The following is a 56,246-nucleotide window of genomic DNA, read 5'->3' on the forward strand; positions in this document are numbered from 1 at the left end:
CGGGATGACGGCTACTCGCTGATCGGCACGTAGTTCAGTTCCTTGAGCGCGGTCATCAACGTGCCGGCAAAGCGTTCGGGCGCTGGCTCGACGCCCATCGCCCAGGCCATGATGTCGACGTCCTGCTCCTCGAGCAGTTCCTCGAACAGGTCCATCTCGGCATCGCTCCAGCTGGCGCCATGCTTATCGAAAAAGCCGCCGATCAGCAGGTCGGCTTCCTTCACGCCGCGGTGCCATGCGCGGAAGTGCAGGCGCTTGAGACGGATTTCGCGGTCCATGCGGGTCCTCAACGGCAAATGGCCGGCAGCGCGAAACGGCGCAGTCGGCGAGGGGAATAGGGATGTGCAGATAGGTCGGTGGGGGGCGAAACGCCAGTCCACAACTTAATCGCGCCATTATCGGGCGATTGCAGCCCGATTGGCCGGCGATCTTCCTATGATGGGGGATACATTGGGTAGGGGTAGTTCCAAATGCGTTTCGTGATGCTGAAGTCGATCAATGGCGATCCGATCCTCGTGAACATCGCCGAGGTTCGTACCGTGGCGACGATCAACATGGCGGGCGACGATGTGGGCGTACTCTCGTTCGACGGCGCGCATGAAGTGGTGGTCGGCTCGACCGTCAACGAAGTCCATGCCGCGATCGAGGCGGCCGGCCAGGCGATCGCGCCGGCGCGCAACGCGGCCTGAGGCGCTAGATTTTCCATTTCGGTTGCCCGGCGAAGGCCGGGGATCAGCTCTGGATTTAAGGCTGGCCATAGAGCCTGCACGAGTCTTCGGAATTACTCCCGTCATCCCCGCGAAGGCGGGGATCCATTCCCGCTGCGGGCAATGGGACTCACTTCGGGCAGCCAGAATGGATCCCCGCCTTCGCGGGGATGACGATAAGAACATGCGGTCCCGACCCAGGTTCGGGCTTTGCATCCCGAATGTCCGGCTGGCTCATATCGCCCCCTAGCGGCGCGCCGTTGCAGCGATTAGGTCGGGGCCAATGCGGCCCGACATTCTCAATCCGCTTTTCGCCGAAGTCACGGCGCTGAAGGGCATTGGCGCCGCGCTCGCCAAGCCGCTGGAGCGGCTCGGGCTGGCGCGGGTGGTCGATGTCGCCTTCCATCTGCCGACCGGTTTCATCGACCGTATCCCGCGCGACGAGCTGATGGCGTCCGATGTCGGCCGGATCATCGCGATCGAGCTGACCGCAGCCAATTATCGCTTCGGCAGTAGCCCGCGCTCGCCCGCCCGGGTGCAGGCGGTCGACACGCATGGCAATTTCGTCAGCCTGGTCTTTTTCGGCGGCAATTCGGGCTGGGCGAAGAAGCTGCTGCCGCTCAACGAGAAGCGCTGGGTGTCCGGCCGGCTCGACCAATATGGCCAGGAATTGCAGATCGTGCACCCCGAGGTCGTCGTGCCCGAAGAGGCCGAGGGCGGCGGGCGCGAGGCGGTCTATCCCTGTTCGGAAGGCATCACCTCGAAGCGTATCGCGGCGATGGCCGCCCAGGCGATCGAGCGCGCGCCCGACCTGACCGAATGGATCGAGCCGAGCCTGAAGGAGCGGCACCAATGGCCGGGCTGGAAGGAAGCGCTGACCCGCATCCATGCCGATCCGGCCGACGCCAAGGCGCGCGAGCGGCTCGCCTATGACGAGGTGTTCGCCAACCAGCTCGCATTGATGCTGGTGCGCGGCGAGGCACGAGCCAAGCGCGGGCGCTCGCTGCAGGGGGACGGGCGGCTGCGCGACAGGCTCCAGCTGCCGTACACGCCGACCGGCGCCCAATCGCGGACGATCCGCGAGATCGAGGGCGACATGGCGCAGAGCCAGCCGATGCTTCGCCTGCTCCAGGGCGATGTCGGCGCGGGCAAGACGCTGGTCGCGACGATGGCGCTGCTGATCGCCGCCGAGGCGGGGGCGCAGGGCGCGATGCTGGCGCCGACCGAGATCCTGGCGCGGCAGCATTACGAGAATCTGTCGCGGATGCTCGCCGGGCTCGATGTGCGGATCGCGATCCTGACCGGGCGCGACAAGGGCAAGGCGCGCGAGGCGACGCTGATGGGGCTCGCCGCGGGCGAGATCGACATCCTGGTCGGCACCCATGCGATCTTCCAGCAGGGCGTGACGTATCGCGACCTGGGGCTGGTGGTGGTGGACGAGCAGCACCGCTTCGGTGTGGCCGAGCGGCTGATGCTCCAGGCCAAGGCGCAGGTGCCGCCCCATCTGCTGGTGATGACCGCGACGCCGATCCCGCGCACGCTGCAGCTCGCTTCGCATGGCGAGATGGATGTGAGCCGGCTCGACGAGATGCCGCCGGGCCGCCAGCCGATCCAGACCACGGTGATCGCCGAGGACAAATTGGACGCGGTCGTTGCCGGGCTGGGGCGGCACCTGGAGGCGGGCAAGCAGGCCTATTGGGTGTGCCCGCTGGTCGAGGAAAGCGAGAAGACCGATCTCGCCGCGGCCGAGCATCGCGCGGCGACGCTCACCGCCAAGTTCGGCGCCAAGGTCGGGCTGGTCCACGGCCGGATGAAGGGACCGGAGAAGGACGCGGTAATGGCGCGCTTCGCCAGCGGCGAGCTGGGCGTGCTGGTCGCGACGACGGTGATCGAGGTCGGCGTGGACGTGCCCAATGCGACACTGATCGTGATCGAGGCGGCGGACCGGTTCGGCCTCGCCCAGCTCCACCAGCTGCGCGGGCGGGTCGGGCGGGGCGGGGGGCAGTCGCACTGCATCCTGCTGCGCGGCGACAAGCTCAGCGAGACGTCGCGGGCGAGATTGGCGCTGATGCGCGACACCACCGACGGCTTCCTGATCGCCGAGCGCGACCTCGAGCTGCGCGGCGCGGGCGAGATCCTCGGCACGCGCCAGTCGGGCGAGCAGACCTTTCGGCTGGCGACGCCGGAGAGCCTGGCGACCTTGATCGCGGCAGCGAATGGCGATGCGCGGCTGCTCGAGGACCAGGACCGGTCGTTGCAGTCTGCGCGCGGGCAGGCGGCGCGGGTGGCGCTGTACCTGTTCGAGCGGGATGCTGCGGTGAGCCTGTTGCGGGCGGGGTAAATTCTCCCCTCCCTGGAAGGAAGGGGAATGGGAACCTACTTCGCTTTCACCATCACCGAGATCAGCTCGTAATAGCTGGCGAGGTCGATCGCGCGCTCGAACTGGCAGCCAATGCGGCCGCCCAGCGCCCAGCGGACTTCCGCCACCACCGTGCCGGCATGCGGCAGGACCACGCGGATGCGGTCGCCGGTCTGGAACTCGTCTTCGCAGCGCGCCATCAGGCCGTGCGGCGAGATGTTGACGATGATGAAATTCAGCTGCTTCGCGTCGGGACCGAACGCGCGCGCGCGGTAGTAGACGTCTTCGCGTCCTTCCCGCCGGGGCTCCGAATAAGCCAGGTTCGATCCAAAACTCACGCCACGCCTCACAAAACGCTTGAGGTACGGTTGCGGTGATACTGTTACCGCGTGAATCTCATTGCAACGAAGCTGCTTAACACCGACTTATCGGAGCATCCGGAAGGTTACGCAGGTACGAGCAGGCCGTGCTTCTTCTTGCCGAAGCTGAGCTTGACCTGGCTCGTCACCGGGATGTCATAGGCCGGGTCGCTTACCACCTGGTCGTCGACGCGGATCGCGCCCTCGGCGATCTTGCGGCGGGCCTCGCCCTTGGAGGCGCAGAGCTCGAGCGCGATCAGGGCGTCGACCACGTTGATGCCGGTACCCTCGACCGCGAAGGTCGGGAGCGAACCGCCGGCCGAGCCTTCCTCGAACACCTTGCGGGCGGTCTCGGCGGCTTCATCGGCTGCGGCGCGGCCGCGGCACATGGCGGTGGCTTCGTTGGCGAGGACCTTCTTGGCTTCGTTGATGCCGGCGCCCTCAAGTGCCTCGAGGCGGGCGATCTCTTCGAGCGGCAGGTCGGTGAACAGGCGCAGGAAGCGGCCGACGTCGCGGTCGTCGGTGTTGCGCCAGAACTGCCAGTAATCGAAGGCCGAGAGCTGGTCGTCGTTGAGCCAGACGGCGCCCGACATGGTCTTGCCCATCTTGCCGCCGTCCGCCGTGGTGATCAGCGGGGTGGTGACGCCGTAGACCTCGGTGCCGTCGACGCGGCGGGCGAGCTCGATGCCGTTGACGATGTTGCCCCACTGGTCCGACCCGCCCATCTGCAGGCGGCACGCGGCGCGGCGCGACAGTTCCAGGAAGTCATAGCCCTGGAGGATCATGTAGTTGAACTCGAGGAACGACAGCGATTGCTCGCGGTCGAGGCGCAGCTTGACCGAGTCGAAGCTGAGCATGCGGTTGACCGAGAAATGCCGGCCGATGTCGCGCAGGAAGGGGATGTATTCGAGCTTGTCGAGCCATTCGGCATTGTCGACCATCACCGCGTCGGTGGGGCCGTCGCCGAAAGTGAGGAACTTCTCGAACACGGTCTTGATCGAGGCGACGTTCTGCTGGATCACCTCGTCGGTCATCAGCTTGCGCGCCTCGTCCTTGAACGAGGGATCGCCGATCTTGCCGGTGCCGCCGCCCATCAGCACGATCGGCTTGTGGCCGGCCTGCTGGAGGCGGCGCAGCAGCATGATCTGGACGAGGCTGCCGACGTGCAGCGACGGCGCGGTCGGGTCGAAGCCGATATAGCCGGGGACGATCTGCTTCGTCGCAAGGGCGTCGAGCGCCTCCGGGTCGGTGACCTGGTGGATATAGCCACGTTCGGAGAGCAGGCGGAGCAGATCGGACTTGAATTCGGTCATAATGCGGGCCGCATAGCCGAGCCGAGCGGCCCTGTCATGCCTTGGACGTATCGCAGTCCTTGTTGCCGGCATACGCGCTGAGAATTGCGGCGAGCAGGCCGGGGAAGCGGGCATCGACTTCGCCGCAGCGCGTCGTGTTGCGCATCTCGACGCCCTGGCGCTCCGAATGGATCAGCCCGGCGTCGCGCAGCACCTTGAAATGCTGGGACAGCGAGGACTTGGGGATGTCGCGATCGCCGACCCTGGCGAAGGTCGAGCAGCCCTGGACGCACCCCTGGCCGGCGACCTGGGCGAAGATCGCCGCGCGCGTGGGATCGGACAGCGCGTGGAGGATCGCCTCCACCGACACGTCTTCGATCGAAGGGTGAAACAGGGGTCGCATGAATTTTATCTAGGGGCTCTTGAAGCTTGGTTCAACAGTTCCGAATTCCTGAACTATGGGAGTATGGGGCCATATCGGCGACCGGCCCATGGAGAATTTCAGTCATGTCGAAGCTCGCAGACAAGGTCGCGATCGTTACCGGGGCATCCAAGGGCATCGGTGCCGGCATCGCCAAGGCATTGGCGGCGGAAGGCGCCGCGGTGGTGGTCAACTATGCGTCGAGCAAGGCCGGCGCGGATGCGGTGGTGAAGGACATCACCGGTGCCGGTGGCAAGGCGATCGCCGTGCAGGCCGATGTCGCCAGGGCCGACCAGGCGCAGGCGCTGGTCGATGCCGCGATCAGGGAATTCGGCCGGCTCGACGTGCTGGTCAACAATTCGGGCGTCTATGAATTCGCCTCGCTCGATGCGACGACCGAGGAACTCTATCGCCGCACCTTCGACGTGAACGTGCTCGGCGTGCTGCTCACCACCCAGGCGGCGGCGAAGCATCTCGGCGAGGGCGCAAGCGTGATCAACATCTCGTCAGCGGTCACCAGCCTCTTCCCGGCGGAGTCCGCAGTCTACACGGGCACCAAGGGCGCGGTGGACGCGATCACCGGCGTGCTCGCCAATGAGCTCGGTCCGCGCAAGATCCGCGTCAACGCGATCAACCCGGGCGTGGTCGAGACCGAGGGCACCCATGCCGCGGGCTTTGTCGGTTCGGAATTCTTCGACGCGATCATCGGCCAGACCCCGCTCGGCCGCGTCGGCTATCCGGACGACATCGCCGCGATCGCCGTGTTCCTGGCTTCGGACGATGCGCGCTGGCTGACCGGCGAGAAGCTGACCGCCAGCGGCGGCCTGCGCTGAGCTTGGGGCGGGATGGGGCGACCCGGCCTCATCCCGCAACCGGCTTCGGCGCAGATGGTCGCGTCACCATCCAGATGCCGGCGCATACCAGCAGCAGCGCGGCGAGATAGCTCCAGTGGAGCAGCGATTCACCGAGGAAGACCGCGGACAGCGCGACGCCGAACACCGGGATCAGGAAGTTGAACGCGGCGATCTGGCCGACGGGATTGTGCTTGAGCAGCAGGCTCCACAGCGCGAAGGCAACCGAGGACAACAGCGCCAGATACAGCAGCAGCGCGGCCGCAGGCAGGCTGGGTGTGGCGATATGGCCGTTACCGCCAAGGCCGACCGAAGTGAGGATCAGACCGCCGATGCCGAGCTGCCAGCCGGTCATCACCAGCGGATCCATGTCGCGCGAGATGCGCTTGCCATAGATCGAGGCGGCGGCGAGGACGAAGGCTGCGATGATGACGAAGCCCTCGCCCAGCAGGCTGAAATCGAAGTCGAGACGGCCGTTGCCGCCCAGGTTGACCACTACCACGCCGAGGAATCCGACCAGGCAGCCCAGCGCCTTGCGGCTGCTCAGCCGGTCGTCGGCATAGAGGAAATGGGCGATCACCACGCTGAAGAACACCCCGGTGGCGTTCATGATCGACGACTTCACGCCCGACGCATTGGCGAGGCCGACATAGAAGAACACGTACTGGATGCCGGTCTGGGTGAGGCCGAGCAGCGCTACCTGGCGACACTGGCCTGCGCTCAGGGCGAAGACCCGCTTGCCGGTTGCCGCAGCGAAAGCGAGCAGGATCGTACCCGCCAGGACGAAGCGATAGCCGGCGAACAGCAGCTGCGCGGCGGTATCCGCCCTGGCGATGCCGAACAGTGCATAGCCGTTCTTGATCGCGGGATAGGCGCTGCCCCAGAGCACGCAGCAAAGCGTGGCGAGCAGGAAGACACCGGTGCGGGACTGGTAGAAAGGACTGGACACGCGCGGCCCGTAACGCATCTTCGCGCGCGTACAAACCGCCACCAGGTCACCATGCACCTTCGCGTTCCACTTTACCCGCATCCCGATTTCCCGAGTGCGGTCGATCGCATCGAAGTGAAGGTGACGCGTTTTGCCCCGCAGCTGCTGGGCCTGCGCTATTTCGTCTTCGGCCCGCTGGACCAGCTGGTGCTTCCGCCGGCCGCGGAGGCGCCGGCGCGGCGCGACGAACTGTGGAAGTCGACCTGCTTTGAAGCGTTCGTGCGCGGGGAGGGCGAGGGGTATCTCGAGCTCAATTTCGCGCCCTCGGGCGATTGGGCGGCATACAGCTTCACCGGCTACCGCGAAGGCATGGCCGATGCTCCGGTTAGCAGCCCGCGAGGCACCTGGATGTCCGGCGGCGTGATGGCGGCGGAGGTGGAATTGCCGCTCGAAGGCCCGTGGCAGCTGGCGATCACCGCGGTGATCGAGGAATGCGACGGAACCAAATCCTATTGGTCCTCCGAGCATGGCCCTGGAAAGCCGGACTTCCATGCCGAGGCGGGATTTGTGGTGGAATTGCCGGCACAGGCGCAGGCGAGCGCCTTCTGACGGAGCGCAGGCGGCAGGGCCAGTTGCGCTCTCCCTATAGGATAGCAAGCTAAACCGATGAGAGCGGGCGACGATCCGGCTTGCGTCATGCTCGAACTCCCCGCATCCAGCAGCGCATGAAATTCGGCATCGACCGGCTGCTCGCCGACCCTGAGCTTCGTCGCCCCCTCGAAGGCAAGCGCATCGCGCTGCTCGCCCATCCCGCCTCGGTGACGGAGGATCTGACGCACTCGCTCGATGCGCTGGTCGCGACCGGGCTCAATGTCTCGGCGGTGTTCGGTCCGCAGCACGGGGTGCGCGGCGACCTGCAGGACAATATGATGGAGTCGCCGGACTATACCGACCCGACGTACGGGATGCCGGTGTTCAGCCTCTATGGCGAGGTCCGCCGCCCGACCGGTCAGTCGATGGGCACGTTCGACACGATCCTGATCGACCTGCAGGACGTGGGTTGCCGTATCTACACCTTCGTCACCACGCTGCTCTATGTGCTCGAAGCCGCGGCGGAGCATGGCAAGGGCGTGTGGGTGCTCGATCGCCCCAATCCCGCCGGCCGCCCGGTGGAGGGCACGACGCTGCTTCCAGGCTGGGAGAGCTTCGTCGGCGCCGGGCCGATGCCGATGCGCCACGGCATGACGCTGGGCGAGATGGGCCATTGGTTCATCCGGCAGTTCAACCTCGATGTCGACTATCGGGTGATCGAGATGGAAGGCTGGCAGCCCGACGCCGCGCCCGGCTTCGGCTGGCCGATCGAACGCCCCTGGATCAATCCGAGCCCCAATGCTGCCAACGTCAACATGGCGCGTGCCTATGCCGGCACGGTGATGCTGGAAGGCACATTGCTCTCCGAAGGCCGGGGCACCACGCGCCCGCTCGAGTTGTTCGGTGCGCCCGATATCGACGCGAAGAAGCTGATCGTCGCCATGTACACGCTGGCGCCGCAATGGCTGGCGGGATGCACGCTGCGCGATTTCTGGTTCCAGCCGACGTTTCACAAGCATGTGGGGCAGCTTTGCTCGGGCGTGTTCATCCATGCCGAGGGTGCTGCCTATGACCATCAGGCGTTCCGACCGTGGCGGCTGCAGGCGCTGGGCTTCAAGGCGATCCGCAAGCTCTATGGGGATTATCCGCTGTGGCGCGATTTCCCGTACGAATATGTGTTCGACAAGTTGGCGATCGACGTCATCAACGGCGGCACTGACCTGCGCGAATGGGTGGACGACTCAGCGGCGGAGCCCGGCGATCTCGACGCGCGGACGCTGCCCGACGAGGCTGCCTGGATCGAGGCACGACGGCCGCACCTGCTCTATTGAACGAACGGGTTCCGGCGGGCGGGAGGGAGAACACCACCCGCCGGAATTCCGTCAGGCGTCCGCCAGTTCCGCCTTTGCGATCGCCGGGATCAGGCCCAGCGACAGGGTCTGGCCTTCCGCGCCGCCGATATAGGCGGTGACGCCGTTGACCTCATATTGCATCGCGAAATACTTGGAGTTCCCGTAATCGGGATCGCCGCCAAAGGTCTCGTTGTTGAGCGCGAGCTGGAAGTTGGTTGTGCCCTGATCGACGATCAGGCCGCCCTGGTTCAGGATCGCCTGGCAGATCGCCGTCACGTCGAAGCCGTTATTGGACGAGCCATAGATAGCGCGCTTCACCTGGAACGGCGTGTTCGCGGACTGCGCCACGCTCGGCTGCGGCGCGGTGTTGAAATAATAGGCCGGATAGCCGGGCGAGGGGATCAGATCGACCGTTGTGTTCTCGACCGCGGCGAGACCGATGGGGTTGCCGCTGTTGAGGCCGGTGGCGGTGTACCAGGCCAGGAAATATTTGGTCGCCCCGGAATCGGGATCGCCGAAACTGCCATTGTTCACGGCAACGTCGTCATTGCCGCCGGCAACCATGGCCGCCACTTGCGAGGTGACGTCTTCCCCCATGGAATTGGACGCGTAGACGGCGAGAAGGATCGATATGGTCATCGCAAATCTCCATTTTCGAAAAACAAAGCCGTACTTTGCGCTGATATGCGGCGACTTGCTTCATTTCGGACGCAAAATGCCCCAGCGTGGCGATTGTGCGCCGCGACTCGAAAGTTCTGATAAAGCAAATCCGTGAATAGGCTGCGACTTGATTTAAGAATGTTCAAGTGAATTTGCGTCGCAAATGGCGATGAAATATATACGTGACTTAATATTGTAAATTACGATGCGATAATGATTTTGTTATATTATAAAATAAATTTGACGTAATCTTGGGGTGCCATATGCTCCGCCGAAACGCGGCGTGTTACCGCATCCGTCTCGGCATTTGCCTCGCAACGGCAATCCGCCTAACCACCGCATCATGTTGGCGGGGCTGATATTTGCGGTCGAGGAGGCTGAGGGCCGCCCGGGGACTTTGATGGCGACGCTGCCGTTCGGCGGCATGACGTTGCTCGAATATCAGGCGCGGCTGCTGTTCGGCGCCGGCACCGAGCAGGTGCTGGTCGCGGTCGGCAAGATGACCCCGGCGTTGCTCGCGGCGGTGAATCGCGCCGCCAAGCGCCATCCCCGCATCGAGATCGTCCGATCGGCCGAGGAAGCCGCCGAGAAGATCGCGCCCGGCGCGCAGGTGCTGGTGATGGCTGACGGGCTGGTTACCACCGATCCGGTGATGGACCGGATGGCCAAGGCGGGCGGCGAGGCGCTGCTTGTCACGGATGATCCGACATCGCCCGCCGCGATCGAGCGACTCGACATGCGGGACAGCTGGGCGGGGATCGCGCGCATCTCGCTGGAGCAACTCACCCAGATCGCCCAGATGCCCGAGGATTATGATTTCCAGTCGGCGCTACTGCGGGTCGCAGCGCAGTCGGGCGCCGAGCATGTAGGGTTGACCGCGGGCTGGCTGAAGGGCGGCCATGCCGTCGAGCGCAGCATCGAGGGGCTGGCTGCGCGCAACACCGGTGTGCTCGCAGCACTTACCGAGCGCCGCACCGACTGGGCGGATCGCTGGGTGTTCACCCGCGCCGCGCGTATCGTCCTGCCGGAACTGGTCGGGCGGAACGTGCGGGGCTGGGCGGTGAGCGTCGGTGGCGGCGTGGTTTCGGCGATTTCGCTGGTCTGCACCGCGATGGGCTGGGTCGGTGCGGGCAGCGTCGTCGCGCTGCTTGGTACCGCGACGCTCGCCACGGGCGCGGCGATGGCGGTGCTGCGCGGTGAGGACAAGCGCGCCGGGTTGCTCGAATGGGCGATCTTCGCGCTGTTCGCCCTGATCGTGCTGCTCAGTGGCTGGGTGGAATTCGCGGCCAGCGGGAGCACGACGCCGCCGGTGCTCGCGCTGGTTGCCGCAGCTGCGCAATGGCTGGTCGAACGCGTGCCAAGCCGGCCGAAGCGCTGGTGGTCGAGCCCCTCGGCGCACCTGCTGGTTTTTTCGCCCTTCGCATTGTCCGGATTCGCGACAATCGGGCTTGCTGCAGTTGCGATATATTCCTTCGCCACGCTCGCTGCGGCAGTTGAGGGTACGCGCGAAAAAGCTTAGTCTCGTCTTAAGGACATTTCCGTTAGCTTGGGGTCGATGTCGGAGAATCCCATCGACATGCGCGATGGCCTGGCTGTCAGCGCCCGGGAGCTGCTCGCACGTGCGGCGGCTGCGGAGTTGCGCGCCTATAAGGGTCTGATGGTCGCCGTTGATGATTTCTTCCTGCCCGAAGAGGCCCGGCTCGACGAGCATAGCCGCGCAGGCCTGGCCGCGCTGTTGCGCGGGCTCGTGGAGACGGTGGAAGGCGAGATTCGCGAGCATGCCGTACGGTTGTTGACCGGGCGCAGCGAGACCCTGCTGGTCGCCAAGCTGATCGAGCCGGGCAATTCGGTGCTCGCACGACTGTGGAATTCCGGGCTGCTCCGTGATGGCGAGCTGATGGGCGAGCTGATCGCGCGGGTGCGCCAGGAGATGCTGGGCGCGGCGCTGCCGATGAGCGCGCCGGACGATCCCGAGCGGCCGAGCCTGATCAACCGATTCGTCCAGCATCCGGACAGGGTCGTCGCCGCCAGCGCGATGGCGGTGCTGATCGCCGAAAGCCGGCGCCGGGGCAGTCCCGAAGTGGGACAATTCCAGACCGAGCTGCCCGCCGAGCTGCACCACCGGCTGGTGTGGTGGACGGCGGCGGCGCTTCGGGAGCGCGTGGTCGATGCCAGTGAATCGCTCGATCGCGTCTTGTGCGACGCGGCGCAGCGCAGCCTTGCCGCCTATGATGAGGGCGATCGGCTCGAAGCCGCCGCGATGCGCTTCGCCGCCGCGATCGATGCCCAGCCGGGCGAGCTCCCGGCCATGCTCGTCGAGTCGCTTGGTGACCGGCGGATCGTGCTGTTCGTCGCGCTGCTCGGGCACGGCATGGGCGTGCCCTATGAGCTGGCGCGTGACCTGGTGCTGGATCCGGCGGCGGACCGGCTATGGCTTGCGCTGCGGGCGCTGGATATCGGTCGCGAGGGCGTGGCCCAGGTCGGCTATGCGCTGAGCGAAGCCGATCCGCGCCGCGACCTCGAGAAATTCGCCGACACGCTCGATACGATCGCCGCGATCGCTCCGGCCGAGGCGCGCGCCGCGCTGGCGCCGCTCAAGCTCGATCCGGATTATCGCGCTGCGTTGATCGCTCTCCAGCGGGGAGGGGCGAAGTGAACATCATCGATCCCTCGCTGCCGCTGTCGATCGCCCGGCTCGATGCCGAAGGGCGGCTGATCGATGCCGAAGCGCGGCTGTTCGAGCTGAACATGCGCGCCGGCGGCAATATCGGTACCCCGCTGGCGGTGCCGCAGATCGCGACGCTGGCGCGTCTCGCGCAGCGGCTGGGCATCGCGATCTCGCGCAATGTGATTGCCGCCGATGGCGAGGACGATCTGGAGCTTTGGGTGCGGGCCGAGCCCGAACAGGGCGGCGTGCGGCTCGAAGTGAGCGGCTGGCGGCTGCGGCCGGGCTGGCGCGCGCCGGCGAGCGAGCCCGAGCGCGACGGGGACTTCTTCCGTTCGGCGGCCGACTGGCTGTGGGAGACCGATGCGTCGCTGCGCATCACCTTCCTCTCGATCGAGGCCGGCGCCCGCTATGGGTTCGACAGCTCGACCATGCTGGGCCAGCCGCTCACCCGGTTGTTCCGGCTGGAGCAGGACGAGGCCGGCGAACTGCCGATTCTGACCGCGGTGGCGGCGCAGGGCCGGTTCGACGGGCAGAAGGCCGAACTGCGCGGGACGGGGCGGATGGTTCGCCTCGCCGCGACGCCGCGCACCGATCCCGGCGGGCGCTTTGCCGGGTTCGTCGGTGCGGCGCATATGCTCGACCAGGTGGGTCCCGCCGCGCCCAAGATGGATGCGCCGGTACCGGCCGCCGCGGTGCCGTTCGGGGGCTTCCCCGATTCCTTCAGCCAGCGACTCGATCGTGCGCTGCGCGGGCCGCTCGGCAAGATCATCGCCAACGCCGATTCGATCAGCGCGCAGACCGAGGGGCCGCTCAAGCCCGACTATGCGGAATATGCCAGCGACATCGCCAATGCCGGGCGGCACCTGCTCGGGCTGGTCGATGATCTGGTCGACCTGCAGGCGATCGAGCGCGACGATTTCGACACGGCGGACGAGGAGATCGACCTGGCCGATGTCGCGCGTCGCGCCGCCGGGTTGCTCGCGGTGCGCGCGGCCCAGGCCGAGGTGCGGATCGACCGGCCGGCGATGGACGAGCATGTGCCCGTGCACGGCGAGTTTCGCCGGGCCCTGCAGGTGCTGGTCAACCTTATCGGCAATGCGGTGCGCTATTCGCCGACGGGAGCGATGGTGTGGATCCGGCTCGAGCGCGACGACAGCCACGGCCATGTGATCGTCGCCGATCAGGGCAAGGGCATCGCCGAGACGGACCAGGAGAAGATCTTCGAGAAGTTCGGCCGGGTCGATCCGACCGAGCCGGGCGGTTCGGGCCTTGGCCTCTACATTGCCCGCAGGCTTGCCCGGGCGATGGGCGGCGACCTGATGGTCGACAGCGCGCCGGGGCAGGGTGCCCGCTTCGTGTTCAGCCTGCCGATCCGGCAATAGGGCGCCCGCCGGTCCGGCGGACGCCCATCATCATTCCGGGTTAGCGACGGCAGACCGTCACGCGATGGCCACGGCGCCACTCGTTCCAGCAGACGCGGCGGCTGTGATAATAGCGGCGGTCATAGCCATAGCCGCGACCACGATCCCAGCCGCGGTGGCGGCCGCGATCCCAATGGCGGCGATCATAGTGACGATCCCGATAGCGCTCGCGGTAGCGCCAGTCCTGCGCGGCGGGCGCCGCTGCGGCGAGCGCGACCACGCTGGTGGTCGATACCGGCGCGGCGGCGGCCGGCGTGGCGGCACTGGCGATGCCGACAGTGGCAAGCGCGGCCGCGGCGATCAGCTTGGCAAGGTTCATTGCAACTCTCCATTCCTCTCTATTCCCGCAAGAGAGAACGTTAGAGTCGCGATCGAGTCGCGTTGCTGAACCCGTTGGTAGGCGGAGGTTAAGGTAGATCGCGCTCCGCCCGGCGCGCGGCCCTGCGCTCGGCGCGGGTGGGTACGAGGCGGACGCCGCCCACCAGGATCGCGCTGAGCAATGCGATGATCCCGCCGCGCACGACCCAGGTCTGGCTGCCGATCATCGGACTGGAGATCGGCGCACGCAGCACGCCCAGGCCCTGGAGCATGAACACCACGCCGGCAATGAAGCCCAGGATGCCGATCAGGAGCAGGATGTTCTGGCGCATTCGGGCGACTCCAACGAAGCGTGGAATGGTTAACCCAATTTCCGGGGCTGGCGAAGGCGGGAAACGCGCGGCCAAATCACATCGTCACCCTGAACTCGTTTCAGGGTCCAAGGTGCCTCGGGCGATATCGCTGGAGGAAAGTTGGATGCTGAAACAAGTTCAGCACGACAGGCTTTGGGCCTGTATCCCGTCATCCCCGCCTGTCTGGCGGGAATGACGGGAAGGGTTTGCCTTAGCGCTGGCCGACCGGCACGTAATCGCGCTGCACCGGGCCCGTGTAGAGCTGGCGCGGGCGGCCGATCTTCTGCTCGGGATCCGAGATCATCTCGTTCCACTGCGCGACCCAGCCCACGGTGCGGGCAAGGGCGAAGAGCGCAGTGAACATCGTGGTCGGGAAGCCGATCGCCGAGAGGATGACGCCCGAATAGAAGTCGACGTTCGGGAACAGCTTCTTCTCGATGAAGTACGGATCGTTGAGCGCCATTTCCTCGAGCTGCAGTGCAACCTCGAAGACGGGATCGTTGACCTTGAGCGCGTCGAACACTTCGCGCACGGTCTTCTGCATCACGGTCGCGCGCGGATCGTAGTTCTTGTAGACGCGGTGACCGAAGCCCATCAGGCGGAACGGATCGTTCTTGTCCTTGGCGCGGGCGATGTACTCGGGGATGCGCTCCGGACGGCCGATCTCACGCAGCATGTTGAGCGCCGCTTCGTTGGCGCCGCCATGCGCCGGGCCCCACAGGCATGCGATGCCGGCCGCGATGCAGGCGAACGGATTGGCACCCGAGGAACCGGCGAGGCGCACGGTCGAGGTCGAGGCGTTCTGCTCGTGATCGGCATGGAGGATGAAGATGCGGTCCATCGCCTTTTCGATGACCGGGTTCACCTCATATTCTTCCGCCGGCACGCCGAAGGTCATGCGCAGGAAGTTGCCGGTGTAGCTGAGCTTGTTGTCCGGATAGAGGAACGGCTGGCCGACGCTGTACTTGTAGGCCATCGCCGCGATCGTCGGCATCTTCGCGATCAGGCGATGCGACGCGATCATGCGCTGCTTCGGATCGGTGATGTCGGTCGAGTCATGGTAGAAGGCCGAGAGCGCGCCGGCGACGCCGCACATCACCGCCATCGGGTGCGCGTCACGGCGGAAGCCGCGATAGAAGGTCGCGAGCTGCTCGTGCAGCATGGTGTGGCGGGTGATCGTGTTCTCGAACGCGGTCAGCTCTTCCTGGTTCGGCAGTTCGCCGTTCAGCAGCAGGTAGCTGACTTCCATGAAGCTCGAATGCTCGGCAAGCTGGCCGATCGGATAGCCGCGATGGAGCAGGATGCCCTCGTCGCCATCGATATAGGTCAGGCCCGATTCGCACGACGCGGTCGAGGTGAAGCCGGGGTCATAGGTGAACTTGCCGGTCTGCCCATAGAGCTTGCGGATGTCGATGACGTCCGGTCCGACGCTGCCCGAAAGGATCGGATATTCAACATCCTTCCCCGGAACCTGCAGCTTCGCGGTGTCGCTCATAAACGTCGTCCTATGTTTGGGCCGGGCCTGGGATCAGGCCGGCACGGTCATCTGGTCTGCGATACGAGCCAGGCTCTCTTCGCGTCCAAGCAGCGCTAGGACGTCAAAGATGCCCGGAGATGTCCGACGCCCGGTGAGTGCCGCGCGCAGAGGCTGCGCAGCCGCACCGAGCTTGACACCCGCATCTTCCGCAACGGTGCGTACCGCTGCTTCGAGCGCCTCCGTATCCCAGCTTTTCACGCCGTCAAGCGCGGTATGCAACTGGGCGAGGAGAGCCCGCGCGTCGCCCTCTAGCAGAGCCTTTGCGCCCTCGTCCAATTCCAGTGGGCGAGTGCGAAAAAGGAAGCCCGCTCCCTCGGCGAGTTCGAGGAGATTCGCGGCGCGCGGCTTCAGGGCCGCCATGCTGCGGCGCAGAAGGTCGGCCTGCGATTCCGAAAGTTCGAAACCGAGTCGCGCGGCAACCAGGCTGGCCAGTCGCGCATCGTCAGACGCGCGGATATAATGGCCGTTCAGGCTCTCGAGCTTCTTGAGGTCGAAGCGCGAGGGGCTGCGGCCAACGCCGGACAGCTCGAACCACTCGATCGCCTGTTCGCGGCTGATGATCTCGTCATCGCCATGTCCCCAGCCGAGGCGGAGCAGATAGTTGGACAGCGCCTCGGGCAGGATGCCGAGCGCGTCGCGATACTCGTCGACCGCCACCGCGTTCTTCCGCTTCGACATCTTGGTGCCGTCCGGATTGAAGATCAGCGGGATGTGCGCGTATTCGGGCTCTTCCCAGCCCATCGCGCGATAGATCGGCAGCTGGCGGAAGGCATTGTTCAGGTGATCGTCGCCGCGGATCACATGGGTCACGCCCATGTCGTGATCGTCGACCACCACCGCGAGCATATAGGTCGGCGTGCCGTCCGAACGGAGCAGGACGAGATCGTCGAGCTCGGCATTGTTGACGGTCACCGGGCCCTGGACATGATCCTCGATCGTCACCGCGCCTTCGCGTGGCGCCTTGAGGCGGATGACATAGGGCGCGCCTGCGGGGGCTTCGCTCTCGTTACGGTCGCGCCAGCGGCCGTCGTAGCGCAGCGGCTGCTTGTTCGCCTTCTGCTCGGCCCGCATCGCCTCGAGTTCCTCGGCGGTGGCGAAGCACTTATAGGCGTGGCCATTGGCGAGCATTTCGCGCGCCACTTCGGCGTGCCGCGCGGCGCGAGAGAACTGATAGACTTCCTCGCCGTCCCAATCGAGATTCAGCCAGCGCATCCCGTCCAGAATCGCCGAGATCGCCTGATCGGTCGAGCGCGCGCGATCGGTATCCTCGATGCGCAGCAGGAACTTGCCGCCATGGTGGCGGGCGAACAGCAGGTTGAACAGCGCAGTGCGCGCACCGCCGATGTGAAGGAAACCCGTAGGCGACGGCGCGAACCGCGTGACAACCTGTTTCGCACCCGTATCAGATGTTGCGCCCAACCGAGCTTGCTCCCAAACTGTGTTTCCGATGGCCCATTCAGCCACCGAGGGCGCCCCTAGCACGGGGTTCACCTCCCTTCAAATGGGGGGAGGGGCAGTGTTTCGCCAGATTGGAGCTGCAATCGAGCATTGGCTGGAAGCCGAGCGCGCGCAATTGCCGCTCTGGCTGCCGGTGGCGCTGGGCGGTGGGATCACCGCCTGGTTCCTGCTGCCGGACACGTCGCGCTGGATCGGTTTCCTGCTGGCTTCCTGCGCCGTGGCGGTGCTGGGATTGGCGCTGCCCGGTCGTTTGGGGCGCGCATTGCTGCTCGGCGGACTTGCGATGGCAGCCGGCTGCACGCTGATCTGGTGGCGGGCCGAGCGGGTGGCGGCGCCGGTGCTGGCGCGTCCCGCGGTGGTGGAGATTACCGGACGCGTGGTGCGGGTGGAGCGGATGCCCGCACGCGAAGTGGTGCGGGTGACGTTGCTCCCGGGCCGCACAGACCTGCCGCCGCGGGTGCGGGTGAACCTCGAGACGCGGGACGTGCCTGCCGGCCTGGCGCCGGATGCTGTGGTGAAGCTGCGTGCCCGGCTGATGCCTCCAGCCGAGGCCTCGGTACCAGGTGGCTATGATTTTGCGCGTACGGCGTGGTTCGCTGGACTTGGCGCTACCGGAAAGGGCTTCGATCCCGTCGAGGTTGTGACGCCGGCGCGGGCGGCGGGCGCCGATCTGCGGGCGTCGCTTTCGGCGCATATCCAGTCGCGAGTCGAGGGCAGCGCGGGCGGTATCGCCAGTGCGCTCGCCACGGGTGACCAGGGGGCGATCGCGGAGGGCGATGTCGAGGCAATGCAACGCTCGGGGCTTGCGCACCTGCTTTCGGTGAGTGGGCTGCACGTGACCGCGGTGACCGCGGCGGCAATGCTGCTGGTGCTCAAGCTGCTCGCCCTGAGCCCGACCCTGGCGCTGCGTTGGCGGCTGCCCCTGGTTGCGGCGGGGGCGGGTGCGCTGGCGGCGATCGGCTATACGCTGCTCACCGGCGCGGAAGTGCCGACGATCCGCTCCTGCGTCGCCGCCCTGCTGGTGCTGCTGGCGCTGAGCCTGGGGCGTGAGGCGATCACGCTGCGGCTGGTTGCGGCGGGTGCGGTGATCGTGCTGCTGCTCTGGCCCGAGGCGCTCGCGGGCGCGAGCTTCCAGCTGAGCTTTGCGGCGGTGACGGCGATCGTCGCATTGCACGAGAGTCCATTCATGCACCGCTGGTTCGGCAAGCGCGAGGAGGGGCGGGGCGCGGCGTTGCTGCGCGGTATCGGTTCGCTGCTGCTGACCGGCGTGGCGGTGGAGCTCGCGCTGATGCCGATCGGGCTGTTTCATTTCCACCAGGCCGGGATTTACGGCGCGCTCGCCAATATCGTCGCGATCCCGCTCACCACCTTTGTGATCATGCCCCTGGAAGCGCTGGCGCTGCTGCTCGATGTGGCGGGGCTGGGCTGGCCGGCCTGGTGGCTTACCGATCAGGCGCTGCAGCTGCTGCTCTGGATAGCACGGACCACGGCTGCCGCGCCGGGCGCGGTCGCGGCGTTCCCCACCATGCCGGGCGGCGCCTTTGCGCTGATGGTCGCGGGCGGGCTGTGGCTGGCCCTTTGGCGGACGGGCGTGCGCTGGGCGGGGGCGGTGCCGCTTGTCATGGGGTTGGGCTGGATGCTCGCCACGCCGGCGCCGGATCTGATCGTGACCGGCGACGGACGGCACCTCGCGATCCGCATGGCGGATGGCAGCATGGCGCTGCTGCGCGATCGGGCGGGTGACTATACCCGCGACATGCTCGCGGAAACCGGCGGCAGCGATGTCGAACCGGTTGCCTTGTCCGACCAGCCGGGGGCTGCTTGCAGCCTCGATTTGTGCCTGATCGAGCATCGTGCCGGGGCGCGGGTGTGGCGGGTTGCGGCGACGCGGAGCGGCTATGCCTTGCCCTGGGCCGAATTCACTACGCTATGTCGCAAGGTCGATGTGGTGATCAGCGACCGGCGCCTGCCGGCGGGCTGCGCGCCGCGCTGGCTCAAGCTCGATCGGCCGCAGCTGGCCAGGACCGGCGGGCTGGCTATCGCCTTTGCCAGCGGTCGGGTGGCGATGGTGCGTGGCGGAGGGCGGCATCCCTGGCGCGACCCGCCGAAAGTGCAGCCGGTCTATGTGCCGGAGCAGGGACTTGCACCTGTCCGGACACGAAATCGCTGGCGCTGACAGGGGCTTCGGGCTCTCCTCGCAGCATGATCCGGAACCCGAAGAAAAGCGACACGATCGAAGTGCGGCTGCCCCATGCGGTGAAGCGCGCCTTCATGGAGCAATGCCGGGCCGAAGGGCGGACGGCGAGCGATGTGGTGCGCGGCTATGTCGATGCGCATCTCGCCGGCGACGCGCCTGCGCCAAGCCGGTTGCGCCGCTGGTGTCGCCCTTTGGCCGCCGTAGGGATGATCGGGGCGATCGGGCTGGCCATGCCTGTCGCGGTGACTGCCGCACCGGATTTCCGGCCGAGCTATGCCGCGTTCGATCGCAATCATGACGGAGTGCTCACCCCCGACGAATTCGGTCCGAAGCGCGCCGAGCCGCGAATCCGGTGCGGGGAGCATCGGGTGATGGCGCTGCCGCTGCGCCGGGCCTCGATGCCCGATATTCGCGGGTTGCGGCCCTTTGCCATTTCCGCGTCCGACTTCACCCTGGCCAAGGCCGATGCCAATCGGGACGGCAGGGTCAGCTTCGCCGAATTCGCGGCGCACCGGCTCAGGATGTTCCGCGCCGGCTTCGACCTGCTCGATGCCGATCATGACGGCACGCTTTCGCCCGCCGAATATGCCGCCGCCTGGAACCTGTTCCACTTCCTGGGCCGGCAGCCCGATGTGGCGCCGTTCCAGGAGCTCGACCGCAGTGGCGACGGCAAGGTCGCCTGGAACGAGTTCCTGGCCTGAGCCTCAGTACTTTCGCAGCAGGCCGGCCAGCCGGCCCTGCACGCGGACCTGATCGGGACGGTAGCGCTGGGCGTTATAGTCGCGATTGGCCGGATCGAGCCGGATCATCGCGCCTTCCTTGCGGAAATACTTCAAGGTCGCCTCGGCATCGTCGATCAGCGCCACGACGATCTCGCCGTCGCGCGCCGTCTCGGTACGGCGGATCAGCGCATAGTCGCCGTCGAGAATGCCGGCCTCGACCATCGAATCGCCGGCCACCTCAAGCGCATAATGCTCGCCCGCGCCCAGCAAGGCCGCGGGAACCGGGAGCATCGACGAGCCTTCCAGCGCCTCGATCGGCGTACCCGCGGCGATGCGGCCGTGGAGCGGGATCTCGATCACATCGTTCGCGGGAACTGGTATCTGGGCCGCAGGGGAGGGATTCGAAACGGCCACCGCGGGGGCGGCGGACCTGGCCGCAGCGGCCGGCTTCGCATCGCCGCGCTCGGGCATGCGGAGCACTTCGAGCGCGCGGGCGCGGTTCGGCAGGCGGCGAATGAACTCGCGCTCCTCCAGCGCCGAGATCAACCGATGCACCCCCGACTTCGACTTGAGATCGAGCGCTTCCTTCATTTCCTCGAACGAAGGCGAGACGCCGGTCTCGGCAAGCCGATCGGCAATGAAGCAGATGAGCTCGTGCTGCTTGCGCGTGAGCATCCGGTTTCTCCTGGCGTGGAACAGACTGCGAACGTTTATGCAATGTTCCGCGCGCTTGTCAAGCGATGTCGAGGATTTCCGCCGAGTCGCCCGTTTTCGCCTCCGGCGCCCCGGCCGGACGCACGATCAGGCACGTCGCCCGCGCCAGCGTGCGCAGCATCGAGCTGTCCTGGATCGTCGCGGCAAAGGCGCGGCCCTCGACCAACTCGGCGCGGAGATAGTCAGCGCGCGCGCCCGTGGCGGGCAGCGGTTCACCGAGCGGCACCGACCGGCTGCGCGGCAAGGGATCGGCGGCCCCCGCCAGATGCGCGACCAGCGGCCGCACGAACAAGGTCGCGGTGGCGAACACCGACACCGGATTGCCAGGCAGGCCGAGCAGCATCGCCTTGCCCAGCCGGCCCGCCATCATCGGCTTGCCCGGGCGCAGCGCGATCTTCCAGAAATCGATCTCCGCCCCCGCCGCGAGCAGCGCCGGGCGGACCAGGTCATGATCGCCGACCGAGGCCCCGCCCGTCGTGACGAGCAGATCGCAGTCGAGCGCGCGGAACGCCGCCTCCAGCACGTCCAGGCGATCGGGCAGGATGCCGAGATCGATCAGCTCGACCGGAAGATCGGCCAGCATCGCGGCGAGCAGCAGCCGGTTGGTCTCGGGGATCTGGTCGGGCCCGAGCGGCGCGCCTGGCGGGACCAGCTCGTCGCCGGTGGAGAGCAGCGCCACCCGGACCTTGCGGCGGATGGGGAGGGTGGCGTGGCCGGCCAGGGCGGCAAGCGCGAGGGCGGCGGAGGTGATCCGGGATCCGGCGCGGAGCAACACATCGCCCTCGCTGAAATCGAGCCCGCGCGCGCGGACATTGCCGCCAAGGCGCGGCGGGCCTTCGCCGGCCAGTGCGAGATGATCGCCCTCCCGCGCGGCTTCCTCCTGGACGAGGATGGTATCGGCGCCGGGCGGCAGCGGGGCGCCGGTGAAGATGCGCACGGCCTGGCCCGGGGCGACCGCGCCGGCAAAGCCGCGCCCGGCAGCGCTCTCGCCGATCACCTGCCAGGGGCCGGGCAGATCGGCGAAGCGGATCGCATAGCCGTCCATCGCCGACAGGGCGGAAGCGGGCTGGGTACGGCGGGCAAGGACATCGCGGGCGGCCCAGCGTCCGGCGGCCAGGGCGATCGGCACCGCCTCCTCGGCGAGCGGGGCGGCGCGCGCGAACAGGCGCTGCTGGGCTTCGGCGACGGGGAGGAGAGCGGCGGGCATGGCGCCTGCCTAGGGCAAGCGGGCGGGGGTGCGCCAGTAGGTGGTGCGGGAGTTACGCGGTCATCATCCCGAGAAGTTGATTTCGTTGTGCTCCTGACATTGTCAGCCAAGTGGGGAGCGCTTCTTAGGTCGTAAAGATCTGGAGAGGCGATATTCTAGCGATGGTGGGTTGTTGAAGTGGTTCAGGTGATAGGAGATATGCCGTGGCCGCATGACAAGAAACCGAAATGGTTCAATTTTGCCAAGGGTTTTACTTGAGGGATGGAATTGGAGCAGGCAGAGTTGATTGGAGTTTCATCGGTATCAATACCGATATTTTTCTCTGGTATGCGTGCATTTGGCTCTCTGGGGGCTTGGCCATGTTCGCACTACTTTCTAGCGCTCTGTTGGCCGTAGCGTCACAGCAGGTTCCGACGCATGAAGACACCGAGCTTGATTGTCGGCGATCTGTAGCGCCGATCAACGTGCAAGCGGTTCCGGCACGTATCACGCGATCTGGCATGCCGGGCAATAGCGGGCCGAGGCTCCAAGGTTTCGTCGATCTGCCCGGGGGACGACCATCGGTGCCTGGCATTGATGTTTCCAAGTATCAGGACGAGACCAACTTCAACGCTGCGCGCGTTTGTGGTGCGCGCTTCGCCTATGTGCGCTTGTCGGCTGGCACGCAGGAAGCAAATGAAAGCCAGCTGTTTCGCCTGCATTGGGCGGCAGCCCGCGATGCTGGGCTGTTGACCGGCCCCTATCACAACATGAGTTTCCTTCCGGCAAGGGCGAAATCTTGGGCATCCGCCACCGCGGATGCGAAGGATGGTCTCATGCGGGCGATTATGAACGACGCGGCTGCAATTGCGCAGATGCAGGCAGATATCTTCCTTGATCATCTTGATCAGGTGCTGCGCCTCCAAACCCTGCCGGATCGGTTGACTGAAACGGATGTGCCGGCATTCCTGCCGATCGCGCTGGATCTCAGCTATGATCCTCTGCCTGGCGCGACTGCGGAAGATCGACGCGCATATGGCGCTGTGATCGGACGCATGGCATGCGAATTCATTGCCAGGGTGCACGCACGGCCCAAAACAAAAACCAGTGCCGTTATCCTGTTCGTATCGGCTGATTTCTGGCGAGACTACGACCTCGCCCAGAACACATGTGGCCTCGCTGATCTGCCAGTCTGGATCAGCTACCATCTGGCCAGCGCGGGAGCGCCATCACCTGATGATCCGATGGAGCGCAAAGACCTGGATCGGCTTTGTCGCCCGGATTCGCGGCCCGATCGCTGCATCTTCCAGCAATATTCTTCGTACGGTGGCTTCGCGCTTTATCGCAACGATGCCGTGCTCGACGTCAATCGCTTCTTCGGCAGCGAGGCAGATCTGCGATCCCATCTCCAACTCTATCGCTAGGGAGGTTCGCGCATGCGCAGCATTCAGCAGGCCCTGATCCTTGGCCTGACATTCTTGTTCAGCTACGGCATTGCGGTGGCGGCGCCCTGTTCGCATCCGCGCGCTATGGCACCAGGCAAGTTTGATCTTCCTGATCCGTGGGGCAATGACGGGGGAGTCGTCGTCGACGGATTTCTCGATCTCGCAAGTTCTTCCGGGCCACAAGAAGTCAGCCACGGCGTGGATCTCTATCGCTATCAGGCCCACGCGGACTATGATGAGTTGAAGCGCTGCGGAACGCAATTCGCGATCCTCAAATATGCCCCGAACCAAGCGCACGTTTTTGCCAGCCATGCCGCTGGCCTTGCACGTGTAGGTATCCCGGTGTGGCCCTATTTCTACTTAGGAATGGACAGCGCCTATCGATTTAACCGGGAACGTTTTGAAGCGGCCGATCCGAGCAACGCCGATTATGCCGCAATGGCGGAGACGGGGCGGGCGGAAGCGCGCGACATGATAGTCCTTTATCGCTCGGCCACGAATGGCGCGCTTCAGGGCTCTTTTGGGGGAATCTCCGGACGCGTGGTCTTCCTTGATGTCGAGGACAAGCTCGATACCTCTGGCAAGTCGGCGATGAGGTGGCGTGCGGCGCATGGGCTTGGTTCCTATGCGCCGCTCCCAGTGCGTGGTGATGAGATCAATCGCGAGACCACGACCCGCCTGCGCTATTCTCGCCTCTACGCGTCCAAAGTTGCGGGTTGGATCCAGGAATTTCGCGCGGCCTTTCCCGACGCGATTATTGTACTCTACACCAGTCCAAGCGTGTTCACAGATTATTTGATAAATGGCCGGATCGACGATTTCGCTACCTATCATGGGTTGCCGGTGTGGCTCGCGAATTATCGTGATGACGGCGGTGAGGTCGATTGGACGACGTGCAATCAGCGGACCAGCGCGGGCTGCAAGGGAGCGCACCGATTGTGTCTTTCGGCCGATGGCGGCAACCGCTGCATCGTGCATCAATATACGGCGCGGGGCGTGTTCGGTGTGAAGTCGCCGCCCGGACCGGGACCTGCCGAACACATCGATCTTAGTCGTCTCTTTCCGGTCGAGGTCAAGCAGGATGGCTATGGATTGCAATATGTTCGGCGGACAAATGTGAAGCCGTCTGCTGGCCGACGAGTAGCGAACAACCCCTAGCGCACGAGGGTTTAACCTACCCCGCGATCAGCCTAGATTCGCCGCCCTGATGGGCAGGCGGAGTTCGCAGAGGCAGCAGTCCGACCCCCGGGCTCGACCCCCGACACCGGATCGCCTCGCGGGCCGGGCAGCATCGCTTGGCCGGCCCGCGCGCCTCTCACGCCGTCAGCAGTTCCACCTTCTCCTCGGGCGTGTCCTCGACCTTCTGCATCGTGTTGATCGAGATATGCGGCCACACGATGCGGCCGGGCAGGCCCGCCGTCCGCGGATCGAAATCGATCATCACGATCTGGAGATATTGCAGGCGCAGCTTCGGCTTGCCCCGGGCATCCTTCTCGGCGAGTTCCTGGATCCAGAAGGTCGATCGCATCGACGATGCGTTGGCATGCTTGACCACGAAGGGGATGTTGTGGATCCCGCCGGTCTCCGCCTCGGTATCGACGTCGAGGACGGTGGTGCGGACGATGTCGACGCCCTGATTGGCGGCCTGGAGCAGCGCGGCGGGGTGGACCGGATCGAACAGGCCCATGAACGGGTTGTCGTGGAAGTGCCTGTAGGGTGCGAGATAGCGGCTATCGAGGTCCTGCTTCACCTTGAGCGGCAGTCCGCTGACATCGGGAATGACCGGCGGGCCATCGATCGGCGGAACGCTCCGCCCGAGTGCCAGGACCGCGTCGCCGTGGGGCACGGTCGACAGCCGGGCGATGTCGAAGCCGTCGGTGAACTGGTCGAGCATGTTGAGCCACAGGCCGGGCTCGTGGTGGATGGTATTGCCGGGCGGGCTGGTCGGCCCGAGGACATTGCTGTGGGGAAAGTCCGCCGTCGCGATCTGGTCGGTGACCTGCTCATAATCGAGCGCCATCAGCGACTGGTCGGCCTGCTTCCCTAGGGCGTTCAGCCCGCGATTGGGGACGCCCTTGTCGACAAGGTCGAAGACGAGCGTCTCGTTATACTGGTTCATCAGCAGGCGATAATCGAGGATCGAGCCGGGTTCGGATTCGAACGGCAGGGCGATCATGTTCCAGCCATGGCCCTCCAGCCCGCCTTCGTTCTTCCACACGCCCGGCAGCAGGCCGAGCGGGCCGAGAAGGGCTTCGCCCTCCTGTGCGGCCCGGATGACGCGGCCGCCGCCCTTGAGGGCCATGAGCGTCTTCTTGCTGAATGCCATCGCTGTTCCCCTTTTCCCGGATGATCGGATTGGTTGCGGCTAGATGCCTTCGACCAGCAGCCTGGTGTCGGGCAGCTTCTCGAGGCGCGGGATCTCGAGGTCGGGCCGCGCCATGCGGGTGAGCGCGTTGAGCGCCGCGGCGATCGCGCCTTCCTGCCAGCCGGGCAGCGACGACAGCTGGTCGCCGACGACGAAGAACACCGGATCGGAGAGCTTGCCCCTGGCATCGTGGATGCCGGTGCCCTGGCTCAGATTGTTGAAATGATCGGCGGCTTCCTTCGCGGGGCCGACCGACTGCCAATAGGCCCAGCCGCCCTTGATATAGGGCATGTTCTGCCACGCGATCGCGAGGCCGTCGTGCAGGCCGTTGCCGAACTTCACGCCGAATTTCCGCGCGCCCTCCCGCGCCAGGTCGAGCCGGTCCTTGACCGTCATCTGGCCCCATTCATGGGCGACCTGGCCGAAATTATAGGCGCCGGTCAGCACGCCCTTGCGGTCGTGATAGGCGGTGGAGGGATACCAGATCTGGACGATCTCATGCGAGGTCCAGCTGATCCCGCCGAAGATCGGCACGACGCCTTCCTCGGCATCGGGCGCGACCAGCGTGGTGAGCTTGAGGTCGCCGGTGTGCCGGGCGGTGATCAGCTTGCCCTGCCACAGCGTGCGATCGCCCTGCCAGCCGACCTTGGTGGTCGCGGCGAGGAACTTGTCCTGATACTCGCCCTTGTCGTTGATGCGGGGGCGGGCCTGCGCTGCGTAGACCGCCTTGAGCCCCTGCTTGAACGGCAGGTCGAAGCCGCTCTTGTCGCCGCCGCCCTGCAATTCCTTCGACAGCAGCTTCTCGAGGAACGGGATCGCGATGTTCGAGAAGCAATAGTCGGCGCGGTATTCGATCGTTTCCTTGCTGCCGATCCTGGCGACCTGGACGACGAATTCCTTCGTCTTCGCGTCCCAGGCGATCGAGGTCACCGGGCTGTTCAGGTGGATCGTCCCGCCCAGGGTGGCCACCTGGCGGGCGAAGGCGCGCTGGACCTGATCCATGCCGCCGACCGGCTGGAAGATCGTCTGCTGCCACAGGAAATCGACCGGCTGATAGAAGCGGGTCTGGGCCCAATATTCGGACTTGAGCAGGTCCTCGAGCTTGATCGCCTTGGAGATCTCGCCCGCCGCGACGCCGGGAAGCACGTCGAAGCCGGCGCGCGAGATCGCGTTCTCGAAGCCCGGATTGCCCGAGGTGGGCGCATAATTGCCGTTCTCGTCGAGCTCGCCGAAGCTGATCATCAGCGACTTGAGCTTCGCCGCCAGCCCCCGGCGCTCGTTCGTGGGGATATCGAGGCTGGTCGCCTCGAGAAGCTGGGCCGCGTTCTCATGCACCAGCTGCGCGATCCAGCCGCGCAGATTGTGATCGATCTGCCGATAGACGCGGGGCTTTCCCCGCAGCGCGCCCTTGTCCATCTGGACGAGGTTCGACATCGAGTTCATCACATAGACTTCGACCGCGACGCCGAATTCGCGAAGATAGCTGAGCAGCCGTTTGTGCGCCGAGGGGATGCGGCCGGGGCCGGCGTTGAGATAGGGCTCGGCGTCGCCGACCGGCCATTCGAAGCGGACGACCTGCGTCTCGCCCGGCTCGGACCCGAACAGCGCATCGTCCTTGTCCTCGGTCAGCGTGTCGCCGGTGCGCAGCGACATGCATCGCCCGCCCGTGCGGTTCTGCGCTTCGAGAACGGTGACCTCCATGCCGGTCTTGTGGACCAGCAGCTCATAGGCGGTGGTCAGCCCGCCGACGCCGGCGCCGAGGATCAGCGCGCGCTTGCCCTTGAAGCTGCCTTCGTCCAGCCGAACCGGCCCCGGGGTGATCCGCAGCTGCTCGTTGGTCGCGTCGTCCAGTTCGGCCCATGCGCTGGCATCGGGATGCGATCGCAGAAAATCCGCGCGGCTGATCTTGGTCGACATGTCGCTCTCCCCCCGGGATCCGTCGGACAGGATCCGTCAGTGAATTTCAAAATCCCGGGCGGCTGGCGACCAAGGATCACCGCCGGTTCTTGTTGCGCCAGGCGCCAGATACTGGCGGTCCTGCCCAGATCATTTGCTGCGACTCGTTGGCCAAGCATGCATTATTGGGAAGAAGACAAAACAGTTTTTGGAACCGATATGCAGTTACACTGTGCCTTTTGGTGCAAAGTGCGGGCGAAATCCGCCTAACTGCTTGCGGCAGAAGCTTTCGATAGAATCCCTAGCTGGTTATTTAGCACGAGGAGTGCGTGCGTCTCGCGCGCCAGGGACAGCGCCGATGGCGCGCGCGGCATCCCACTGGCGCAAGCAGCGCGCAGGATGACAATACCGGCTTTCGGGAAAGGGCCTCTAGGCCCCGATGCGTTGCAGGTCCCCGGCCTTAAGCGGCAGGCGGAATTCGCAGAGGAAGCGGTGGCGGTCGTCGGTTTCGATCACCGAGGCCGGGCCGCCGCCGATATTGGGCAGCGAGATCCACAGCTGGGCGCCATTGGCGAAGGGCGCGCGGCTTTCGAACTCGACGAGCTGGGGGGTGATCCCGCGCAGCTTGACGTTCCACCAGCGCACGCCCTCGCGGACACGGGCCGGAACGTCGAGGCGGATCGCCTGCTTGTCCGGGATCAGGCCGGTCGGCTCCTGGATCACGGCCATGCGAGTGTGGTGCGACGGGGTCTGCTGGGCCTGGCGCAGCCAGGGCATCAGCACCTGCCAGGGCAGGTCCTCGCCGAAGGCGACGCCGGCAAAGCTGCCCTGCGACCATTTCACCACGCCGTCGAGCGGGCGCAGGCCGTCGAAATTGATCTGGACCGGATCGCCTTCCTGCAGCGCGATGTCGGTCTCGAAGCCGCAGCCGCCCTGGGAGAGGTTGCGGCTGCGGGTGAACTCGACCTGGTTGCCGCGGCGCACGCAGATCGTCTGGTGCAGCTCGACGCGCGGCACGCTGCGGCGCTCGGCAGGGAGGCAGGCGAGGTTGCGGGCGAGCGTGCTGACCACGTCGATCGGCGTCTCGAACAGGAAGCCGGCGGCGCCCTGCTCGGTCCAGGCGATGCGGCCCGGCAGCGACTGGCCGTTGGCGAGCGCGAGGTGGAGGCCTTCGGACTCGACGATCTCATCGTCGAGATGGAGCATCGCACCGGCAGCGCTCAGCTTGCGCAGCGAGCAGGGCAGGCGGGTGGTCTCGCCGACCAGCACGGCGGAATCGAAGGCGGCGTGGTCGCCCGGCTCCGCAAGCATCTGCGCCCCTGGGGCTTCGCCCGAGAGGCTGAAGATGGTGGAGGACGCAAGTCCCTGTCGCATAAATGTTTTTTCCCGACCCCGCTCGACGGTGATAGTGCGGGGCCGGGTCTGAAGGCGGGGTTAAGCCGCAGGGTTGCGAAATCCCTAATATACCCCCGAAACGATCAGTCGCGATCGGGCGCGCCGAGCGGGAAATAATGGCGATAGGGGCGGGCATCCTCGACGCAGCGGACGACCGAGGGACGGGCGAGCAGCCGGGCGCGATAGGCGCGGAGGCTGGCCAGCGCCGCGGGGATCGGGCGGACCCAGTCGGCATAGAAGAGCGAGGGCGCGGCGGCGCAGTCGGCAAGGGTGAAGCTGTCGCCGACGGCCCATTCCCGGCCGGCGAGATGGGCGTCGAGCCAGGCATAGATCGTGTCGAGTCGGGCCATCGCCTCGTCGAGCGCGATGGGGTCGCGGCGTTCCGCGGGCAGCATCGCGTCGATCACGGGCTTCTGCATCATGCCCATGACGTAGTTGTCGAAGATCCGGTCGAGCATCCTCGCCTGCACGGCAAGATCAGGGTCGGCGGGGATCAGCGCGACCGGGCCCGGATGGTGGACGTGGAGATATTCGATCACCGCGGTCGCCTCGACCACGGTACGATCGCCCTCGGCGAGGACGGGGAAGAGCTTGAGCGGCCAGCGGGCCTCGAGCTCCTGCGCGGCGCCCGGTTCCTCGAGGTTGCGGAAGGTGAGGGGGACGTCGTTCTCGTAGAAGGCGATCAGCGCCTTCCAGGTGTAGGACGAGAAGGGGTGGCCGAAGAGCTGGAGCGGCATGGCATCCTCTTATAGTTAGGTATTAAGCTAAGTATCTTGGCGTGGGGGTGCTGTCACGCGAATTTTTCGCTGCGGCCCTTCTTTCTCCCCTCCCTGCAAGGGAGGGGCCGGGGGTGGGTTGCGAGCGTAGCGAGCCCAGCGAGCCGGTGGTGACAAAGAAAAGGCCGGGCATCGAGCCCGGCCTTTTCTAACCCACCCCTAACCCCACCCCTACAGGGAGGGGAATTTGAAGCCCCTCAGGCCACCCAGTCGCCCGACTTGCCGCCCTTCTTGGAGAGCAGGCGGATCTCGCCGATGGTCATGCCCTTATCGAGCGCCTTGGCCATGTCGTAGAGAGTGAGCAGCGCGGTGGAGACGGCGGTGAGTGCTTCCATCTCGACGCCGGTCTGGGCCTCGGTAGCGGCGGTAGCCGTCACGGTGACGCCGGTTTCGTCGGGGGCGAGGTCTACCGCGACCCTGGTCAGCGGCAGCGGATGGCAGAGCGGGATCAGCTCGGCGGTGCGCTTGGCGGCCATGATCCCGGCGATGCGCGCGGTGGCGAGGACGTCGCCCTTCTTCACCGCACCGGCGCGGATCGCGGCGGCGGCTTCGCGCGACATCTCGATCCGGCCGCTGGCGACCGCCTCACGCGCGGTGACGGCCTTGCCCGCGACATCGACCATGCGCGCGGCGCCGGTCTCGTCGAGATGGGTGAGGTCGCTCACCCGACCAGCGCCCGGGTCGCCGCCTCGACATCGTCCTGGCGCATCAGGGACTCGCCGACGAGGAAGCAGCGGATGTCGTGCGCGGCCATTGCGTCGAGGTCGGCGCGGCTGTTCAGCCCGCTTTCGGCGACGAAGGTGCAGTCCCTGGGTGCCTGGCCAACCAGGTCATAGGTCTTCTGGACGTCGACTTCGAAGGTCTTGAGGTTGCGGTTGTTCACCCCAATCAGGCGCGAGCGCAGCTTCAGCGCGCGCTCGAGCTCGTCGGCGTCGTGCACCTCGACCAGCACGTCCATGCCGAGGCCGAGGGCCGCGTCCTCGATCTCGGCCATCTGGCCGTCCTCGAGCGCTGCGACGATGATCAGGATCGCATCGGCGCCGATCGCGCGCGATTCGAGCGCCTGCCAGGGATCGACCATGAAGTCCTTGCGGATCACCGGCAGATCGCAGGCCGCGCGGGCGGCGATCAGATAATCCTCATGCCCCTGGAAATACTCCAGGTCGGTCAGCACCGAGAGACAGGCGGCGCCGCCTGCCTGATAGGCGCGGGCATGAGCCGGAGGATCGAAATCGGCGCGGATCAGCCCCTTGGACGGGCTGGCCTTCTTGATCTCGGCGATCAGGCCATAGCCGCCGGCGGCTGCCTTTGCGTCCAGCGCGGCCTTGAAGCCGCGCGGGGGCGTGCGGGTGAGCGCCAGGGCCTGGAGATCGGCCAGCGAGGTCGCCTTGCGCCGCGTGGCGACTTCGCCGTGCTTGGTGGCGATGATGGTATCGAGGATCGTGGACATCAGAAGGCGATCCAGCAGGCGAGCAGCGCCTTGGCAAGGCCCTTGTCGATCGTCTCGGCGGCTTCCTCGGCGCCGGCGCGCAGGTCGCTGGCCTCGCCGGCGATGACGAGCGCGGCAGCGGCGTTGAGCAGCACGGCGTCGCGATACGGGCCATGCTCGCCTTCGAGCAGGCGGTGCAGGGCGAGGGCATTATACTCCGGACCGCCGCCACGGATCGCGCCCAGCGGGTGGCGGGGGAGGCCGGCATCCTCCGGGGTGATGCGCTTGGGCAGGCCCGAGCTGCCGATGCTGACGACGACGCTGGCATGCTCGGTGGAGAGCTCGTCCAGCCCTTCCTCGCCCGAGACGATCGCGGCGCTGTCGACGCCGAGCTGCTCGAGCGCCTCGGCATAGATCGGCGCGTAATCGGGGCGGGCGATGCCGATCAGCTGGCGGCGGACATGGGCGGGGTTCGCCAGCGGGCCCATCAGGTTGAAGATCGTCCGGCGGCCGATGCGACGGCGCAGCGGGCCGATCCGGGCGAGCGAAGGGTGGTGCGCCTGGGCGAACAGGAAAGCGATGCCGAGCTCGTTGAGCGATTCCTCGGCACGGGCGCCGGCGCGGTCAAGATCGAGCCCCAGCGCCTCGAGCGTATCTGCCGCGCCCGACTTGGACGAGGCGGCGCGGTTGCCATGCTTGGCGACCGGCACGCCGGCTGCGGCTACGACCAGGCTGACCGCGGTCGATACGTTGAGCGTGTGATGCCCGTCGCCGCCGGTGCCGCAGACGTCGATCGCGCCTTCGGGCGCCGAGATCGGGATGAGGCGGGCCCGCATCGCCCGGGCGGCCTCGGCGATCTCGATGCTGGTCTCGCCGCGCACCGACAGGTCGATCAGGAAACGCTCGATCTCGGGCTCGGCCACCTTGCCGTCGAGAATGTCGGCAAAGGCCTGAGCGGCGGACTCGCGGGCGAGCGGGGACGCGGGATCGGGGAGGAGGGTGAAATTGGTCACTTGGGCTCTATGATTTTCCCAGACGGGGAAATCGAGCAAATTCTGCTTTACCCCGCTCTCCTGATTGTTCCCCTGCTCTCAGGGTGAGGAGAACTTCAGCCCGCCCCGTTGCAATAGGCACTCAGCAACTGCCGCGTTCGGTAATCGAAGGTCAGGCGCACGACCCCACATCCGCCATCGAACAGATGCGGCAGCGGCTCGATATAGATGCCAGGGCCACGATCCATATCGACGATCACATAGACCGCACGGACGATGTCGCGGCCGTTTTGGGTGTCGCGCTGGTAGTAGCGGAGGTGCCTCCCGAGCGCCTTTGGCCGTCCCTCGCTACGATAGCGGGCGAGCGCGGCGTCGAGGTTTACGCCCCTCTCGGCCTGTACCACCCATTCGCGCGTCAGCGGCGGCGCCTTTTGCGGTACCGACAGCAGCGCCAGAATGGGAAGCAGCCAGAACATCACCCCTGCTCGATCAAATGCCGCCCCTCGGGGCTGATCGCCAGATCGCGCCAGTCGAGCTCTTCCTGGAGTTGCTCGTACAGGTCCTGGCCGATCACATCGGTATCGCGCAGTTCGTCGAGCGTGTCGCGCTGGGCGGCAACGGCGCAGAGCTGGAGGCGCTGGCGCGCGTCGAACTCGGGGCAGACATTGTCGGCGCCGTTGCGGTCGATCTCGAACTGGCGGCGGGTCTCGTCGGCGACCTTCCCCTGCTCGACTTCCAGCGCGGCGATCGCGGCTTCGGCGAGCTTGCGGCGCGCCTTGTTGAGCAGTTCCTCGCCGTCGCCCTTGCCGGCCAGGCCGAGCAGCTTGATCAGCGGGGCGAGGGTGAGGCCCTGCAGCACCAGCGTCGCCAGCACCACGGCGAAGGCGGAGAGCACGATCAGGTCGCGCTGGGGGAAGTCGTGCGGCAGCGCGAAGGCGGTGGCGAGCGTCACCAGCCCGCGCATCCCGCACCAGCCGACCACGACGCTCTGCGCGAAGCTGGGCGGGGGCAGGTTGCCGCGGATCATCGGGAAGGCGCGGACGATGCCGTTATAGGCCAGCGACCAGGCCATGCGGGTGACGATCACGCCGAGTACCACCAGCCCCGCGAAGATCGCCGCCTCGCGCAGGCGATCGGGCTCCATCTCGGCGACGATCTGGCGCGCCTGCATGCCCATCAGCAGGAAGGCGACGACGTTGAGCACGAAGACGCCGACGCCCCATACCGCGAAGGACTGGACGCGGTTGCGCGCGCTGATCGTCACGTTGGGCGAATTGGCGACGTACATCGCGCAGGTGACGACGCAGAGCACGGCGGAGAGGCCGAGCCGCTCGGCGAGGATCCAGGCGATCCAGGTGTTGACGAACTCGAACAGATTGCCGCCGAACGAGCCGCGGACGAAGGGCATCAGCCTGCCCATCGCCCAGCCGCAGAACAGGCCGAGCGCGATGCCGCCGGGCACCGCGAGGCTCAGCCGGGTGGCGACCATGGCGTCGATCCCGCCATGGCTCTGCACCGCGAGCGCGGCGCCGAAGAGCAGCAGGGCGGTCGCGTCGTTGAGCAGGCTCTCGCCGGTGAGCACCTGGACGGTGCGCCGGGGCAGCGCGGCGGACTGGAGGACGGTGGTGGCGGCGGCTGCGTCGGGCGGGGCGACGATAGCGCCGAGTGCGATCGCGGCGGCGATCGGCAGTCCGGCGAAGGCCCAGCCGATCCAGGCGACCACGGCGGTGGAAAGCAGCACCGCGACCACGGCGAGCGAGACGAGCGGGCGCCACAGCCGGCGGATCGCCGCCAGGGGAAAGTCGAAGGCGGCGTCGAGCAGGACGGGCGCGATGAACAATGCCATCGCGGTGTGCCCGTCGAGCGCGATATTGGGCGAGCCCGGAATGGTCGCGACGATCACGCCGGCGGCGGCGAGCATCGTCGGATAGGGAATCGGAGTCCGTCGCGAGACCTGCAGCAGCAGGACCGCCAGCGCGAGCAGCGCGACGAGGCTCTCGAAGAAGGTCACGGGAGAGAGGCTAGCTCGTTGCGCTCCCGCGTCAAATCCTACTGATGGATGAGCGGCCTTCCGCCACCCCGGACCAGGTTCGGGGTGACGGAAGCCGGTGGCTCAGTTCGCGTTGCCCGGCTGCGCCTGCGCCGGTGTGGCGGCGGGGGCGGCATCGTCCGGCCCATCCTCCGGGCCGTCGAACCCGTGCGGTCCGTGATGGCGGCCATGGCCGCGCGGGGCGGGCGGAATCTCGCCGATGACCAGCTTGCCGTCATGGTTGGTATCGAAGGTGTCGAAGCGGGCATTCGCCGCCGCGACCCATTCGGCGCGGGTGACGACGCCGTCGCCATTGGCATCGGCGCGGGCGAAGGGGCCCATCGGGCCGCGGCCCATGCTCGCCATCGCGATGCCGCCCGCGGCTACCGTGACGAGCACGCCGGCCAGCGTCGCGGCGACCAGCTGCAGCTTGTGGTTCATTTGCACTCTCCATCGGGCCCGGGATCGGGCCATGGTGGAGACAGTGGCGGCGCCACGTCGCGCGGCTATGTCACCGCGCGCCCGAAATTGTCGCAAATATTTGCAGGTTCAGGCGAGCGCGTGCGCCTCGATCCCGGCGAGCTTGAGGAAGTTGGCCAGCATCGCATGGCCATGCTCGGTGGCGATGCTCTCGGGATGGAACTGCACGCTGTGGATCGGCAGCTCCCTGTGCCGGAAGCCCATGACATGCCCGTCGTCGGACGTCGCGTTGACCACCAGCTCCTCCGGAATGTCGGTGACGATCAGCGAGTGGTAGCGGGTCGCGGTGAAGGGGGAGGGGAGGGATTCGAACAGGCCGGTGCCGTCATGCGTAACCGGGCTGGTCTTGCCGTGCATCAGGCCTCCGCGGACCACCGAGCCACCGAAATGCTGGCCGATCGCCTGGTGGCCGAGGCAAACGCCCAGAAGCGGTTTCCGGAGATCGGCGCAGGCGGCGACCAGGTCGAGGCTGATCCCCGCTTCATTGGGCGTGCAGGGGCCGGGCGAGATGAGGAACGCCTGGGCGTTGCTGGCAACGGCGTCGCGCGCGGTGAGCGCGTCGTTGCGCACCACCTGCACGTCGGTGCCCAGCTCCATCAGATAGTGGACGAGGTTCCAGGTGAAGCTGTCGTAATTGTCGATGACGAGGATCATGATGCCTGCGCTACTGCTTCTGGAGCGCCACGACAATCGGCCCGATGGGCACGCCGCCGTCGAGGCGATCCGATACGGGATCCCAGAGCCGCGAGACGGCGCCGTCGAGATAGAGGGCGTCGGGCGCGGCGAGCTTGTCGCGGAACAGCCGGGCGAAGCGGCCGAACGACACCGGCTCGTTGCTGATCGCGAACCAGGCGCTGCCGTTCAGCCCCACACCGACGGCGTTGCGGATGGTCAGCGAGGTGCCGTTCTCCGCCAGCTTCGGATGGAGCTGGCCGTTGATCAGCAGCATCGGCCCCGACTGGGTGGCGAAGCGGACGTGATCGGGCTTGTTCGCGGCGAAATCATCGGTGGTGGCGACGTGCCAGCCCTTGGCATCGCCCCAGAACACGCCGTTGGGCTGCATGTGGAAATTGCCCGGGCCGGGGCGACGGTTGAGCGGCTTCTGCTCGGCGCCGTCCTCGACATAATAGCCAATCGGCAGGCCGGCGGCGTCGAACATGCCGGCGTTCATCGCGAAGGCGATGCGCGGATAGCGATCGCCGAGGCGCGGCTGGAGGCCGGTGAAGTCGCGCATCGGGCGGCCGTCGGCACCCTTGTCGACCAGCAGCACGTCATGCTTCTGCGGATCGGCGCGGCAGACGGTGAAGCTGGTGCCCTCGAAGCTGATCTTACGGCAGGCATCATCAACGCGTCCGCTGGAAGCGCAGGCAGTCAGCGTCAGGAAGGCGCCGGCAACGGCGATCGGCCGGATCATGCGTGCCACTTAGGATGAAATCGCGTTCAGGCAAGCCATGCGCGTGCCTTGGGCTTGCCACAGTGCGGCGGCACGTCCAGCGGCGAGGGGCGTTGTTACGCCAGAAGGAGTGTTCATGATCGTTCGTTTGCTCGCCGCCGCCGCGCTGCTCGCGACGCCTGCCATCGCGCAGGATGCCAAGCAGTCGTCGCAGGACAATCAGGGGCCGCCCAAGCGGGTCCGCAGCGTGCTGCTCTATGGGCAGGAGCAGTGCCCCAAGCCGCAGAGCGAGGAAGAGATCGTGGTCTGCGCGAATGGCGGCGAATCGCCCTATCGCATCCCCAAGGAATTCCGGAACCAACCGAAGAACGACGCGGCGTCGCAGGCCTGGACCAACCGGGTCGAGATGGTCGAGGACGTGAACCGCGCCGGGCTGCCGAACAGCTGCTCGCCGGTGGGCACCGGTGGCCAGACCGGCTGCACCCGCGCCGCGATCCGTCAGTGGTACCAGGAACGGCTGGAGCAGAAGGCCAAGAACGCCGCGATTCCTTGAGCCAATCAAATCCTCCCCGAGCTTGTCTCGGGGAGGGGGACCATCGCGCAGCGATGGTGGAGGGGCCGCCGGTGAAACCGGCGGACTGCGTCCGCCGCCCCTCCACCGCCTTCGGCGGTTCCCCCCCCAGCGAGCTGGGGGAGGAATTAGGTGGTTACTGCCCGAAGCCCGCTTCGCCGGCCTGCTTTACCGCTTCGCGTGCCGCCGCGAACAGCGCGCCGGCCTTGGCCTCGCATTCGCGCTGTTCATAAGTCGGGTCCGAATCGGCGACGATGCCGGCGCCGGCCTGGACGTGCATCATGCCGTCCTTCACCAGCGCCGTGCGCAATACGATGCAGCTGTCCATCGAGCCGTCCGGCGAGAAATAGCCGACGCCGCCGGCGTATGGCCCACGCGTTTCGGGCTCGAGCTCGGCGATGATCTCGCAGGCGCGGACCTTGGGTGCGCCGCTGACCGTGCCCGCCGGGAAGCCGGCGAACAGCGCGTCGAGCGCGTCCTTGCCCGGTGCCAGCCTGCCGACCACGTTCGATACGATGTGCATGACGTGGCTGTAGAACTCGACCGTGTAGCTGTCGGTCACCTTGACCGTGCCCGCGTCCGCGACCCGGCCGACATCGTTGCGGCCGAGATCCAGCAGCATGAGGTGCTCCGCGCATTCCTTGGGATCGGCGAGCAGGCTGGCGCGGTTCTCCTCGTCCTCGGCGGCGGTCTTGCCGCGCGGACGAGTGCCGGCGATCGGTCGGATGGTCACTTCATTGTCGCGCACCCGCACCAGGATCTCGGGGCTCGAGCCGGTCAGCGCGAAGCCCGGCAGGTCGAGATGGTAGAGGAAGGGTGAGGGGTTGATTCGCCGCAGCGCGCGGTAAAGCTCGAACGGCGGCAGCGCGAACGGCGTGGTGAAGCGCTGGGCGAGCACCACCTGGAAGATGTCGCCGGCGGAGATGTATTCCTTTGCGGCGGCGACCATCTCGCCATAGCGGCCCGGGCGCAGCACCGGGGTGAGCTGGACTTCCTCCGGCTCGGCGCGGACCGGGGCGGGCAGGGGCGCGCTGGCGAGCTGCGCGGCAACGGTCTCGATCCGCTCGGCCGACAGGTCGACATCGCCGTCCGGCCAGACCGGCGCGACGAGGAAGAGCGCATCGGCGAGGCGATCGAACACCAGCACCACCGTCGGGCGAACGAACATCATGTCCGGCACGCCGATCGGGTTTTCGGGCGGGCGGGGCAGCTTCTCGACCAGCCCGACCGTCTCATAGCTGAAATAGCCGACCAGGCAGGCTAGCGCTTTGGGCAGCTCGGGCGGCACTTCGGTGCGGCAGCGCGCGGCGAGCGCGCGCAGCGCGTCGAGCGCGGGCTCGGCGCAGGGCTTGAAGGCGTCCCGGTTGGTCAGCCATTCCGGATTGATCGCCGCTTCGTTGCCGGTGGCGCGGAAGACCAGGTCGGGTGCGAGCCCGATCAGGCTGTGGCGCCCGCGGACCGAGCCGCCCTCGACCGATTCCAGCAGGAAATCGCCGCGGCCCGGCTCGATCAGCTTGAGCGCGGCGGCAACCGGAGTCTCGGTATCCGCGATCTGGCGCCGCCAGAGCAGCGCCGGCCGTCCTGCGGCCAGCGCCGCGCGAGCGGCTTCGATCCCCTCGATGCCCTGCGGCACGCCCTTAACGGACGCCCTGGCGGGTCAGGTCCGCGCGGAGGCGGGCGATCGCCGCTTCGTTGCGGGTGATCTTCAGGTCATTGCGGATCGCACGGATGAACTCGCGGGCATATTCCGCCGGGATCTGCTGCTGCAGACCGCTGCGCATGTTCGCCATCGCCATCGGATCGCCCGAGGCATCATGCGGCTCCACCTTGTCGAGGAGCACGACGTAGAAGCCCTTGCGATCGGGCGCTTCGAGCAGGCGGGCCTTTTTCGGCTGCATGCTGAAGGCCATCTTGATGAACTGTTCCTTGTCCGCGATGTCCTTGCGCTGGAAGTCGAACGGCTTGGGCGGCGGACCCTTGGCGCCGGCGTCCGCAAGCGCCTTGTCCATCGGCACGCCCTTGTTGAGCGCGGCGACCACGGCATTGGCGGCGACCTTGGCCTTCTCCAGAGCCTTGTCGACCAGATAGTCGGTCTTCACCTTATCGCGAATGCTGGCGAGCGGGCGCGGCGCGGCCGGCACGATCCGGTCGAGCTTGACGATCGCGAAGCCGCCTTCCGGCGAGACCTGGGCGATCTGGATGTCGTCGTCCGGGTTCTCGAAGGTGAAGCCGCTGCGCATGATCGCCACCATCGCGGGATCGGGCTTATAGGCTTCATTCTCCGGATCGGTGCCGCCGGCGGCGAGCGCCGGTGTGACCTGCGCGGTCAGCTTGGCATCGCCGAGCAGCTCGGCGAAGTTCTTGCCGTCGCCGACGCCGTCCTCGATCTTCTGGCGGAGATCTGCCAGCGCCTGCGCGGTCTTGCGCTGGGTGACTTCCGAGGCGAGCTCGTCATGCGCCTGGGCGAGCGACTTGGCGGCGATCTTCTCGATCTTCTCGACGACCAGGATGTGCCAGCCGAGCTGCGACTTGACCGGGCCGACCAGCGCGCCCTGCGCAGCGGCAAAGGCGGTGTTGGCGATCTCGGCAGTGGTCTGGCGCGCGAGCTCGGGCTTCTCGATGCCTTCGAAATTGGTCGGGTCGAGGCCGGCGGCCTTCGCGGCGTCGGCCAGCGGCTTGCCGCCCTTCACTTCGGCGGCGACCTTGTCGGCAGTCGCCTTGTCGAGCACGACGAGCTGGCGCACGCCGCGCTTCTCGGCGGCGGCATAGCGGGCGCCGGCCTTCTTGTAGGCGTCGGCGATCTCGGCTTCGGTCGCGGTCTGCTGGGCGCGGATCTGGTCCGGCATCACCACGGCGTAGCGCACTACGCGGCGCTGCGGCACGAGATAGCGGGCGCGGTGGCTGACATAATAGGCGTTCAGCGCCTTGTCGTCCGGATCGGCGCCCGGATCCATCTGGGCGGTGTTGATCATGCCGACCACGCCGGCGCGGCGCTCCAGCAGCAGCGAGGCATAGGGCGCGACGACGCCGTTCGGCACGTCGGTGCCGATGGTGGCGCGGTTGACCAGCCAGTTGCCGTAGCGCTCGCGGATCATGCTGTCGCGGAACAGCGCCGGGGCGAGGCGATTGTCGGCGAGCAGCTTCTCGAAGGTCTGCTGGCTGAACTTGCCGTCGATGCCGGCGAAGGCCGGGTTGCTGGCGATCTCGGTGTCGATCAGCTTCTTCGACACCGACATGCCCGACTTGCGGCCGAATTCGACCAGCGCGGCCTGGTTGATCATCTCGTCGATCGCGATGTCGAGACCGCCCTGGGCGAGGAACTGCTCCATCGTCACCGTCTGGCCCTGCTGCTGCAGGTTGCGGATGAAGCGCTCGATCCGGTCCTTCACTTCGGTGTCGGAGATCTTCTCGCCGCCCACCGTGGCCAGCGTGCTGCTCGTCGCGCCACCACCGTTGCGGATGCCGGTGATGTCGCCCGCCGCGAAGGCGATGGCGATCAGGCCGAGGAACAGGAACACCGCAATCAGGCCGTAGCGCGACTTGGTGAAATTGCGGAAGAAGCTGAGCATGAAGTGCCGATCGTTGGAATGGTTTGCGGGTGCTTTAGGGCGGCCCGGCGCAGCCGACAAGCTTGTGCGAACGCCGCCGCCTGCTATCCGCGAACGAAATAAACAAAATTGGAGGTTGGGGTGATGCGGCGCAAGCTGGTGGCGGGTAACTGGAAAATGCACGGGCTGCGGGCGCAGCTGCCGGAGGTCGAGGCGATTGCTTCTGCTGCTGCGGCGAATCCGTCGGTCGATGCCGCGCTCTGCCTGCCCTTTACGCTGATCCATCCCGCCGCCCAGGTGGCGGGCAGCCTGCCGATCGGCGCGCAGGACCTGCACGAGGCCGACAAGGGCGCGCATACCGGCTGCATCTCGGCACCGATGCTGGTGGAGGAGGGGGCGACCCTGACCATCGTCGGCCATAGCGAGCGTCGCGGCGACCAGCACGAGACCAGCCACGACGCCTATATGAAGGCTGCCGCCGCGCACCGGCACGGGCTCAAGGTGATCTTGTGCTGCGGCGAGCTCGAGGCCGAGCGTGCCGCCGGCCGCGCCGAGCGAATCGTCCAGTCGCAGATCGAGAAGTCGCTGCCCGACGATGCCGATCCGAGCTGGCTGACCGTCGCCTATGAGCCGCGCTGGGCGATCGGCACCGGCAAGACGCCGACAGCCGACGAGATCGCATCGATGCATGCGATCATCCGTGCCAAGCTCCGCATGATGATCGGCGACGCCAAGGCCGACGGCATCCAGATTCTCTATGGCGGGTCGGTGACCGGCGCGAATGCCGCGCAGATCCTGGCGCTCGACAATGTCGATGGCGCGCTGGTCGGCGGGGCCAGCCTGACCGCCGAGAAGTTCGTGCCGATCATCGAGGCTGCGGCTTCGGTTTCGTGACTGTTTGCTCCCTGCTTCCCCGGTGAAAGCCGGGGAGCTGCCTGGGTGAATTTCAGTCTGCGGGGCGACCCAGCGTAAGGAATGCCGTGACGCCCGACAGCGCGGCGGCCGCTGCCCCGACCAGCGCGCCCATGTGGAAGGCGCTGACCAGTCCCGTGCCGGCCGATGCGATCACCGCGCCGGCGATGGCGGTGGCGATCAGGCCGCCGGTGCGGGCGATCGCGCTGTTGAAGCCCGAGGCGGTGCCGGTGTGCGTGTCGTCGACCGAGGCGAGCACCGCGGTGGTCAGCGGCGCGGCGACGCTGGCCATGCCGATCGCGATCGCCAGCGCGCCGGGGAAGACCGAGGTCCAATAGGGCGCATCCTCGTCGACCAGCAGGAGCAGCGCGAAGCCGATCGCGACGATCATCGGCCCGATCGTGAGCGGCCAGCGCGGGCCTACCCGGGCGGTGATCCGTCCCATGATGCGGCTGGCGATTCCCATGCCGAGCGGCATCGGCAGCAACGCGAATCCGGCGTGCAGCGCCGAATAGCCGCCCGCCTCGATCAGCACATAGGGCAGGAGCAGCAGCACCCCGCCCAGCGCGCCATAGAGCAGGAAAGTGAGCAGGGTGAGCCCGGCAAAGGCGCGCGAGCCGAACATTGCCACGGGCATCATTGCACGGTCGCCGCGATGATGCTCGACCCAGAGGAACAGGCCGATCGCTGCCAGCCCGGCGGCCAGCCCGATCGCGACGGTGGTGTCGATCGCGTGGTGGCTCGACCAGAGGGTCAGCGCCCAGGTCAGCGCGCCGAGCGCGAGCGTTGCGGTGAAGGCGCCGGGCAGGTCGAGCGGCAAGTCGCCTTCCGAGCTTTCCTCGACATAGAAGAGCGCGATGCCGATCGCCGCGAGTGCCACCGGCACGTTGACGTAGAAGATCGCGCGCCAGCCGATCATGTCGACCAGCCAGCCGCCGAGCGGTGGCCCCACCGCGCCCGCGATCGCGCCGACGCCCGCCCAGGTGCCGATCGCCTTGCCGCGCGCCTCGCCGGTAAAGGCATGGCCCAGCGTGGCGAGGCTGTTGGGCAGCAGGATCGCCGCGCCGATGCCCTGCAACGCGCGGGCGGCGAGCAGCAGCGTCAGGTCGGCGGCGACGGCGCAGGCGAGCGAGGCGATGGTGAACAGCGCGATGCCGAGCACCAGCAGCTTGCGTCGTCCGAAATGATCGCCCGCCGCGCCGCCGATCAGCAGCAGCGCCGAGAGCGGCAGCATGTACGCGTTGATCGTCCATTGCAGCTCGGCCGGGGTGGCGTGCAGGTCCACGCCGATCGCCGGCAGCGCGACATTGGTCACCGATCCGTCGATGAACGCGAGGCTCGACGCCAGGATGCAGGCGGTGAGGGTAAGGTTCGGGTGCCGGGCCTGCATGACACCGCTCTAGCAGAGCCGGCCGCAGTCCGGGAGGGTGGCCGAACGGAGAGGATGCATCCACCCCGGGGCTAAGGTAATATACTGAAATTACGCAAATCTTCTGCCGCCCGCAGGGATTGGCTTGCTATATATGGATATGCCGAGGCTCTCGCTTCCCGCCAGGCCTGTCGATGCCGATCGGAATCAGATGATTCTGGTCGAGCAGTTCCGTGCGCTGCGGCGGCAGGTGCCGCTGATGTACCTGATGATGTTCGCGGACTCCGCGTTCCTCGCCTTCACGGCCTATGACACGGTGAGCCCCTGGTGGAGCCTGGGCATGCCGGCGCTGCTGGCCGTGCTCTCGGCAGTGCGCGCGGCGTTCTGGCTCAAGCGCCGCGGCGATATTCCGCGGCCGGAGCTGATCCCCAATTATCTGCGCGGGACGATCCTTGTCGCGGCGACGCTGAGCTTTGCCTTTGGCGGGTGGGGGCTGCTGCTCTACGCGGAGGGCGACCTGATGCGCCGTGCGTGCATCGCGCTCTACATCTTCATCGGTGCGATAAGTTGTTGTTATTGCCTGCAGTCGGTGCCGCGCGCCGGCCAGGCGGTGCTGCTGTGCGGTGCCGCGCCGGTGACGTTCTGCCTGATTCTGTCGCCCGACTGGTCGCTGCGCGGGCTGGGCTTCAACATCCTGGTGGCCAGCTTCGTGGCGGTGCGGATGATGCGCACCAGCCATGCGGGTTTCGTCGAGATGCTCGCCTCGCGCTCGCACATGGCCGCCGAACAGGCACGTGCCCAGGGTGCCGAGCAGCGGGCGCACCAGCTCGCCTATCACGACCCGCTGACCGGCCTGCCCAATCGCCGTGCGCTCGCCGAGGCGCTCGAGCGGCGGATGGCGCCCGACGGCAGCGGCGCATCGCTGGGGCTGCTGATCATCGATCTCGACCGGTTCAAGTCGATCAACGACGTGCACGGCCATCCCGCCGGCGACCAGCTGCTGCGCGACGTCGCCGCCCGCGTCAGCGCCGTGGTGGGCGAGGAGGGCGTGAGCTATCGCCTGGGAGGCGACGAGTTCGCCGTGATCCTCGACGGTGACGGCGAAGGCGCGCGGCGCATTGCCCATGCCATCGTCAACGCGGTGATGAAGCCCTTCGCCGGATCGGAGCTGGTCCATCATATCGGCGCCAGCGTGGGCATCTCGCTCTATCCGCAGGACGCGCTCGACCTCGACACGCTGATGCGCAAGGCGGACATCGCGCTCTACAAGGCCAAGCATAGCGGGCGGAGCCAGCATTGCGCGTTCGAGCCGATGCTCGACGCCGAGATCCGCCGCCGTGCCGAGATCGAGCGCGAGATGCGCGAGGCGATGAAGACCGATGCGTTCGTGCCCTATTACCAGGCGATCGTCTGCCTCAAGAGCCACGAAGTTGTCGGCTATGAGCTGCTCGCGCGCTGGCGGCGTGCGGAGGGCGAGGAGATTGGCCCCGAGCAGTTCATCCCCATCGCCGAGGAATGCGGGCTGATCGACACGCTGATGCTGCGCCTGCTCCGCCGTGCCTGCCGCGAGACGCGTGACTGGCAGGTGCCGATCTCGATCAACGTCTCGCCGACCCAGCTCAAGGATCCGTGGTTCAGCCAGAAGCTGCTCGGCGTGCTGATCCGCGAACGTTTCCCGGCGCGGCGCCTGACGGTGGAGATCACCGAGAATGCGCTGATCGTTGATGCCGGGAGTGCGCAGGACGCGATCGCCTCGCTGCGCAACCAGGGCATCCAGCTGGCGCTCGACGATTTCGGCACCGGCTATTCCTCGCTCCAGCACCTCCAGATGCTGCCCTTCGACCGGCTCAAGATCGACCGTTCCTTCGTCGCCGCGATGGGCCGCGATCCCCAGGCGATGCGGCTGGTGCTGGCGATCGTCACTCTGGCCAACACGCTGGAACTGCCGGTGGTGGCGGAGGGCATCGAGAATGCGGCAACCGCCGAGGCGCTGGCCCGGCTCGGCTGCGCGATGGGGCAGGGCTTCCATTTCGGCCATCCGATGCCGGTGGAAGGGATCGCGGCGGTCGGCGGCGGAGTCGCGGCCTGAGGCTTTGCGTGAAGGCGCAATTCTTCGTGCTGAGCTTGTTTCAGCATCCAGGCAGCCGCGCGGGATATCGCTCGTGGAGAGTTGGACCCTGAAACAAGTTCAGGGTGACGGGAATACTGGAAGGCATCTCGGGCTCTTCCCCGAGAGTTGTGCACGTATCACCTTCCCTTTTTTGAAGGGGTTGGCGTAGCATCGCCGGGCTCACGGGAGGGTTCGATGCCGCTTTTCGCCTGGTTTGCCTGCCTGCTCGCTCTGATCGCCACGCCGGTTGCCGCCAGTACGCTGGAGCGCGGCACGATCGACGCCGCCAGCCTTCGCGGCAATGCCGCCGGTTTACCGAGTGCGCGGGGCGTCACCGTCTATCTGCCCGACAGCTACGCTGCCGACCCGACACGGCGTTTCCCGGTGCTCTATTACCTGACGAGTTTCTTCGAGGACGACCGTGCGCCCTGGGCGAACAATGGTGCGCAGGCGCTGCTCGACCGGGCGATCGACAGGAAGGTGGTCGGGCCGGCGATCGTGGTGACGATCGACTGCACCACCCCCGTCGGAGGATCCTGGTACGTCAACTCGCCGGTGACCGGGAATTGGGAGGACCTTGTCAGCCGCGAACTCGTCGCCTGGGTCGATGGGCGCTACCGGACGCTGGCCTCGCGGGATTCACGCGGCATTGCGGGCGACCGGATGGGCGGGCACGGCGCGATCCGGCTGGCGATGCGGCATCCGGAAGTTTTCGGCGCGGTCTATGCGCTGCACCCGATCGGCATGGGACCGGGCGTGCAGACGATGTTCTCGCGGCCCAACTGGCAACTGTTGCAGGATGCCAGGCGGATCGAGGACCTGCGCAGCGACGGCTTCTCGCTGATCTTCACTTCGATCTTCCAGGCGCATCTGCCCAACGCCACGCGCGCGCCGCTGTTTTTCGATCCGCCGGCGCGGCTGGCCGAGGGGCGGCTGGCGGTCGATCCGGCGCTTACCGAGAAGCTCAACGCCAGCTTCTTCCTCGATCGCCAGGTCGCGGCGCATGCGGGCAATCTCAAGCGCCTGCGCGGCTTCATGTTCGACTGGGCGCGGGGCGACTCCAACCCCGACCATATCGTTTCGCTCCTGGCCTTCACCCGGACGCTGGACAGTTTCGGCGTGCCCTATGAGGCGGAGGAATATCGCGGCGGCTGGGGCGAGCGCCACTGGGGCGAAGACGGGCGCATCTATTCGGAGATGCTGCCGTTCTTTGCGCGGACGCTGGTGTTCTAACGTTACTCCCCTCCCTGGAAGGGAGGGGCCGGGGGTGGGTGGATGCGCGCGATACGAAGAGGCCCGGCGACACGGCATTCGTATCGCCAGGCCTCTACCCACCCCGCAGCAGGTGAACCGCGTCCCACGCGGTTCAGGCCATGCCGGGGGCATGGCCGACCTGCAGCGCCCCTCCCTTCCAGGGAGGGGAAGCCAAGACTTACTTCGCGTAGCGGTCCTTCAGCACCTTCCATACGGCGCGCAGGCTCACCGCCTCGGCGCCCTTGGGGCGGCCGGGCTTGTGGCTGCCGTTCCAGCAGAAGATGTCGAGATGCGCCCACTGCGCCTTCTCGGGCACGAATTCCTTGAGAAACAGCGCCGCGGTCAGCGCGCCGCCGAACGGGGCCTCGGCCGCGTTGACCATGTCGGCCACGTCGGACTTCAGCATCTCCTTGTACGGATCGTAGAGCGGCAGGCGCCACATCGGATCCGCCTCGGTCTCGGCCGCGGCCATCAACTCGCTCGCCAGCGTGTCGTCATTGGCGAACAGCGCCTGGAGGTCGGCACCCAGCGCGACACGGGCGGCGCCGGTGAGCGTCGCATAGTCGATCACCAGCTCGGGGGTCTTCTCCTCGGCCTTGGTCAGCGCGTCCGCCAGGATGAGGCGACCCTCGGCGTCGGTGTTGCTGTTCTCGACCGTGATGCCCTTGCGCGAGCGCATGATGTCGCCCGGGCGGGTGGCTTCGCCGTTGATCGAGTTCTCGACCGCGGGGACGAGCATGTGCAGCCGCACCGGCAGGCGCGACGACATGATGAGCTCGGCGGTGGCCAGCGCGTGCGCGGCGCCACCCATGTCCTTCTTCATCAGGCGCATGCCCGAGGCCGGCTTGATGTCGAGGCCGCCCGAATCGAAGCAGACGCCCTTGCCGATGATCGCGACCTTGGGATGCTCGGGATTGCCCCATTCGATCTCGATCAGGCGCGGCTCGCGGCCCTTGCCGGCGGCCTTGCCGACTGCCCAGAGCAGGCCATAGCCCTTCTCGACTTCGTCGCCCTTCACGACGCTGAGCTGGCCGCCATAGGCCTTGACCAGGTCAGCGGCCGCGGCCTCGAGATCGGCCGGGCCCATGTCGTTGGCGCCGGTGTTGATCCGGTCGCGCAGCTTGTAGGTGGCATTGGCGATGCGAACCGCTTCCTCGATCCGCGCGACATCGGTGGTCAGCAGCACGCGCGCGCCGGTCGGCGCCTTCTCGTCCTTCTTGTAGGTGTCGAACTTGTACTGGGCGACGAGCCAGCCATGGATCGCCTTGCCGGGCTCGACGCCCTCGACGCGGTACGCGCCCTCGGGCAGCGTCTCGGCGAGCTTGGCGAGGCACCAGGGCGACAGCTTCTCGGCATTTGCGACGACCGTCACCACCGACCAGTCCTCGGGCCCGTCGCCCGGCAGGATCGCGCTCGAATAGGCGCTGGGCGCCAGCTTCTGCGCGGCGGCCGCAGTGCGGTGGCGCGGCGGCTGGGCGTTGAGCCAGGCATCGAAACCCTTGGCGTCGATCACATGGATGGTGCGGGCGGACTGGCCCTTGTCGGGCTGAACGAGCGTGTTGGGATCAGGCATGTGCATTGATCTAGGTAATGGGGGCGGCGAGGGCTAGCCCCTTCGCGGCACATGAATTTTCGTTCATGAAGGAACCGTCTCGTTTCGCAACCGGTTTCCCGAAGGTCCGCAAGCACCTCCCGGGAGAGACCGATGACCGACACCCGCTATGAAGGGGAACGCATCCCCTATCTCGAGCCGGTGGAGGAGGCGCCCCGACCGCGCTGGAGCATCGCCGCCATCATCGTCGGTGCGCTGCTCGTCCTGATCGGCCTGCCGATCGCTGCCGGCGGCGCGTATCTGATGACGCTGGGCGGCTCCCTCTACTACTTGATCGCGGGCGCTCTGATGACCTGGTCGGGCGTGTTGCTGATCCGCGGGCGGATGAGTGGCGGCTGGATCTATCTCGCGCTCGTTGTCGCGACGATCCTGTGGGCGTGGTGGGAAGTCGGCGCCAATCCCTGGGCGCAGGTGCCGCGCGTCATCGCGCCGGTGGTGCTCGCCATTCCCGTGATCCTGATCCTGCCGACGCTGACCCGCTCGGCCGGCCGCTGGCGGCTGGCGCTGGGCGGGGTGGTCGTCGCGCTGGTGCTGACCGGCATCAACTTCTGGGTGGCGATCGCCGGCCAGCCCAACCCGGTGCTCGCCGCGCTGCCCGCGCCGGGCACCGCGGGAATGCTCGATCCCTCGGGCCAGCAGACCGGCGCCGACTGGCCCGTCTATGGCGGCACCGCCAGCGCGCGCCGCTACTCGCCGCTCGTCCAGATCACCCCGGCCAATGTCTCGAAGCTCAGGCAGGTGTGGCTGACGCATACGGGTGACCTGCCCAAGTCCGAGATGATCCTGAAGACCTATGGCGCGGAGAACACCCCGCTCAAGGTGGGCGACAGCCTCTATATCTGCACGCCGAAGAACATCCTGCTGGCGCTCGATGCGGCCACGGGCATGGAGAAATGGCGCTACGATCCCAAGGTGCCGGACTCGGCGATCCCCTACACCGCTGCCTGTCGCGGCGTGGTCTATTATGCCGTGCCGAACGCACCGGCCGACCAGGCCTGCGCCACCCGGATCATCGAGGGGACGCTCGATGCCCGGCTGGTCGCGGTCGATGCCAGGAATGGCCGGCCCTGCGCCGATTTCGGCACCAATGGCCAGATCGATGCCAAGCAGGGCATGGGCAAGGTTCCCGACGGTTTCGTCTCGATCAACTCGCCGCCCACCCTGGTGCGCGGCGTGCTGGTCACCGGGCATCAGGTGCTCGACGGGCAGGACCGGTGGGCGCCCTCGGGCGTGATCCAGGGCTTCGACGCGGTCACCGGCAAGCTGCGCTGGGCCTGGGACATGATGCACCCGAGCTGGAACGGCGCCCCGCCGGCCGGCCAGGAATGGGCGCGCGGCACGCCGAACATGTGGACGCTGGCGAGCGGCGACGAGCAGCTCGGGCTGGTCTATCTGCCGATGGGCAATGCCGCGGCCGATTATTACTCGTCGCTGCGCCGGCCCGAGGAGAATTTCTACGCAACCTCGCTGGTCGCCCTCGACGTGACCACCGGCAAGCCGAAATGGCGCTTCCAGGCGGTCCGCAACGACGTGTGGGACTATGATTTCGGCGCGCAGGCGACGCTGGTCGACTATAAGGGCGCGCCGGCGCTGGTGCTGCCGTCCAAGCAGGGCGACATCTACATCCTCGACCGGCGTACCGGCCAGCCGCTGACCCCCGTGGGCGAGATGAAGGTGCCGGGCGGCGGCGTCGAGCCGCAGCAGCGCGCCGCCACCCAGCGCGTTTCGCTCTGGCATACGTTGCGCAAGCCCGACCTGACCGAGCGCGACATGTGGGGCATGTCGCCGATCGACCAGCTGATCTGCCGCATCCAGTTCCGCCGGGCGAGCTACAAGGGCTTCTTTACCCCGCCCGAGGCCGATCGCCGTTCGATTGAGTATCCCGGCTACAATGGCGGTACCGATTGGGGTGGCGTCGCGGTCGATCCGCAGCGTGGGGTGATCGTCGCCAACTATAACGACATGCCGAACTATGTGCGGCTCGTGCCGCGTGCCGAGGCGGACAAGAAGGGCTGGGCGCCGCGTGACCAGGCGCGCGGCCAGATCGGCGGCAACGAAGGCGCGGGCGATCCGCAAGCGCACACCCCCTATGCGATCGACGTCAATGCCGGCTGGCGCAACAAGTTCTGGCCGTTCGACGGGCCCAAGTCGGAGGGCACCGGCATGCTTTGCAAGCAGCCGCCCTATGGCGGGATCCGCGCGATCGACATGGCGACCGGCAAGACGATCTGGGACCGCCCGCTCGGCGAGGCGCGGACCAACGGACCGTTCGGCATCCCCTCGCATTTGCCGATCACCATCGGCACGCCCAACAATGGCGGCTCGGTGGTCACCGCGGGCGGCCTGATCTTCGTGGCGGCGGCGACCGACAATCTGATCCGCGCGATCGACCTCAAGACCGGCAAGACTTTGTGGAAGGCAGTGCTCCCCGCCGGCGGCCAGGCGACCCCGATCACCTATGAGGCGAACGGGAAGCAGTATCTGGTGATCTACGCCGGCGGGCATCACTTCATGGAGACGCCGGTGGGGGACGAGGTGGTGGCGTATGCATTGCCTTGAATAGCTTCGTCATGCTGAACTTGTTTCAGCATCCAACCCTCCACCAGCGAGACGGCCCGTGGAGGGTTGGACCCTGAAACAAGTTCAGGGTGACGGCGGAAGTGGGCGGGGTTGGGAGCGTCGCAACTTAGGCCACGGTCAGGCGGCCTGCCCCTTCACATAATCGATGAACGCCCTGAGCGGCGCCGGCACTAGCCGCCGTCCCGGATAATAGAGGAACGGCCCGGGGAAGCTCTCCCACCAATCTTCGAGCACCGGGACCAGCGCGCCGCTGGCGAAGCTTGGCTTGAGCCAATCCTCGAACAGCGTGACGATCCCGCCGCCTGCCGCCGCGACGTCGAGCAGCAGGTCGATCGCGCTGCCGACGGTGACGATCAGCGCGGGTGGCGGCTCGACCACCAGGATCTCGCCGTCGCGCTCGAACTCCCAGGGAATCAGTCGCCCGCTCTCGAAGCGGCCACGCAGGCAGCGGTGCTCGAGCAGGTCACGCGGATGCACGGGCGTGCCGTGCGCGGCGAGATAGGAGGGGGAGGCGGCCGCCGCGAAGCGCTGGACGCGCGGGCCGATCGGCACCGCGATCATGTCCTGCTCCAGCCGCTCGTCATAGCGGATGCCGGCGTCGCAGCCCGCCGCGAGCAGGTCGACGAAATTGTCCTGCGCGACGATCTCGACCTGAATGTCCGGATAGGCGGCGAGGAAGCCGGGCAGGATCGCCGGCAGCACGATCCGCGCCGCACCGATAGGCACGTTGAGCTTGAGCGTGCCGGCGGGCCGATCGCGGAAGATGTTGACCACGTCGAGCGCCGCTTCGACTTCGCCAAGCGCCGGGGCCAGTCGCTCGATCAGCCGAGCGCCTGCCTCGGTTGGCGCGACGCTGCGGGTGGTGCGGTTGAGCAGGCGCACGCCCAGCCGCGCCTCGAGCCGCCGCACCGCCTCGCTGAGTCCAGAGGCGCTGGCGCCGGTTGCGCGGGCGGCATCGCGGAAGCCGCCGGCCCGGGCGACGGATAGAAAGGCGTTCAATTCGCCGAGGTCGAGATCCATTGTTCGAAATTCCGCACAGCCCGTGCGGATTGTGCCCGATTATCGCGCGATGCCGCAAGGCCTAGATGGACGTTGTGCATCCAGACGGAGAACAGCGATGACCGACTTCCCGATGACCTATCAGCTTGGCGACCGCGTGGTGAACCGTGTCGGCTATGGCGCGATGCAGCTTGCCGGCCCCGGCGTGTTCGGCCCGCCCAGGGACCATGACCAGGCGATCGCGGTGCTGCGCGAAGCAGTGGCCTCGGGGGTCAACCATATCGACACCAGCGATTTCTACGGCCCGCACGTCACCAATCGGCTGATCCGCGAGGCGCTGCACCCCTATCCGGACGATCTGGTGATCGTCACCAAGGTCGGCGCGCGGCGCGGCGACGATGCGTCCTGGCTGCCGGCCTGGACGCCCGACGAGATCGAGGCGGCGATCCACGACAACCTCGCCAATCTCGGGCTCGAGGCGATCGATGTGGTCAACCTGCGCATCATGGGCGACATCCACGCGCCCAGCGAAGGCCCGATCGCCCCGCAGTTCGAGCGGCTTGCACGGCTGCGCGAGCAGGGCTTGATCCGCCACCTGGGCCTGAGCAACGCGACGGCTAAGCAGGTCGAGGAAGCACGCGGCATCGCGCCGGTGGTCTGCGTGCAGAACCAGTACAACCTCGCCCACCGCGAGGACGAGGCGCTGCTGGCGACGCTGGCCGAGGCGGGCATCGCCTATGTGCCCTTCTTCCCGCTCGGCGGCTTCTCGCCGATCCAGTCGGGCACGCTCGACGAGGTGGCGAAGCGGCTGGGCGCCACGCCGATGCAGGTCGCGCTCGCCTGGCTGCTCCAGCGTTCGCCGAACCTGCTGCTGATCCCGGGCACCTCCTCGCTCGGCCATTTGCGCGAGAATCTGGCGGTGCGGGATCTGGTGCTGCCGGCGGAGGCCGTGCAGGTGCTCGACGGGATCGCCGGCTAGCGTCCGACCGCCTTCACCTTCGGCGCGCACATCGCGATCGCATGGTCGATCATGAAGCTCAGCCGATCGCGGGCAAGCGCGAGCTCGGCCGGGTCCAACCCCCGGTCGAGCGTCTCGAAGTTGAGATAGGATAGGCCGTGCAGGACCGCGTAGTTGGACAGCGATCCGTCGCTGGTCACCACGCGTTCCTGCACCACGTTGAAATCCGCGCCTACCATCGCATCGCGGCAGAATGCGTCGCTCGGCTGGTTGCGGGCGAGATAGGTGGCGAAGGCGACGGTGTCGTCGTCATCAAACGGATAGGCCTTCGACACCGAGGGGCTCGGGTTGAGCGTGTCGTCGCAGAAGCGGATCGAGATCACGCCGCTGCCCTCGGGGTCGCCCTTGTTGCAGCGCGACGAGCCGGTCTCGAAGCCCTTGGCATTGGTATGCAGCGCGATGATCGGCCATGCGCCCTTTGCCAGGTCGGCCAGGATATTATGGGCATAGCCGGGAAGGGCGGTATCGAAGTTGCGGTTGGGATCGATCGGCCGGCCATAGTCCACTGCCCGGTTGTAGCGGACTCCGTCATTGCCGGGGGAAACGCCCGAATCGACCGCGATCAGCACGCCGCCATATTTGCGCAGCGCCACCAGACCCGCCTCGAACCCGGCATTCTCATTGTCATGGGGGACGAAGAACAGCGGTCCCCTGGGATGCTTCACATTGGCGATCCGCCACAACCGCCAGGGCGCGCGCTCTTCGCGGAAGGTCAGTTCGGAGACGTGGAGGCCCTTCCACTCCGCCGGATCGCGGTGCCGGGCGAAGTCATCGTCCTGCACGGTGAGCGGATCGACCGGGCGCACCGTCACCGCGTCGGGGGCGGGCGTGGCGGTGAACAGCGCGGCGGCGGCGAGGGCGATCAGGCGCATCAGTCCCTCGGCTGGATCAGGAACTGTTCGAACTTCCCGTTCATCCCGGGCTCCGCATAGGTGATCGCGATCAGCTTCTGCCCATTGGCAAAGGCGATGCTGTAGTTGCGATTGACGAAGCCGCCACGTAGCCGCGGCTTGCCGAGTGCCGTGAAGCTTACCGGATCACCGAGCGGGGCCAGGCTCGTGTGATAGTCCTCGGTCGCCTGGGGCGTGAAATAATAGTTGGCATCCTCGGTCAGCTTCTCGCGATCGAGCGTGCCGGCGCGAAGCTGGCCAAAGACCAGGCTCGCCAGTGAATCGCGATATTCGTCGAGCGTCATCGGCCGGCTTGGGGGCGGGGCCGCCGGCAGGAGCAGGTCGGTGATGCCGCCGGTGATCGCGTCCTGCGCACCGCCGAAATCGGCATTGACCAGCGCGACAACGGCGAAGCGCTTCTTGGGGATCACGAAATTATCGGAAAGAAAGCCCACCGCCTCGCCGCCATGCTCGACGGTGCGAACGCCGTCACGGCCGCCGAGCGAGACGCCCAGACCGTAGCGGGTATTGCTGCCGTCCGCGAGCAGCACCGGCGTCTCCTGGGTCTGCCAGTCTTCGGGGCTCAGGATCTTGCGGTCGATCCGCGCGATGTCCCACTTGGCGAGGTCGCTGGCCGACATGGCAAGCTCGCCAGCCGCCCAGAGCCAGCCCGGCGCAGCAGGCCTGGCGGCGCGGACCGGGCCGAGCGCGAAACGGTGATTGCCCTGCGGGAAGCCCTTGCCCAACGCGATGTCCTGGTCGATCGCATCGATGCCGAGCGGCTTGAATATCTTCGCCTTCAGGTAATCGAGCAGCTTCATGCCCGAAGCCTTCTCGATGATCATGCCGGCGACGACATAGCCGGTGTTCGAATATTGCCAGGCCGTGCCGGGGCGGAAGTCGAGCGGCTTCTTCGCCCAGCGATCGAGGATCTGCTGCGGCGTCACCGGCTTCGACATGGCGGCAAAGTCATAGTCCTGCGGCCAATAGTCCTGGATGCCGGCGGTATGGCTGAGCAGCTGGCGGATGGTGATCTGGTCGGCGTCGGTGATGTCCGGCACCCATTTCGACACCTTGTCGTCGAGGCTGAGCTTGCCGGCATCCTCGAGCAGCAGGATCGCGGCGGCGGTGAATTGCTTGGAGATCGATGCGATCTGGTATTTCGCCGCCGGGCTGGTCGCCTTCATGCCCGGCCCCTGGTCGCCATAGGCCCTGGCGAACACGATCTTGCCGTCCCGCACGATCGCGACCGAAGCGGAGGGCGCACCGGAGGATTTCAGTGCGTCGGCGACGATGGTGTCGACCTTCGCCGTTTCATCGGCGGAGAGCTGCTGCGCGGCGGCAGGCGTAGCGATCAGAAGGGCGGCGGCGAGGGCGGAACGGAACATCGGGCCTCCGGAATGGAATGGCGCGAGCTTAGGCCAGGGTTTCGCGGGCGTCATCCCCGCCGGACGTTTCGCTTTGGCGCATGCGCCATGCCCTGCTTGCAATGTAGGATTTCGTCTGTTCGGCTTGCGCAGCCGGCGTCCAAACCGGCCGCTCTTTGATGCTGTTGGAGAAATAGGATCACGCGGAGGCAAGAATCTTGCGAGATGCATCGCATTTTCGGGAAAACGGGCACGGCAAAACCGCTCTTGGCCTGTACTTTGTGTACTTTCGCGGGTCGGTTGGTCTGCGATGTTGGAAGCCGGGCCGCCCGCGGGGCGACCCGACGCTGATCAGGCCAGCGGCACCCCGTAGAGATCGTGCTCGTCGGCATCCTCGATCTCGACCATGACGATGTCGCCCTGGCTGAGATGGCCGGCGTCGCGCAGGAACACCTCGCCGTCGATCTCCGGCGCGTCGGCCTGGCTGCGGCCCGTCGCGCCGCCTTCCTCGCCGACTTCGTCGATGATCACTTCGAGCGTGCGGCCGATCTTGGCCTGGAGCTTGGCCGCGCTGATCGCCGCGGTCTTCTCCATGATCCGGGCATAGCGCTCTTCCTTGACCTCTTCCTGCACCGCGCCGGGCAGATCATTGGCGGCTGCACCTTCCACCGGCTCGAAGCGGAATGCGCCGACACGATCGAGCTGGGCTTCGTCGAGCCAATCCAGCAGATACTGGAAGTCCGCCTCGGTCTCGCCGGGAAAACCGACCACGAAGGTCGATCGGATGGTCAGATCGGGGGCAATCTCGCGCCACTTGCGCAGCCGCTCGAGCACCTTGGCTTCGTTGGCCGGGCGCTTCATCGCGCGCAGCACCGAAGGCGAGGCATGCTGGAACGGGATGTCGAGATAGGGGAGCACCAGCCCCTCGGCCATCAGCGGGATGACCTGATCGACATGCGGATAGGGATAGACATAGTGGAGCCTCACCCAAGGCGCGATCTTGCCGAGCTCGCGCGCCAGATCGGTCATGTGCGGCACGACCTCGCCGCCCTTCCAGGCGCGCGGCTCCTTGCGGATGTCGACACCATAGGCCGAGGTGTCCTGGCTGATGACCAGCAGTTCCCTAGTCCCCGCCTCGACCAGCTTCTCCGCCTCGCGCAGGATCGCGTCGGGACGGCGGCTGACCAGGTCGCCGCGCAGCGCCGGGATTATGCAGAAGGAGCAGCGGTGGTTGCAGCCCTCCGAGATCTTCAGATAGCTGTAGTGGCGCGGCGTGAGCTTCAGCCCCGCATCCGGCACCAGGTTGACGAAGGGCGAGGGCGGCATCGGCGCCGCGTCGTGCACCGCGCCGACGACTTCCTCATATTGATGCGCGCCGGTGACGGCCAGCACGTTCGGGAAGCGGGCGCGGATGACCTCCGCTTCCTTGCCCATGCAGCCGGTGACGATGACGCGGCCATTCTCCGCGATCGCCTCGCCGATCGCCTCGAGCGATTCTTCCTTCGCCGAGTCGAGAAAGCCGCAGGTGTTGACCAGCACGACGTCGGCCCCGGCATAGTCGGGGGACATCGCATAACCGTCGCTGCGCAGCTTGGTGAGGATCCGTTCGCTGTCGACCAGGTTCTTGGGACAGCCGAGCGACACCATGCCCACGCGGGGCGCCTCGGGAAGTTTAGTTGCCATGATTGGCGGGCGACATAGGCTTTTTCGGCGAAAAAGCTA

General features: G+C 66.8%; 50 protein-coding genes. 18 read left to right on the top strand and 32 right to left on the bottom strand.

What is annotated here, in order from left to right:
- Positions 1–11 precede the first annotated feature (11 nt).
- Entirely contained in the window at positions 12–278 is a 267-nt protein-coding gene (locus tag AAHM44_RS11245) for an FAD assembly factor SdhE (RefSeq protein ID WP_184167202.1), read from the bottom strand.
- 192 nt (positions 279–470) lie between these two features.
- Between AAHM44_RS11245 and AAHM44_RS11250 the strand changes: the two genes are divergently transcribed.
- Together AAHM44_RS11250 and recG are read left to right on the top strand one after the other, a co-directional pair.
- A complete protein-coding gene (locus AAHM44_RS11250; protein WP_184167199.1) occupies positions 471–689 on the top strand; it encodes a hypothetical protein in 219 nt (72 codons plus the stop codon).
- Positions 690–990: 301 nt separating this feature from the next.
- On the top strand, positions 991–3,048 hold the full coding sequence (gene recG, locus AAHM44_RS11255; RefSeq protein WP_184167196.1) for an ATP-dependent DNA helicase RecG: 2,058 nt from the start codon (positions 991–993) through the stop codon (positions 3,046–3,048).
- 35 nt (positions 3,049–3,083) lie between these two features.
- Here recG and AAHM44_RS11260 read toward each other — a convergent pair whose 3' ends face one another.
- From AAHM44_RS11260 to AAHM44_RS11270, 3 genes are all read right to left on the bottom strand, one after another.
- Positions 3,084–3,404 carry a PilZ domain-containing protein gene (locus AAHM44_RS11260; protein WP_184167193.1) on the bottom strand — a complete coding sequence of 107 codons (321 nt, stop codon included), beginning with the start codon at positions 3,402–3,404 and terminating at the stop codon, positions 3,084–3,086.
- A 107-nt stretch (positions 3,405–3,511) separates the two neighbouring features.
- Positions 3,512–4,738: a tyrosine--tRNA ligase gene (tyrS, locus tag AAHM44_RS11265; RefSeq protein WP_269574962.1), complete on the bottom strand. Its 1,227-nt coding sequence runs from the start codon at positions 4,736–4,738 to the stop codon at positions 3,512–3,514.
- A gap of 34 nt (positions 4,739–4,772) precedes the next feature.
- Positions 4,773–5,120, bottom strand: a complete 348-nt coding sequence (locus tag AAHM44_RS11270) for an ArsR/SmtB family transcription factor (RefSeq protein WP_269574963.1) — start codon at positions 5,118–5,120, stop codon at positions 4,773–4,775.
- Between the two features lie 104 nt (positions 5,121–5,224).
- Between AAHM44_RS11270 and AAHM44_RS11275 the strand changes: the two genes are divergently transcribed.
- A complete protein-coding gene (locus AAHM44_RS11275) occupies positions 5,225–5,971 on the top strand; it encodes a glucose 1-dehydrogenase (protein ID WP_342250036.1) in 747 nt (248 codons plus the stop codon).
- A gap of 28 nt (positions 5,972–5,999) precedes the next feature.
- On the opposite strand, the gene AAHM44_RS11280 is transcribed toward AAHM44_RS11275, so the two are convergent.
- The gene (locus AAHM44_RS11280; RefSeq protein WP_342250037.1) at positions 6,000–6,938 is read right to left on the bottom strand and encodes a DMT family transporter; all 939 of its coding nucleotides are present in this window, start codon (positions 6,936–6,938) and stop codon (positions 6,000–6,002) included.
- 51 nt (positions 6,939–6,989) lie between these two features.
- On the opposite strand from AAHM44_RS11280, the gene AAHM44_RS11285 reads away from it, so the two are divergent.
- Both AAHM44_RS11285 and AAHM44_RS11290 read left to right on the top strand, forming a co-directional pair.
- Complete coding sequence (locus tag AAHM44_RS11285) at positions 6,990–7,526, top strand: DOMON-like domain-containing protein (RefSeq protein ID WP_269574966.1); 537 nt, start codon at positions 6,990–6,992, stop codon at positions 7,524–7,526.
- A 116-nt stretch (positions 7,527–7,642) separates the two neighbouring features.
- Positions 7,643–8,839: an exo-beta-N-acetylmuramidase NamZ family protein gene (locus tag AAHM44_RS11290; RefSeq protein WP_269574967.1), complete on the top strand. Its 1,197-nt coding sequence runs from the start codon at positions 7,643–7,645 to the stop codon at positions 8,837–8,839.
- Positions 8,840–8,890: 51 nt separating this feature from the next.
- Here AAHM44_RS11290 and AAHM44_RS11295 read toward each other — a convergent pair whose 3' ends face one another.
- On the bottom strand, positions 8,891–9,499 hold the full coding sequence (locus tag AAHM44_RS11295; RefSeq protein ID WP_269574968.1) for a hypothetical protein: 609 nt from the start codon (positions 9,497–9,499) through the stop codon (positions 8,891–8,893).
- 421 nt (positions 9,500–9,920) lie between these two features.
- On the opposite strand from AAHM44_RS11295, the gene AAHM44_RS11300 reads away from it, so the two are divergent.
- Genes AAHM44_RS11300 through AAHM44_RS11310 form a run of 3 tightly spaced genes read left to right on the top strand, consistent with a single transcriptional unit; the run spans position 9,921 to position 13,570 of the window.
- Positions 9,921–11,039 (top strand): hypothetical protein, encoded by a 1,119-nt coding sequence (locus AAHM44_RS11300; protein WP_342250038.1) that lies wholly within the window; start codon positions 9,921–9,923, stop codon positions 11,037–11,039.
- Between the two features lie 36 nt (positions 11,040–11,075).
- On the top strand, positions 11,076–12,176 hold the full coding sequence (locus AAHM44_RS11305; protein ID WP_342250039.1) for a DUF2336 domain-containing protein: 1,101 nt from the start codon (positions 11,076–11,078) through the stop codon (positions 12,174–12,176).
- Positions 12,173–13,570 (top strand): sensor histidine kinase, encoded by a 1,398-nt coding sequence (locus AAHM44_RS11310; RefSeq protein WP_342250040.1) that lies wholly within the window; start codon positions 12,173–12,175, stop codon positions 13,568–13,570. The genes AAHM44_RS11305 and AAHM44_RS11310 overlap by 4 nt, the downstream gene beginning before the upstream one ends.
- A 40-nt stretch (positions 13,571–13,610) precedes the next feature.
- On the opposite strand, the gene AAHM44_RS11315 is transcribed toward AAHM44_RS11310, so the two are convergent.
- The 4 genes from AAHM44_RS11315 to gltX all read right to left on the bottom strand — a co-directional run bounded on the left by AAHM44_RS11315 (position 13,611) and on the right by gltX (position 17,236).
- Complete coding sequence (locus AAHM44_RS11315) at positions 13,611–13,928, bottom strand: hypothetical protein (protein ID WP_342250041.1); 318 nt, start codon at positions 13,926–13,928, stop codon at positions 13,611–13,613.
- Positions 13,929–14,016: 88 nt separating this feature from the next.
- Positions 14,017–14,259, bottom strand: coding sequence for a hypothetical protein (locus AAHM44_RS11320; protein WP_342250042.1), 243 nt, complete (start codon positions 14,257–14,259; stop codon positions 14,017–14,019).
- A gap of 232 nt (positions 14,260–14,491) precedes the next feature.
- Positions 14,492–15,775 carry a citrate synthase gene (locus AAHM44_RS11325; RefSeq protein WP_184167165.1) on the bottom strand — a complete coding sequence of 428 codons (1,284 nt, stop codon included), beginning with the start codon at positions 15,773–15,775 and terminating at the stop codon, positions 14,492–14,494.
- A gap of 33 nt (positions 15,776–15,808) precedes the next feature.
- Complete coding sequence (gene gltX / locus AAHM44_RS11330) at positions 15,809–17,236, bottom strand: glutamate--tRNA ligase (protein ID WP_342250043.1); 1,428 nt, start codon at positions 17,234–17,236, stop codon at positions 15,809–15,811.
- Between the two features lie 82 nt (positions 17,237–17,318).
- Here gltX and AAHM44_RS11335 point away from each other — a divergent pair, with 82 nt between their 5' ends.
- Together AAHM44_RS11335 and AAHM44_RS11340 are read left to right on the top strand one after the other, a co-directional pair.
- Positions 17,319–19,451: a ComEC/Rec2 family competence protein gene (locus AAHM44_RS11335; protein WP_269574975.1), complete on the top strand. Its 2,133-nt coding sequence runs from the start codon at positions 17,319–17,321 to the stop codon at positions 19,449–19,451.
- A 26-nt stretch (positions 19,452–19,477) separates the two neighbouring features.
- Positions 19,478–20,173 (top strand): EF-hand domain-containing protein, encoded by a 696-nt coding sequence (locus AAHM44_RS11340; protein WP_342250044.1) that lies wholly within the window; start codon positions 19,478–19,480, stop codon positions 20,171–20,173.
- 3 nt (positions 20,174–20,176) lie between these two features.
- Here the strand turns inward: AAHM44_RS11340 and lexA are convergent, their stop codons facing one another.
- Positions 20,177–20,869: a transcriptional repressor LexA gene (gene lexA, locus AAHM44_RS11345; protein ID WP_342250045.1), complete on the bottom strand. Its 693-nt coding sequence runs from the start codon at positions 20,867–20,869 to the stop codon at positions 20,177–20,179.
- Between the two features lie 58 nt (positions 20,870–20,927).
- Entirely contained in the window at positions 20,928–22,115 is a 1,188-nt protein-coding gene (locus AAHM44_RS11350; protein ID WP_342250046.1) for a molybdopterin molybdotransferase MoeA, read from the bottom strand.
- Between the two features lie 359 nt (positions 22,116–22,474).
- Here AAHM44_RS11350 and AAHM44_RS11355 point away from each other — a divergent pair, with 359 nt between their 5' ends.
- Both AAHM44_RS11355 and AAHM44_RS11360 read left to right on the top strand, forming a co-directional pair.
- Positions 22,475–23,518 (top strand): glycoside hydrolase family 25 protein, encoded by a 1,044-nt coding sequence (locus AAHM44_RS11355; protein WP_342250047.1) that lies wholly within the window; start codon positions 22,475–22,477, stop codon positions 23,516–23,518.
- A 12-nt stretch (positions 23,519–23,530) separates the two neighbouring features.
- Positions 23,531–24,697, top strand: coding sequence for a hypothetical protein (locus AAHM44_RS11360; RefSeq protein ID WP_342250048.1), 1,167 nt, complete (start codon positions 23,531–23,533; stop codon positions 24,695–24,697).
- Positions 24,698–24,854: 157 nt separating this feature from the next.
- Here AAHM44_RS11360 and AAHM44_RS11365 read toward each other — a convergent pair whose 3' ends face one another.
- The 12 genes from AAHM44_RS11365 to AAHM44_RS11420 form a co-directional block, all read right to left on the bottom strand.
- Entirely contained in the window at positions 24,855–25,865 is a 1,011-nt protein-coding gene (locus tag AAHM44_RS11365; RefSeq protein WP_269574982.1) for a heme-binding protein, read from the bottom strand.
- Between the two features lie 39 nt (positions 25,866–25,904).
- On the bottom strand, positions 25,905–27,821 hold the full coding sequence (locus tag AAHM44_RS11370; RefSeq protein WP_269574983.1) for a flavin monoamine oxidase family protein: 1,917 nt from the start codon (positions 27,819–27,821) through the stop codon (positions 25,905–25,907).
- Between the two features lie 408 nt (positions 27,822–28,229).
- Positions 28,230–29,174, bottom strand: a complete 945-nt coding sequence (locus tag AAHM44_RS11375) for a PilZ domain-containing protein (protein ID WP_184167148.1) — start codon at positions 29,172–29,174, stop codon at positions 28,230–28,232.
- A gap of 104 nt (positions 29,175–29,278) precedes the next feature.
- The gene (locus tag AAHM44_RS11380; protein ID WP_342250049.1) at positions 29,279–29,932 is read right to left on the bottom strand and encodes a glutathione S-transferase family protein; all 654 of its coding nucleotides are present in this window, start codon (positions 29,930–29,932) and stop codon (positions 29,279–29,281) included.
- 236 nt (positions 29,933–30,168) lie between these two features.
- Positions 30,169–30,636 carry a cyclic pyranopterin monophosphate synthase MoaC gene (moaC, locus tag AAHM44_RS11385; RefSeq protein WP_184167144.1) on the bottom strand — a complete coding sequence of 156 codons (468 nt, stop codon included), beginning with the start codon at positions 30,634–30,636 and terminating at the stop codon, positions 30,169–30,171.
- Positions 30,633–31,421, bottom strand: a complete 789-nt coding sequence (gene trpC / locus AAHM44_RS11390; RefSeq protein WP_342250050.1) for an indole-3-glycerol phosphate synthase TrpC — start codon at positions 31,419–31,421, stop codon at positions 30,633–30,635. Before trpC ends, moaC begins: the two co-directional genes overlap by 4 nt.
- Positions 31,421–32,413: an anthranilate phosphoribosyltransferase gene (gene trpD / locus AAHM44_RS11395; RefSeq protein ID WP_342250051.1), complete on the bottom strand. Its 993-nt coding sequence runs from the start codon at positions 32,411–32,413 to the stop codon at positions 31,421–31,423. Before trpD ends, trpC begins: the two co-directional genes overlap by 1 nt.
- 95 nt (positions 32,414–32,508) lie before the next feature.
- Entirely contained in the window at positions 32,509–32,868 is a 360-nt protein-coding gene (locus AAHM44_RS11400) for a hypothetical protein (RefSeq protein WP_342250052.1), read from the bottom strand.
- Positions 32,868–34,403: a cation:proton antiporter gene (locus AAHM44_RS11405; protein WP_342250053.1), complete on the bottom strand. Its 1,536-nt coding sequence runs from the start codon at positions 34,401–34,403 to the stop codon at positions 32,868–32,870. Before AAHM44_RS11405 ends, AAHM44_RS11400 begins: the two co-directional genes overlap by 1 nt.
- 102 nt (positions 34,404–34,505) lie before the next feature.
- The gene (locus tag AAHM44_RS11410) at positions 34,506–34,862 is read right to left on the bottom strand and encodes a hypothetical protein (RefSeq protein WP_269574988.1); all 357 of its coding nucleotides are present in this window, start codon (positions 34,860–34,862) and stop codon (positions 34,506–34,508) included.
- A gap of 108 nt (positions 34,863–34,970) precedes the next feature.
- Positions 34,971–35,555, bottom strand: coding sequence for an anthranilate synthase component II (locus AAHM44_RS11415; RefSeq protein WP_342250054.1), 585 nt, complete (start codon positions 35,553–35,555; stop codon positions 34,971–34,973).
- Between the two features lie 10 nt (positions 35,556–35,565).
- The gene (locus AAHM44_RS11420; protein WP_342250055.1) at positions 35,566–36,315 is read right to left on the bottom strand and encodes a phosphodiester glycosidase family protein; all 750 of its coding nucleotides are present in this window, start codon (positions 36,313–36,315) and stop codon (positions 35,566–35,568) included.
- A gap of 115 nt (positions 36,316–36,430) precedes the next feature.
- Between AAHM44_RS11420 and AAHM44_RS11425 the strand changes: the two genes are divergently transcribed.
- The gene (locus tag AAHM44_RS11425; protein ID WP_269574991.1) at positions 36,431–36,847 is read left to right on the top strand and encodes a hypothetical protein; all 417 of its coding nucleotides are present in this window, start codon (positions 36,431–36,433) and stop codon (positions 36,845–36,847) included.
- Positions 36,848–37,001: 154 nt separating this feature from the next.
- On the opposite strand, the gene trpE is transcribed toward AAHM44_RS11425, so the two are convergent.
- Both trpE and AAHM44_RS11435 read right to left on the bottom strand, forming a co-directional pair.
- Positions 37,002–38,486 (bottom strand): anthranilate synthase component I, encoded by a 1,485-nt coding sequence (gene trpE / locus AAHM44_RS11430; protein WP_342250073.1) that lies wholly within the window; start codon positions 38,484–38,486, stop codon positions 37,002–37,004.
- Positions 38,487–38,502: 16 nt separating this feature from the next.
- Positions 38,503–40,434: a peptidylprolyl isomerase gene (locus AAHM44_RS11435; RefSeq protein WP_342250056.1), complete on the bottom strand. Its 1,932-nt coding sequence runs from the start codon at positions 40,432–40,434 to the stop codon at positions 38,503–38,505.
- Positions 40,435–40,554: 120 nt separating this feature from the next.
- Between AAHM44_RS11435 and tpiA the strand changes: the two genes are divergently transcribed.
- Complete coding sequence (tpiA, locus tag AAHM44_RS11440) at positions 40,555–41,307, top strand: triose-phosphate isomerase (RefSeq protein WP_269574993.1); 753 nt, start codon at positions 40,555–40,557, stop codon at positions 41,305–41,307.
- Between the two features lie 52 nt (positions 41,308–41,359).
- Here the strand turns inward: tpiA and AAHM44_RS11445 are convergent, their stop codons facing one another.
- Positions 41,360–42,715 carry an MFS transporter gene (locus tag AAHM44_RS11445; protein WP_342250057.1) on the bottom strand — a complete coding sequence of 452 codons (1,356 nt, stop codon included), beginning with the start codon at positions 42,713–42,715 and terminating at the stop codon, positions 41,360–41,362.
- A gap of 190 nt (positions 42,716–42,905) precedes the next feature.
- Here AAHM44_RS11445 and AAHM44_RS11450 point away from each other — a divergent pair, with 190 nt between their 5' ends.
- On the top strand, positions 42,906–44,783 hold the full coding sequence (locus tag AAHM44_RS11450; RefSeq protein ID WP_342250058.1) for a putative bifunctional diguanylate cyclase/phosphodiesterase: 1,878 nt from the start codon (positions 42,906–42,908) through the stop codon (positions 44,781–44,783).
- Between the two features lie 216 nt (positions 44,784–44,999).
- On the top strand, positions 45,000–46,037 hold the full coding sequence (locus tag AAHM44_RS11455; RefSeq protein ID WP_342250059.1) for an alpha/beta hydrolase: 1,038 nt from the start codon (positions 45,000–45,002) through the stop codon (positions 46,035–46,037).
- 199 nt (positions 46,038–46,236) lie between these two features.
- Here AAHM44_RS11455 and AAHM44_RS11460 read toward each other — a convergent pair whose 3' ends face one another.
- A complete protein-coding gene (locus AAHM44_RS11460) occupies positions 46,237–47,631 on the bottom strand; it encodes a leucyl aminopeptidase family protein (protein ID WP_342250060.1) in 1,395 nt (464 codons plus the stop codon).
- A 180-nt stretch (positions 47,632–47,811) separates the two neighbouring features.
- Here AAHM44_RS11460 and AAHM44_RS11465 point away from each other — a divergent pair, with 180 nt between their 5' ends.
- Positions 47,812–50,229 carry a membrane-bound PQQ-dependent dehydrogenase, glucose/quinate/shikimate family gene (locus AAHM44_RS11465; protein WP_342250074.1) on the top strand — a complete coding sequence of 806 codons (2,418 nt, stop codon included), beginning with the start codon at positions 47,812–47,814 and terminating at the stop codon, positions 50,227–50,229.
- Between the two features lie 138 nt (positions 50,230–50,367).
- On the opposite strand, the gene AAHM44_RS11470 is transcribed toward AAHM44_RS11465, so the two are convergent.
- Positions 50,368–51,270 (bottom strand): LysR family transcriptional regulator, encoded by a 903-nt coding sequence (locus AAHM44_RS11470; RefSeq protein ID WP_342250061.1) that lies wholly within the window; start codon positions 51,268–51,270, stop codon positions 50,368–50,370.
- A 97-nt stretch (positions 51,271–51,367) separates the two neighbouring features.
- On the opposite strand from AAHM44_RS11470, the gene AAHM44_RS11475 reads away from it, so the two are divergent.
- Positions 51,368–52,228: an aldo/keto reductase family oxidoreductase gene (locus AAHM44_RS11475; protein WP_342250062.1), complete on the top strand. Its 861-nt coding sequence runs from the start codon at positions 51,368–51,370 to the stop codon at positions 52,226–52,228.
- Here AAHM44_RS11475 and AAHM44_RS11480 read toward each other — a convergent pair.
- The 3 genes from AAHM44_RS11480 to rimO all read right to left on the bottom strand — a co-directional run bounded on the left by AAHM44_RS11480 (position 52,225) and on the right by rimO (position 56,207).
- Positions 52,225–53,139 (bottom strand): hypothetical protein, encoded by a 915-nt coding sequence (locus tag AAHM44_RS11480; RefSeq protein WP_342250063.1) that lies wholly within the window; start codon positions 53,137–53,139, stop codon positions 52,225–52,227. The two genes, AAHM44_RS11475 and AAHM44_RS11480, sit on opposite strands and share 4 nt — an antisense overlap.
- Positions 53,139–54,545 (bottom strand): serine hydrolase domain-containing protein, encoded by a 1,407-nt coding sequence (locus AAHM44_RS11485; RefSeq protein WP_342250064.1) that lies wholly within the window; start codon positions 54,543–54,545, stop codon positions 53,139–53,141. The genes AAHM44_RS11480 and AAHM44_RS11485 overlap by 1 nt, the downstream gene beginning before the upstream one ends.
- Positions 54,546–54,875: 330 nt before the next feature.
- The gene (gene rimO / locus AAHM44_RS11490; RefSeq protein WP_342250065.1) at positions 54,876–56,207 is read right to left on the bottom strand and encodes a 30S ribosomal protein S12 methylthiotransferase RimO; all 1,332 of its coding nucleotides are present in this window, start codon (positions 56,205–56,207) and stop codon (positions 54,876–54,878) included.
- Between the last annotated feature and the right edge of the window lie 39 nt (positions 56,208–56,246).

Origin of the sequence: Sphingomonas sp. OTU376 (genome assembly GCF_038440415.1) — a bacterium.
GTDB classification, from domain to species: Bacteria; Pseudomonadota; Alphaproteobacteria; order Sphingomonadales; family Sphingomonadaceae; genus Sphingomonas; species Sphingomonas kyeonggiensis_A.

Excerpts from the sequence above, each read along its gene's own strand:
- AAHM44_RS11315 (WP_342250041.1), bottom strand. The coding sequence starts at position 13,928 with ATGAACCTTGCCAAGCTGATCGCCGCGGCCGCGCTTGCCACTGTCGGC.
- AAHM44_RS11320 (WP_342250042.1), bottom strand. The coding sequence starts at position 14,259 with ATGCGCCAGAACATCCTGCTCCTGATCGGCATCCTGGGCTTCATTGCC.
- AAHM44_RS11325 (WP_184167165.1), bottom strand. The coding sequence starts at position 15,775 with ATGAGCGACACCGCGAAGCTGCAGGTTCCGGGGAAGGATGTTGAATAT.
- AAHM44_RS11365 (WP_269574982.1), bottom strand. The coding sequence starts at position 25,865 with ATGGCATTCAGCAAGAAGACGCTCATGGCCCTCAAGGGCGGCGGCCGC.
- AAHM44_RS11360 (WP_342250048.1), top strand. The coding sequence starts at position 23,531 with ATGCGCAGCATTCAGCAGGCCCTGATCCTTGGCCTGACATTCTTGTTC.
- lexA (WP_342250045.1), bottom strand. The coding sequence starts at position 20,869 with ATGCTCACGCGCAAGCAGCACGAGCTCATCTGCTTCATTGCCGATCGG.
- AAHM44_RS11455 (WP_342250059.1), top strand. The coding sequence starts at position 45,000 with ATGCCGCTTTTCGCCTGGTTTGCCTGCCTGCTCGCTCTGATCGCCACG.
- recG (WP_184167196.1), top strand. The coding sequence starts at position 991 with ATGCGGCCCGACATTCTCAATCCGCTTTTCGCCGAAGTCACGGCGCTG.
- AAHM44_RS11420 (WP_342250055.1), bottom strand. The coding sequence starts at position 36,315 with ATGATCCGGCCGATCGCCGTTGCCGGCGCCTTCCTGACGCTGACTGCC.
- AAHM44_RS11350 (WP_342250046.1), bottom strand. The coding sequence starts at position 22,115 with ATGCCCGCCGCTCTCCTCCCCGTCGCCGAAGCCCAGCAGCGCCTGTTC.
- AAHM44_RS11435 (WP_342250056.1), bottom strand. The coding sequence starts at position 40,434 with ATGCTCAGCTTCTTCCGCAATTTCACCAAGTCGCGCTACGGCCTGATT.
- AAHM44_RS11305 (WP_342250039.1), top strand. The coding sequence starts at position 11,076 with ATGTCGGAGAATCCCATCGACATGCGCGATGGCCTGGCTGTCAGCGCC.
- AAHM44_RS11335 (WP_269574975.1), top strand. The coding sequence starts at position 17,319 with ATGGGGGGAGGGGCAGTGTTTCGCCAGATTGGAGCTGCAATCGAGCAT.
- AAHM44_RS11355 (WP_342250047.1), top strand. The coding sequence starts at position 22,475 with ATGTTCGCACTACTTTCTAGCGCTCTGTTGGCCGTAGCGTCACAGCAG.
- AAHM44_RS11270 (WP_269574963.1), bottom strand. The coding sequence starts at position 5,120 with ATGCGACCCCTGTTTCACCCTTCGATCGAAGACGTGTCGGTGGAGGCG.
- tyrS (WP_269574962.1), bottom strand. The coding sequence starts at position 4,738 with ATGACCGAATTCAAGTCCGATCTGCTCCGCCTGCTCTCCGAACGTGGC.
- AAHM44_RS11300 (WP_342250038.1), top strand. The coding sequence starts at position 9,921 with ATGGCGACGCTGCCGTTCGGCGGCATGACGTTGCTCGAATATCAGGCG.
- AAHM44_RS11450 (WP_342250058.1), top strand. The coding sequence starts at position 42,906 with ATGATTCTGGTCGAGCAGTTCCGTGCGCTGCGGCGGCAGGTGCCGCTG.
- AAHM44_RS11410 (WP_269574988.1), bottom strand. The coding sequence starts at position 34,862 with ATGAACCACAAGCTGCAGCTGGTCGCCGCGACGCTGGCCGGCGTGCTC.
- AAHM44_RS11400 (WP_342250052.1), bottom strand. The coding sequence starts at position 32,868 with ATGTTCTGGCTGCTTCCCATTCTGGCGCTGCTGTCGGTACCGCAAAAG.
- AAHM44_RS11375 (WP_184167148.1), bottom strand. The coding sequence starts at position 29,174 with ATGCGACAGGGACTTGCGTCCTCCACCATCTTCAGCCTCTCGGGCGAA.
- AAHM44_RS11445 (WP_342250057.1), bottom strand. The coding sequence starts at position 42,715 with ATGCAGGCCCGGCACCCGAACCTTACCCTCACCGCCTGCATCCTGGCG.
- AAHM44_RS11290 (WP_269574967.1), top strand. The coding sequence starts at position 7,643 with ATGAAATTCGGCATCGACCGGCTGCTCGCCGACCCTGAGCTTCGTCGC.
- AAHM44_RS11480 (WP_342250063.1), bottom strand. The coding sequence starts at position 53,139 with ATGCGCCTGATCGCCCTCGCCGCCGCCGCGCTGTTCACCGCCACGCCC.
- AAHM44_RS11470 (WP_342250061.1), bottom strand. The coding sequence starts at position 51,270 with ATGGATCTCGACCTCGGCGAATTGAACGCCTTTCTATCCGTCGCCCGG.
- AAHM44_RS11285 (WP_269574966.1), top strand. The coding sequence starts at position 6,990 with ATGCACCTTCGCGTTCCACTTTACCCGCATCCCGATTTCCCGAGTGCG.
- AAHM44_RS11425 (WP_269574991.1), top strand. The coding sequence starts at position 36,431 with ATGATCGTTCGTTTGCTCGCCGCCGCCGCGCTGCTCGCGACGCCTGCC.
- trpC (WP_342250050.1), bottom strand. The coding sequence starts at position 31,421 with ATGTCCACGATCCTCGATACCATCATCGCCACCAAGCACGGCGAAGTC.
- AAHM44_RS11275 (WP_342250036.1), top strand. The coding sequence starts at position 5,225 with ATGTCGAAGCTCGCAGACAAGGTCGCGATCGTTACCGGGGCATCCAAG.
- AAHM44_RS11475 (WP_342250062.1), top strand. The coding sequence starts at position 51,368 with ATGACCGACTTCCCGATGACCTATCAGCTTGGCGACCGCGTGGTGAAC.
- AAHM44_RS11295 (WP_269574968.1), bottom strand. The coding sequence starts at position 9,499 with ATGACCATATCGATCCTTCTCGCCGTCTACGCGTCCAATTCCATGGGG.
- AAHM44_RS11380 (WP_342250049.1), bottom strand. The coding sequence starts at position 29,932 with ATGCCGCTCCAGCTCTTCGGCCACCCCTTCTCGTCCTACACCTGGAAG.
- AAHM44_RS11415 (WP_342250054.1), bottom strand. The coding sequence starts at position 35,555 with ATGATCCTCGTCATCGACAATTACGACAGCTTCACCTGGAACCTCGTC.
- AAHM44_RS11245 (WP_184167202.1), bottom strand. The coding sequence starts at position 278 with ATGGACCGCGAAATCCGTCTCAAGCGCCTGCACTTCCGCGCATGGCAC.
- AAHM44_RS11485 (WP_342250064.1), bottom strand. The coding sequence starts at position 54,545 with ATGTTCCGTTCCGCCCTCGCCGCCGCCCTTCTGATCGCTACGCCTGCC.
- rimO (WP_342250065.1), bottom strand. The coding sequence starts at position 56,207 with ATGGCAACTAAACTTCCCGAGGCGCCCCGCGTGGGCATGGTGTCGCTC.
- AAHM44_RS11340 (WP_342250044.1), top strand. The coding sequence starts at position 19,478 with ATGATCCGGAACCCGAAGAAAAGCGACACGATCGAAGTGCGGCTGCCC.
- AAHM44_RS11370 (WP_269574983.1), bottom strand. The coding sequence starts at position 27,821 with ATGTCGACCAAGATCAGCCGCGCGGATTTTCTGCGATCGCATCCCGAT.
- AAHM44_RS11460 (WP_342250060.1), bottom strand. The coding sequence starts at position 47,631 with ATGCCTGATCCCAACACGCTCGTTCAGCCCGACAAGGGCCAGTCCGCC.
- AAHM44_RS11250 (WP_184167199.1), top strand. The coding sequence starts at position 471 with ATGCGTTTCGTGATGCTGAAGTCGATCAATGGCGATCCGATCCTCGTG.